The following is a 41,295-nucleotide window of genomic DNA, read 5'->3' as shown; positions in this document are numbered from 1 at the left end:
CAACGGTGGTAAACTGCACCTGGGGAACCTCCTTTCTTGGTTGGTTCCCCTCTTTTTATCCCAGCTTAGAGTCTCACATGTGTTTGTCCAGGTTCAGGGGCAGGGGCGCAAGATGGCGGTGCAAATGGGCATGGACACCCCTTACCTAGCCCTAGCAGGGCCTCACCTTACCCCCAAAGGCTACCGCTCAATCCCGCAAGAGCCAGCGTACATCTTTGACCACCCGCTCTGTCTCGGCCACCTTGCCGTTGCCGTAGATCAGGCGCAGCCGGCCCTGGGGGTCGAGGGCAAAGACGGTGGCGGTGTGATCCACGTTGTACTCAGTAGGCGACTTGATGGCCGATTTTTGGTAGAAAACCCCGTACTTTTTGGCCACCTCGGCAATCTGTTCTGGGGTACCGGTCAGGCCCAGAAAGGTGGGGCTAAAAAAGGTGACGTACTTTTGCAGCATCTCGGGGGTATCCCGCTCGGGGTCCACCGTGATAAGCAAAACCTGCACCCGGGATTGCTCGCTTGGGCTAAGGGCTTTGTAGACCTTACTGAGTTCGAGCAACGTGGTAGGGCAGACGTCGGGACAGCTGACGAAGCCAAAAAAGATCAGCACCACCTTGCCTTGAAAGTCGGAGAGGCGCTTGCTCGAGCCATCGTGGGCGGTTAGGGTGAACTGGTTGGCCTCGAGGGGGCGAGCCTTCAAAAGGCGCGTTCCATAAGGCTGGTAGGTATCCCGCATCAGGGAAAAGGCAGCTAGGGCCAGCAGAAAGGGCAGGCCAACCAGAAGGACTATCCACAAAACTCGACGGGGCATGGGCAACACCTCTGACCAGAGTAGGACAAAGTCCCATGGGCAGATGTCCCCTCTGGCCATTACACATTACCGCACCAGCTTTCCGGCATGATATGGGGGATATGAACGAGCATCAACCCGCCTTTGCCCACCCCCAAGCCCGCTGGGCTGCTGCTTTGCTCATCCTGCCCTTCTTCCTGCAGATGCTGGGGTTTGGCCAGAGCATCCTAGGGGGAGGGCTGTGCGGCGAGCTTTTCGGCAATGAGACCCCCTTAGGCCTGCAAGGAGCAGGATTTTGGTACGCCCTGGTGTTCATGATGCTCCTGGGGTTCCAGCTCATGTACGGCGGCTTCCTCTTGCTGGCCCGTCTGATTGAAATGCCCGCCAACATGGAGGGCCCCACCTACCGCGGCGGGGTCTGGCTGGTAGGGATTTTGCTCATGCTGTTTTTACTAACCCGCACCACCGGTCTGCCCTACCCCAGCCCACAGGGCCTAGCCCTAGGTGAGCCTGTCCCCGCCGATCCTCTGAGCCTGATCCTGGTGGGCTCTTCTCTGGCCGGAGGGCTCTTGCTGTGGGGCTTGCTGAAAAACCTGCCCAATGGCCCGCACAAAACCCGCTAGGCTATAAGACATGGAACGATTGCTCGAGGTCATGCGCCGCCTGCGCGGCCCTGGGGGTTGCCCCTGGGACAAAGCCCAGACCCACCAGAGCCTCAGGCCCTACCTGCTCGAGGAGGCCGCCGAGGCGGTGGACGCCATAAGCCGAGGCCAGCCAAAGGAGATGGCCGAGGAGCTGGGGGATGTACTGTTGCAGGTGGCTTTCCACGCGGTCATTGCTGAAGAAGCGGGCACCTTCAGTTACGCCGAAATCGAGCAGCACATCGTAGAAAAGCTCATTCGGCGTCACCCCCACGTCTTTGGCGACGTTCAGGCCGACACCCCTGAGGCGGTAGCGGCCAATTGGAGGGCCATCAAGGCTGCCGAAGGCAAGGCCGAGCGTTCCCCCTGCGACGAGGTGCCCCGCAGCCTGGGAGCCCTGGCCCGGGCCAGCGAGCTGCAGAAGAAGCTGAGCACCCCCCCCACGAGCGAGGCCGAGGTTATGGAGGCCCTGCAGCAAGGCGATCTAGGCGAAGCCTTATGGCGGCTAGTGGCTTTATGCCGCCGAGAGAAGGTAAGCCCGGAGGTTTTGCTGCGCGAGCGGTGCGAGCAAGAATGCCTTTAGTAGGAGGTTTGGTGAGACGGGAGATTTTGCAAGCGGCTGTAGCCCGGCCCCCCAAAGAACTTCCCTTGCCCCGGGGCTTCACCGACGCGGCGGTGCTGCTGCCGGTTTGGGAAGGCAAACTCCTATTCACCGTACGCAGTGCCAGCCTGCCCCACCACGCGGCCCAGATCAGCTTTCCAGGCGGGCGCTTCGACAACGGCGAAAGCGCCGAGGAAGCCGCCTTGCGCGAAGCCTGGGAGGAAGTGGGCCTACCTCCCCATCAGGTAGAAGTCCTGGGCCCTCTCGACCCCACCCTCTCCCCTTTTGGCTTTCGGGTATTTCCCTTGCTGGGGCAGATTCTAGGTGAACCTCATCTGACCCCCAACCCCCTCGAGGTCGGGGAGTTGTTGTGGGTGCCCATTGAGGAGTTGCTCAGCGCCCCAGCCTACGCCGAGGAACGCATCCCACCTCCAGGCAACCTTTTTCCTCCCGGTTTAGCGGGAGAGTTTTCCACGCTAGAGGGCCAGCTACGGCGCAAAGTCTGGCACTACCCCTGGCGCAGCTACGATATCTGGGGCGTGACCGGCAACATCCTGCACGACTTCCTCGAACGTATCCGCGCAGTATGGCGCTGATGGAGCAGCCAGGCTAATCCGCAGCCACCACCCCTGAGGAAAACAGGGGCTTGGCTTTCTTGGACAGTTGATGGTAGAGCTGCAAAAACTGCTCCTTGGCTCGAGCGCCCAAAAAGCCCGGCGGGGTGAGTTCGGGGGGCAGGCCGGGGTCGAGAAAGAGGTTTTTGCGGGCCTGGTGGATCATGTGGGTCAGGCGCACAAAGGCCTCCTCGGCGTTTTGCGGCTGGCCCTGCTTCTGGGCCAAAAACGCGCGGTAGCGGGCCTGGGCTGCCTCCAGGTTGAAGGCTTTTTCGATGAGCTTCAGGGCTGGGGTGTTGGAAAAGCGCTCGGCCTGAAAAAGCTCCACGTAGTTTTGCAGACCGTAAAAGCCCACCAGGTCGCGGGCGGCCTCGAGGGAGGCATTAGGACTGACCCAGACCCCCGGCGCCGGCGTGCCGAAACCCAGCAAAATTAGCTCGTTGCGGAAGCGGTCGCGCACGGTGCGCTTGGTCTCGGGAACGGCATAGATCAGGATACGCCACCGCCCGTCCCAGGGGGCTCCATAGCCATACAGGCGCTCCCGCACCCGCTCGACCTGCCAGGCCACCCGGGGAGAAAGCCGGTAGAAGGCTTTGCGCCCCTCTTTTTCGGGGATAATCCAGCCCCGCTTGACGCTGCGCGAGACCGCCGCCCGCACCGCCGGTTCGCTGAAGCCCAATAGCTCCATCCAGCGGATCAGGTCGCCCACCCAGGCCCGGTTCTCCGGGTAGAGGTACTCCATGTAGAGGGTAAACAGGTAGGAGCGGGCCCGCATCGGCCTCTAGTATAGTACGTTTTTTGCCCATCCAAACCGAAAAGCGTCTGACCCGGGTTCAGCCGGTGGCGGGGGCCACCCGGAACCAGTGCCCCCCACGGTAACGTAGCCAGAACAGGGCCACCCTCGAGACCTCCTCACCCAGTAGGCGCCCCAGAAACACGCCCCAAAGCCCCATCTCTAACGGAAAAGCCAGCCACCAGGCCAAAGGCAGCCCCACCACAAACACCGTTACAAAGTCGGATACAAGCAGGAAGCGGGTATCGCCCCCACTGGCCAGGATGCCGAAGAAGATGAAGTTGGAGACCTTGATCGGCTGGAATAGGGCGTTGAGCAGTACCGCCCAGAAGGCCCACTCTTGCACCTGGGGGGTGGTGTTGGGGTAGAGCAGGGGTAGCGCAAAGGCGAACAGGGCCATACCCAGCCCGAACAGCCCTGCCGAGAGCAGGCCCATGCGCCAGATCAGCCGCGAAACCCCCCAGACCCCCGGGGCATCGGCCCGCCCGATGGCCTGGGCCACCAGCACCGTGGCGGCGTAGTGCAGCCCCGCCGAGGCGGTGATGAAGACCATCTCGAGGTTGCTCACAATCTGGAAGACGGCCAGCTCCTGGGTACCCAGACGCTCGAACAGCAGGGCGAACAAAAACACCCCCCCGCTGAAGACAATCTCGGTGATGAAGAGGGGAAAAACCAGCGGCACCGCTTGGGCCAGCAGGCTGCGGGCCTGGGCCAGTGTGGGCCAGGCCCAGCGAAGCCCCCAGCGGCTAGCAAAGAGCAGCCCCAAGAGCAGCAAGGCCCGTAACCCCTGGGCCAGCAGGGCGGCCCAGGCCGCCCCTGCCGCACCCATCCCCAGGGGGAACACCAACAGCCACGACAGCACTGGTATCAGGGCCACACTGGGGATGGTGACCAGCATAGGCACTCGAGCCCGACCCATGCTGCGGAAAGCCGCGCTGGCCACCACGCTGAGGGTAATCAGGGGCAAGGACAGCGCCACCAGGGAAAGGTAGGGGCCGCCGATGGCGGAAATCTCAGGCTTGGCGCGCAACAGCTCTAAAAACGCCGAGGCCCCCAGGGCCAGCGGCAGGGCCAAGGCCAGCGACAACCCTAGGGAAAAGACCACAAAAAAGCTCACGATACGGGCAATGGCGGCTCCATCCCCCCGTCCGCGGGCCCGGCTGGCCAGGATGGCACACCCGGCCCCCAGGGTGTTCAGGCACAGAACCCCTATAAACAGGGTATTGTTGGCCAGCCCCACTGCCGCAATGGTGGCCGTTCCCAAAGCCCCCACAATAATCTGGTTGACCAGCCCCAAAGCCAGCTGCACGGTGGACTCGAGGCTCACGGGCAAGGCGATTTTGAATATCTCACGCCTATCGGCAGGCACAAAGGCCAGCATACTATGCAAGCGGGTATTCCCCTCCATAGAATCAGGGGCATCTATGACCCTGGACTGGAATACCGAGCAGCTCATCGAGCAAGACATTGCCCACCACCTGCACCCTGTAACCAACCTGCACCGCCACCGGCAGGCCGGCCCGCTGGTGCTGGTCGAGGGCAAAGGTTCTAAAGTGCGCGACAGCGAAGGCCGCTGGTACATCGATGGCTTTGCCGGGCTGTGGAACGTGAACGTGGGCCACGGGCGCACCGAGCTAGCCGAGGTGGCCCGCGAGCAGATGGCCCGCCTGGCCTTCCAGCCCACCTTCTTCGGGCTGGCCACCCCTCCGGCCATCGAGCTGGCCGCCAAGATGCACCAGCTACTACCGCACCACTCCCACTTCCAGTTCACCTCGGGCGGGGCCGAGTCCAACGAGACCGCCATCAAGATTGCCCGCTACTACTGGGCTTTGTCGGGCCAGCCGGAAAAAACTAAGATCATCTCCCGCCGTATGGCTTACCACGGCATCGCTATGGGGGCCCTGGCCGCTACCGGCGTCCCGGCCTACCACGCCGATTTTGGCCCCCTGCCGCCGGGGTTTTTGTACCTGAGCGCCCCCCATGCCTACCGCAACAACCCCGGGCTTTCGGAGCCTGAGTTTGTGGCCATGCTGGCCAGGGAGCTCGAGGAGCTGATTGCCCGGGAAGGGGCCGAGACCATCGCAGCCTTTATTGGCGAGCCGGTGCAGGGTGCCGGTGGGGTGGTGCCGCCCCCCGAGGGCTACTGGCAGGCCATCGGGCCCATCCTGAAGAAGCACAACATTTTGCTAATTGCCGACGAGGTGATCACGGGCTTTGGCCGCACTGGCCAAATGTTCGCCCAGGAGACCTACGGCTTCCAGGCCGACATCACCACCTTCGCCAAGGGCATCACCTCGGGCTACGTGCCGCTCGGCGGGGTGGGCGTCAGCCGGCCTATCTACGAGGCCATCGCCGCCCCCGACCGGATGTTCATGCACGGCTTTACCTACTCAGGGCATCCGGTGGCCTGTGCGGTGGCCCTGGCCAACATCGAGATCATCGAGCGCGAGCAACTCTGGCTCAATGCCGCCGAACGGGGTGCCCAGCTTTTGCGCGGGCTGGGCCAGCTCGAGGCCCACCCCCACGTGGGCAACGTGCGGGGCAAGGGTCTGATGGCCCTGGTAGAGGTGGTGGAGGACAAGGCCAGCAAGAAAACCTTCGAGCCCCACTGGGCGATCGGCCAACGCCTGATGGAGACGAGCCGGCGTAAGGGGGTTATTGTGCGCTGCAACGACACCGGCTTTGCCCTGGCCCCTCCTCTGGTCATCACCGAGGCGGAGGTAGACGAGCTGGTGAACGCCCTAGGCGAAACCCTACAGGAAGTGCTGGGTTAGGGACACTGGGGCAAAGCCCACACCCCTAGCCGCTCGAGCAGCGCGCCTACCAGGTACAAAGAACCTGTGACCAGAACGGGCTGACCATCGCGCTGGGCCAGATGGGCAGCATCCGCCAGGGCCTCGAGGGGGTCGGCGAAGTAAGGTGCTGGGTAGACCTGCTGCAAAGCCTCAGCCGAAAGAGCCCCTGTGGCCGCCTGGGTGTAGCGCAGGCTACGGGCCTTGGGCCTAAGGGTGTGCAGCATGGCGGGGTAGTCTTTGCGGGGAAAAGCCCCGAAAACCAGGTGAAACGCCGGAAACTCCTCGGCTAAAGCCCGAACCGCCGGGGGGTTGTGGGCGCCATCCAGCACCACCTGTACCCCCCGGTACAGCAGGGGGTGCATCCGCCCGGGGTGCACGGCTGTAGATAAACCCGCGGCCACCGCCGCCTCGCTATAGCCCAGCAGGCGCAAGGCCGCCGCGGCCAGCCGGGCGTTTTGCCGCTGAAACCGGCCCAACAAAGAAGGCTCGGTTGGCAGGGCGAACAAAGGGCCACCCTCGGCCAGGACATAAAGGGGGGCTTTGCGCTCTAGAGCAATCTGGCGGATGATCTCTAGCCCCACCCCCTCGGCTCCCGTAACCACCGGCACACCAGACCGGATGGCCCCGGCTTTGTCCCGCGCTACCCCCTCGAGCGAACCGCCCAGGGTCTCCAGATGGTCCTCCCCTATATTGGTGAGAATCGTCACCTGCACATCGGGCAGAACCTGGGTGGCGTCCAAGGCCCCGCCCACCCCGGCCTCTACTACAGCCAGGGCCACCCTCTGCGCCGCAAAATGCTGGAAAGCCAGGGCGGTGGTCAGGTCGAAGAAGGCCACCGGCTCGCGGAAGGACTGCCGTCGGGCCCACTCCACAAAACGCACCACCTCAGCCTGGGGAATAAAGCCCAGATGCGTGCGGATGCGTTCAGCAAAATCCACCAGGTGGGGGCTGGTGGTGGCCCCGTAGCGCTGCGGGACAGCCCGCAAAGCCGCCTCCAGATAGGCCACTACGCTGCCTTTGCCGTTGGTGCCGATAACGTGTATTGCGGGAAAAGCCCTCTCCGGATGGCCCAGGTAGCCCAACACCTCCTGCACCCGCGAAAGCCCCCGTGGGGCTCCGGCGCGGCTTTGGGCGTACAACCAGGCCACGGCTTCTGGATAGGTCATACCGGTCTCACCCACCCCAAGGCCCTTTGCCCTGTACTCCCTAGCCAAACGGCACAAAGCCCCATGCCCCCAGTCTAACCGTACCGGCATAATGAAACCATGGCACTTTTACAAGCCCGCCTGGAGCTCGAGCTTGACCAAGCCTTACTACAGGCCTGGTCGCAGCAACAGCTCGCCCAGGTCAGCCTACCCCTTCAGCTTTTACGCTTTCCTTTGGGCCGCTTAGAGCAAGGCCAGGTGCGGGGTTTTACCCTGGAAGCCAACCGCTTGTGGCTGGAGCTACGTTTTGCCAGTGGCCCCTGCCTGCAGCTAGCCCTCCAGGCCCTGGGCTTTTTGCCAGAAAAACAGGCCCTGCACCTGCGGGTAGAACAGCTCCTTTTCACTGGCTTTCGCGGCGCTCCGGTGCTCAACCTGCTTCCTGGCAAGGTGCTTGCCGCTTTAGTAGCCCAGGCCAACCGGCGCCTTCCCGGCTTGCTGGAGCTGGGCAGAAACCTGGAACTCTGGCTTTACCTAAACCCTCTGCTGCAAAAGCTTCCCCTCTCCCCAGCCCTACAGGCTCTGGGACTGGTGGATAGGCCACGAACCCAGGTAGAACGCCTCGAGCTACAGGAAAAGCGGCTTTGGCTAACCCTGTACACCCGGGTCTAGAACACCCTGCGCCGCAGGTTGGCCACCAGCAGGCTCGAGGCCAACACTAACCCCGCCGCCAGGCCAAACAGGCCGCTCACCTCGGTTTGTTGGGGCCTCCAGCCTATCACCCGCCCCAGGTTGCGGTAGGCCTGCCGCAGGGCCTCAGCCGATTCGGCGGCGTAGTACTGGCCCCCAGTGGACTCGGCAATGGCCCGCAGGGTTTCCTCGTCAAACTGCATCCAGTAGCCCCAGCCCCCAAACGCGTCGGCCTGGCTCGAGCCATCCCGCCGCCCCAGCCCAATGGTATGCACCACCACCCCCATGTCCCGGGCGAAGGGGGTCACGTCGAGAGGGTCTATGCCGGTATTGCTCCGGCCATCTGAAAGCAACACCACCGTGGAAGGCCCCAAAGGCTTGTTGTTCTGGTCTACCGGTATGGCCTTAAGGCTTTCCAGCAGGCCATCGCCGATGGCAGTGCGGCGGGCCATCTGCAAAAGCCCAATCTGCTCGATCACGCGCCCGTGGTCAGTGGTAGGCTCCACCTCTAAGACGGCATAACCAGCAAAGCTCACCAGCCCCACCTTGATGCTATCGGGCAGAGCCCGCACAAAGTTCTGGGCCTCCCGCTGGGCCGCCTCGAGGCGGCTGGGCTGGATGTCCTGGGCCCGCATGGACAGGCTGACATCGATGGTCACAATCACCACGGCCTGGGCATCCGGGACAGGAATGGTGGCCTGGGGGCGGGCCAGGGCCAGCAGGGCCAAGGCTAGGGCCAGGCCATACAGCCCTGCGCTCAGGTGGCGCCTCCAAGGTGATTCGGCCAAAGCGGTCAGGGCAGAAAGATGGGGGTAAAGCACGTGGGCGCTACCCCTACCTTGCTGCACCCTGCGCCAATAAAACCAACCCAAAAGCGGGAGCAACAAAAGCAGTGCCAACCCGAACGGAAACTGAAACCCCATACCCTTCCCCTGGCCTGGCGATATAACCTGAGTTTGCCCGCAACCTGCACCGGCAAAGGTAGGCTGCTTTACGGTTGTTCTTCAAAAAATCTACACAAACGACCTAGTCCACAGACTCGAGCGCCAGGCCTTCAGGGGACGGGGCTTCCCAGCAGGTAGGCAACTACGTCCTGGGCGCTATAGTTCAGGCCATAACGGGCCACAAAAGCCCCTATTCGCTCCAGGTCGTCGCCGCTGGTGACCAGAGGCCGCTCGAGGTCGCCATTTTTCTGCACCTGACCTAGCCCCACTGCGGCCATTAGGGCATTGCACAAGCACTTGCGCCCCTGGGTTTGGGCAAGCTGGCCCCCCTTGGCCAGGTACTGCTCCACCGGCTCGGCAGCGCAGCGAAAGCCAACTTTACCCTCTGCTGTCTGGTAGGCCTCCCGCAGATAGCCCAGGTCACAGACCCGAACCCGCTTCTGGTATAGCGCCTCTTCCCACAGGGTGCCGGTTATTTCGGCTACCTTGAAGGGAAAACCGGTCGGCGAGGCTTTGGGGTCGGTAAACACCCTCCCCTCTCCTTTTGCAGCCTGCTCGAGCACCCTCTGTTTGAGAGTAGCCTCAAAGCCTGATTCCCGGCTGTAGGCAAAAAGCGTACCCACCTGGATGCCTGCCGCCCCCTGGGCCAAAGCCCCCTGCAAGGCTTCCGGGGAGCCGGTGCCCCCGGCCAACCAGAAGGGCAGCCCCAGGGCCTTGATTTGCTCCAGATCCACCCGGTCACGCTCGCCATAAAGCGGCTGGCCCCGCGGGTCGAAAACCGGGGCCCCGCGGGGGGGCGCGTTGTGCCCCCCCGCGGTGGGGCCTTCAATCACAAAGCCCTGGACACTGCCCGCCCCCTTACGCCCCAACAGGGTAGCCAACGAGTGGGAGGCGATGATGGGCAAAAAGTGGGGCCGCTTAAGCGTGGGAACCTCCTCGGCAATCTCCTGGGGGTTGAAAACCACCCGGGCCGGTTCGACAGGGGTCCATCCGCTGACCTCCAGCTTGAGCGAGGCCGCCTCCCCCGCCGCCAGGCGGTCGAGGGCCTCGGGAATTTCCCGGGGAATGCCCGCCCCCATCAGCACGTAATCCACCCCGGCCAACATGGCCCCATACAGGGTGCCTAAGGTGGGCAGTTGCAGCTTGGTCAGCAGGTTAATGCCCACCAGCCCAGCGTGCCCCTGTTTGGCCAAAAATACCTCGGCGTAGCTGCCCAGCACGTGCAGAATCTGCGAGGCTGTCCCTGGTATGCCCACCGGCATAGGGATCCGTCGGTAAGGCCGACCCTTCCGCCCCTCAGGCTGAAAGTACCGGGCTAGCACCGGCTCCACCCAGCGCTGAAAGGGAAAGGTAGCCAAGGCCTGGCGTACCCATCCCCCGGGGTCACCGTCCTGCAGGCGCCGCACCATCACAGTGTCGATAGCGGTTCCAGAGACCACCCCCAGTTGCCCTAGCCTCGAGACAGTCCGGGCCAGTTGCCAGCTGGAGACCGCCACCCCCATCCCCCCCTGGATGACGCGCGGTAGGGCCAGACTTGTAACAGCTTGCATCTATAAACCTCCTACACCGCCAAGCTATGCCGAGCGATGGGCTATTGTACGGGAGAAAAAGGTGAGAACTCGAGGCTTGGTGCCACCTCTACTCGGTCTAAGCAAAACCCGGGCGTAGTAGATTGAAGCCGTGAAGACCCTCTCGGCCCTGGAAACCTTGCACCAGCAGATAATTTCCTGTCGCCAGTGCCCCCGGCTGGTAGCCTGGCGCGAGCGGGTTGGGCAGGAAAAACGCGCGGCCTACCGCCATTGGATCTACTGGGCTAGGCCAGTGCCTGGTTTCGGCGACCCCCAGGCCCGGATTCTGCTCTTCGGCCTGGCCCCCGGCGCCCACGGTTCCAACCGCACCGGACGGCCTTTTACCGGCGATGCCTCGGGCGAGTTTCTGTATGCTGCGCTTTACCGGGCTGGTTTGTCCAATCAGCCTAAGGCCACCCACCAGGGGGATGGGCTAGCGCTGCAAGGTGTCTATATCACTGCCGCGGTGCGCTGTGCCCCCCCAGCCAACAAACCCGCCCCTGAGGAAATAAAGCGGTGTGCCGAGTGGACCCGCCTCGAGCTGGCCCTTCTGTCCCAGGTGCGGGTTTACCTGGCCTTAGGACAAATAGCCCACCAGGCCCTGTTGGATTATCTGGGCTTACGCCGCTCGGCCTTCCCCTTTGCCCACGGCAGCGAGTACCCCTTGGGCCAGCAGGTTTTGCTAAGCTCGTACCACGTTAGTCGGCAGAACACCCAAACCGGCAAACTGACCACGGCTATGTTTGACGCTATCCTAAAGCGGGCCAAGGCTCTAGCTGGCCTTTAGTTTTCCCTTGGCTTGCTGTATAGGAAGTCGTAGAGGAAGGCAGCCAGCCCTGCCCCCACCAGCGGCCCAACCCAGTAGACCCAGTGGGCTGCCCACTCCCCGCCCATCAGGGCCGGCCCCAGGACTCGAGCCGGGTTCATCGCCGCACCCGAGACCGCCCCTCCGGCCAGTATGCCCATGGTCACCGCCAGGCCTATTGCCAGCCCCGCATAGCTAAAGCGGTTGTAGACCGCCGAACCGAAAATCACCGAGACCAGAAAAAAGGTGAGGAAAACCTCCATCATGAGGGCCTGGATAGGGCTGTGATTGGGCCCCAGCGCCGGGGTTCCCTCCGCCACCGCGCTGCCCCCGTACAAAGCCCCGATGAAAAAGGCCGCCACCAACCCGCCCAAAAACTGGGCCAGCCAGTAGCCCGCTGCACCGGCCAGGGTCATGCGCCCGGTGATGAGCAGACCGAAGGTGACCGCCGGGTTGAAGTGCGCCCCGGAGATCGCCCCCAAAGCCACCACCGAAAGCCCGATGGCCAGGCCATGGGCCAGGGCCACCGCCATCAAATCGGCCCCCTGAGTAGCGGCTGTAGCGCCAATACCCACGAAGCACAAGGCAAACACCCCCAGAAACTCCGCCACGAGCGCACGCACATTCATATTTGCCTCCCGCCCATACCTTATACCATCCCACCGCGTGTTCCTCAGGGTGGTTGTATTGAGGCTGCCTCCCTGGCCCTAACCTCCCTTCAAGGCCTGCTTGAAAAGCTGGGGAGCGAACTCGGTCACCGCCCGAATAAAGCCGGTGGCCCCCCGGGCCCTTCCGGGGGTGATGTAGACGGGCAGCCCCAGGTTCTCGGCCTCGAGGCGCACGGGTTCGGAAAGATCGTGGCCCACGTAGCTGCTAATAATCAGCAAGCCGTGGGCCCGGGCCAACCGGTTCTGGATGCGCCGGATAACCTCCCGCCCAGCAGTGTGGCTATCGGAATCGAACCAGTCCACGTTCAGGCCCTGGGCCTCCAGCAAGGGCACCATGCGGCTGCGAAGCTGGGTATGCCCCCCCACCACCACCAGATACTCCCCGTGGAAGCGCGGTAACCCCTCGCGCAACAGGCCCTCGGGGGTGACCCCAGCCAGGGAATCGGGGGCTCCATCGAGCTGGGCCAAGGCCTGGGAGGTGGCCTTGAGTTCCTCCAGGTAAAGCAGCACCTCAGGGTCGGTAGGGTTCAAGAAGAGCAGGTTACGCAGAATCTCGCGGGAGAGCTCCAGGTCCTTTTCCCAGTAATAAGCCGTTTCCAGGGCCTTGCGCCAGGTCTGGGCGGCTTTCTGGTAGGCCCCGGTGCGCTCGTAGTGTTCGGCCAGGTCGTAGAGCACCTCCAAAGCCTCGGGGTTGCGGGCCAACTCCGCCAGCAATAACCCCTCGGCCCCCAAGGCCTGCCCGGCATTGTATAGCGCAGCCAAGTAGCGGCCCCGCACGCTCTCGGCCTCACTGCTTTGGGAGAAGTTGCGAGAGAGGCGGTAGGCCAGCTCGAGGTGCTCCAAAGGCGGCTCGAGGGTGCGCTCCAGCCACTGGGCCAGCAGGCGGAAAGCCTCCCAGGGACCCTCGAGCTGCTCGACCAGACGCACCACCGGCTCAATGGCCTCGAAGTGCTCCAGCCCGGCATCGCGTACCCGGCCCAAAAACTCCCGGGCCATGGCCCCCTCACCCGCCTCGAGGGCCTCCTGGGCCAAGCGGTAAAGCTCTGGGATGGAATAGGCCCGATGGGCATGGGCCCGCTTGTGGTCGCCCAACACCTCGGACATGGGATAACCCAAGGCCCGTTTGGATAGGGCCAGCAGATGGTAGGCCGTACCGGCAGGCTCAGCCACCAACCCCCGCACGGCCCGCTCGAGGTAGCGCACGGCCTCGGCATGCCGTCCCTCGCGGTGGCGCAGCATGCCCAAGGCCAGCAAAGCCGTGGCATCCTCGGCCCGGGCCACCGCGTCGGTCAGGTAGGGCTCCACCTCCTTCAAGTCGGCCAACGGCACCCCCTCCAAAGCCTCTGGCCCCCGCACCTTAAGGCCCACCAGGGCCAGGCCCAGCGCCCCGTGCGACTCCCCCGCCACGTAAAGCCGCTGGGCGTAGCGGGCTGCCCGGCCCCACAGCCCTTGCTGCAAGGTAGCCTGTAGGCCCATGCGCAGCAGGTTGTGGTTCAAAAGCTCAGGGGCCAGATCCTCGATAAACTCCACCCGTCGGCTGACCTCGCTCCAATCCCCCTCACGGCACAGGCGGCGGATACGCTCCTCGGTGCGCTCGAGGGCCATCTTCAAGTACACCTCGGCTTCGGGCAGACCACACTCGTAGAGCTGGCGCAAGGCCTCGGTCAGCCGGTTCTGCCTTAGGTAAAGCCGGCCCAAAGCCAGCTTAAAGCGGCCCCCACGGCTGGCTAGGGCCTCCAAGCGGGGAAGGGCCCGGGGGTCTTCCAGCTCGGCCCAGCACAACACCCGCAATGCCTCGGCCTCCGGGGTGCCGGCCAGGGCTAGGGCCCGTTCAGCCTCTTCGTAGCGGGAAAGCGCCCAGAGGGCCCGGCCCCGTAAGAAACCCAGCTCACCGGGGGTACCTTCGGGAATACGCTGGAGAATCTCGGCGTAATTCTGCGCCTCCCACCACCCCCAGGCCTCCTCCAGGCTGGGCAGGGGCGCCGGGGCCGGGGGAGGGGGCGGAGGGGGTGGTTCGGCCACCTCTACCTCGAGCGCCACCTCCGCCAGTACCTCCGGCATCCGCCCATAAACCAGGCTGTACTCCCCCTCGCCCCGCAGTTCCACGTCCTCAAACCCCAGCCGACGCAACACCTGGGCCGCAGCCTGGGTATTCTTACCCAAAAAGGGGCCGTGCCCGTAGAGCAAAAGCCCCCCCGGGCGCAGCACTCCCTCCAGCCCCCGCAGCCGCTGAGCCAACTGGAACTGCCGGTCAAAAGCCTCGGCCTCTAGGTTGCTGGGGAGGTCGCCCAGGTACCCCTCGGGCAAACAAGAAAGCAGCAAAACCACATCCATGGGGGGAAGCCCCTGGGGCAGGGCCTGGCCAAACCACCCCAGGTGCCATTGCACCCCAGCGGTGCGGGCCTGTCCCAGACTCAAGGCCTCCTCCACCCCTTCCAAAGCGTGCCATTCCAACTCAGGCCGGGCCTGCTGCAACAGGGCCACCAACCCCCCGGTAAAAGCACCCACCTCCAGTACCCGGCCCTCCGGCGGCAGCAAGGGAGGCACCTCCCGCAGGTAAAACTCGATAAAGGGCAGGTGCATGGCGTAGACCAAAGCCTCCAGGCGCTCCCGCGGATGGCCCAGCAAAGCCTGGTAGAAACTTCGCACCGCCTCTAGGTCGCCCCCCGAAGCCCCCAGGTAGGCCCGCCAGGCATTCACAATGGGCCGCCGCCTCGAGGGGCTGCCGATGCGTTTGGCCAGTTCACTTTCAAAACGGGCTGGGGAAAGGGGAGCCTGTAGGTTGAACAGGGAACGAAAATAACTTCGGGCACGGGAGTCCATAAGCCTTCCTCACAGCGCGGTCTTAAGGGGCTATTGTATGGAATCCCCCGTACCCATCATGAGAGTTTTGCACCCGCGAACACAAAGCGTACCTTCTGCCCTGGCCGAAGCTGGGCCAGGCGGGGTAGGTCGGCCGGGTGTACGATGGCTGGCTTGGCATATCCGCCCATGCGGCCCCGGTCATGGAGCAGCACGATAGGCTGGCCCTGGGGGGTAATCTGTACGGCGCCCAGCGGGGTGGCCTCGCTAATGACCTCACCTCCCGGCACCTGGGGGCCAGCCAGCTGAAGCCCCATGCGGTCGCCCGACTGCAGGGTGAAAGGCCCGGCACACAAAGCCCGCTGAGCTTCCCGGCTGGCCTGCGGCCCTGGCAGCAGCCGAACGGTCTCCCCGCCTTCCACCCGCAACGAAGGCTGGCCCAAGGCAAAGCCCGGCCGCACTGCACGGGGCTGGGCTACGCCCAAGACATCCCCCGCCCGCAGGGGGCGGCCTATCCGGCCCCGAAGATCGGTGCTGGCGCTCCCCCAAAAGCGCCCCACCTCCAGCCCCCCCGCCACCGCCAGATAGCCCCGCACACCTACCCCGGTGGGGCGGAAAGCCAGCACATCTCCCCGGCAGAGGGCAAAGCTCTGCCCAGCAGCCAGAGGTTCACCGTTCAACAAAGGCTCCAGACCGTAACCAGCAAAGGCCGCCACCCCTGGGGCCAGCACCTCTAGCTGTGGGCCCTCCAGGGTGAGCTCGAGCAACGGCGCTTCCGGCGGGTTGCCCACTAGAGCGTTGGCCCGCTGGGCCGAGCGGGCGTCCAACGCCCCTCCTGCAGCCAGGCCCAGCCGCCCCCCTAACCGGCGCCCCTGATCCACCACCAGGCTTAGCAGCCCCGGGGCCTCCACCCGGAACAGGGGGTGGCGCGGCTTTTCGGGCAGAAGCTCGAGGCTCTCCGGCAAGGGTGGGGTGGGGCCTTCGGCCGCCACAAAGCGCACCCGGTCACCCGCCTCGAGCAAAAACGGTTCTGGGCGACGGGGGTTGTACACCTGCACCAACGCCGTGCCCAAAAGGTGCCAGCCCCCCGGCGAGGGTAGGGGGTAGATGCCGGTCTGATGGCCCGCAATGGCCACCTGGTGGGCCGACACCTGGGGCCGGGGAAAGGCCCGCCGGGGCAAGCGCAGGGGAGGCTCGAGGGGCCCCATGAAGGGGAAGCCTGGGGTAAACCCGGTGGCAAAAACCCGGTAGGTTGGCTTCTGGTGTAGCTGCACGACCTCCGCTGGGGTAAGGCCCGTGGCCTGGGCCACCCAGGCTAGGTCTTCCCCGTCGTAGCGCACCGGCACCTCGACCAACCGGCCCTGGTCTGCGCTGGGTAGTTCCTGCAAAAAAGGGGCCAACCAGCGCTCCACGCGGGCCTGGGAGACCCGCCGGGCGTCGAACTCCACGTAGAGGTTCACGTACCCCGGTACCAGGTCGGTCACCCCTGGTAAGGGTTGCTCTAGAAGACGGCGGGTTAGGGCCAGCAGGCGGGCATTGGCCGCAGGGTCCAGGGTTTCGGCAAAAGGTAGGTAGAAGCCCAGCCGCATGTTTAGGTCAAGGTTTCGTTAGGCTCCTTAGAAAGGGCGGATGGAAACCCCCTCGGCCTCGAGGGCTGCCCGTACCGCCTGGGCGATGGCCACGGCCTGAGGGTTGTCGCCGTGAATGCACAGGGTCTGGGCCCTGACCGGCACCATGCCCCCATCCACTGCGGCCACCTGGCCCTCCCGCACCATCTGCACCGCCCGCCGGGCAGCCTCGGTGGGGTCGTGAATCCAGGCCCCCGGGGTGCCCCGGGGAGCCAGCCGCCCATCCCGGGTGTACCCCCGCTCGGGGAAGGCCTCGAGCACCACCGGCAAACCTAGGGCTCGAGCCTCCTGCTCTAGCGGGGTACCTAGCAACACCACCAGCGGTAGCTGGGGGTCGTAGTCCCGCACGGCCTGGGCGATGGCGCGGGCCGTAGCCGCATCGCGGGTAGCCCGGTTGTAAAGGGCCCCATGGGGCTTAACGTGGTGCAGCGGCAGACCCGCCACCCGTAGAAAAGCGGCCAGGGCCCCCACCTGATAGAGCACATCGGCATATACCTCTTCCGCCGTCGCCGCCAGCTCCCGCCGACCAAAACCCACCCGGTCGGGAAAGCCGGGATGGGCCCCCACGGCGATCCCCGCCTGTTGGGCTAACCTCAGGGTACGCTGAATGGTGAGGGGATCGCCCGCATGAAAACCGCAGGCCACATTAACCGAGCTGATAAGGGGGAATAACGCTTCGTCTTGCCCCAGCTTCCAAGGGCCAAACGACTCACCGGCATCGGCGTTGATGTCGATTTGCATATGCAGGTCTCCTCTTAGCCGCGGGTCATGGTGCGCGGCAACCAGGTTACAATCTCAGGAAAAAGGGTAATCAGCACCGCCGCCAGTAGCAACATAAACAGGAAAGGCAGGGCCGCGCGGGCAATGGTGAAGATGTCCCGACCCGAAAGCCCCTGCAACACGAACAGGTTGAAGCCCACCGGTGGGGTAATCTGGGCCAGTTCCACTGCAATCACCAGAAAGATACCAAACCACAAAAGGTCGATACCCACCGCTTTGGCCAGAGGTAGGATGACCGAGGTGGTCAGCACGATGATGGAGATGCCATCGAGGAAGGCCCCCAAAAGCAGAAACAAGAACATCAACACGGCCAGGAGGGCGTACTTGGAAAGGCCCAAGGAGCCCACCCAGGCCGCCAAGGCCGCCGGAATCCCGGTAAAGCCCATGGCGATAGAGAGCACCGCGGCTCCGGCCAGGATGAAGCCGATCATGCTGCTGGTGCGCACCGCGCTCACCAGGCTTTCCTGCAGCCCCTGCCAGCTCAGGCTGCGGGTGGCCATAGCGATGAGCAAAGCCCCCAGCACCCCCAGGCTGGCTGCCTCGGTGGGGGTGGCCAGCCCAGCGTAGATGGAGCCGATGACGGCCACCATCAAAAGCAGCACCGGCATGATTTTGAAAAGACCCCGCAGCCGCTGGCCCAGAGGCAGGGGGGGGTCGGCTGGGGGCATCTGTCGGGCATACAGCAGGCTAGAAAGCATCACCCAACCCATGAACAAGAGCATCACCAAAAGCCCCGGGAGTAGCCCGGCAATAAACAGCCGGGCTACCGAGACCTCGGCCGCCACCCCGTAGACGATCATCATCACCGAGGGAGGGATCAGAAGCCCCAGGGTGCCCGAGCCGGCCAGCGAGCCCAGCACCATCCGCTCAGGGTAGCCTCGTTTCAGAAGCTCGGGTAGGGCAATCTTGCCTACGGTGGCCGTGGTGGCCGCCGAGGAACCGATCACCGCGGCAAAAAGGCCTGAAGCCAGCACGTTGATGTGCAACAAGCGGCCCGGAATGCGGCGCAGCCAGGGGGCCAGCCCTTCGAAAAGATCGGCAGCCAATCGGGTTCGGTAGAGGATCTCCCCCATCCAGATAAACATGGGCAAGGCCGCCAGGGACCAGCTCGAAACCGAGGTCCACAGGCTGCTGGCTACACTGGTGCCCGGCGGCGTCTGGGTGAAGAATTGCAGCCCAGCCCAGCCCACGCCCAGCAGGGCCAAGGCAATCCAGACCCCCCCACCCAAGAGCAGCAGCAATAGCAGGGCTAGGAAAAGGGCTACCTGGGTCAGCTCCACAGCCTACTCCCCCCGATCCTGGACCAGATAAGGCGGTAGATCCCCTCGGAGCAAGGCCACCAGGGCATCGGCCAGGGCGATGGTGAAAATGGCCAGACCCAGGGCCACCAGGCTTTGCGGAAGCCACAAGGGCATGGGCAAGAGCCCAGGGGCCAGGTCGCCGTAGCGGTAGGATTCCAGCACCAGCCGCACCAGGTGAAAGGTGGCATAGCCAGAAGCCAGGAGCGACAGACCCACCACCCCCAGCTCGAGGCCCCACCGCGCCCGGCCTCCCAGCCGACCCAGAAGCACCCCCACACGGATGTGCCCTCCAGCCCGGAGGGTTGGGGCCAGGGCCAGGAAGGTGGCCCCGGCCATAGCAAAACCGGCCAGCTCATTGGCCGAAGGCACGGCAAAGCCGAGCTGCCGCCCTACGATCTGGGCTAGGATAACGACGAAGATGAAGACCACCAACAGCCCGGCCAGCCCACCGGCCAGGCGGTAAAGCCCATCCAACAGCCGCCGCATGGCCCCCTAGCGGCCCAGGTAGGCCCGGTAAATGTTGACCCCCACCGCTCCAGCCCGACGGAGCCACTCCTCGGTCATGGTCTGGCCCACCTTTTTGAGGTCGGCGGTGAGCTGGGGGCTGGGCTGGAGTACCCGCATACCCCGCTGGGCCAGGATAGCGGTCTTGCTGGCGGCCTCCTGCTGGCTGGCCCGCCAGCCGCGCTCCTCAGCCCGGCGGGCTGCGGCCAGCACCGCTTCCCGGTCGGCAGGGCTCAGGCTATCCAGGGCCCGGCGGCTTACAAAGACCATGTTTTTGGGAATCCAAGCCCTGAGGTCGTAGAAGTAGCGGGTAAAGTCCCAAGCCTGGCTATCCACCCCGGTAGAGGGAGAGGTAATCATAGCTGCCACGATGCCGGTAGCGAAGGCCTGGGGAATATCCGCGGCCTCTACCTGGGTAGGCACCATTCCCGTAAGCTCGGCGATGCGGGCGGTGGCACGGTTATAGGCCCGGAAGCGCACCCCCCGCAGGTCGGCCACGCTGTTGACCGGCTGGCGGGTGTACAGCCCCTGGCCAGGCCAGGGCACCGAGAACAACAGGGTCATGCCCCGCCGGGAAAGCCAGTTCTCAATCTCCCCGCGCGAGACCTGGTACAGCCGCAGAGCCTCCTCGTAGCTGCTGACCAGGAAGGGAATGGTGTCCAGGTCGAAGACGGGGTTCTCGTTGGAAAGGAGCGAGATGAGGACCTCCCCCATCTGAATCTGGCCACTGCGCACCCCCGGCAGAATCTGGGGATGGGGCAGCAACGAACCCCCGCTATTGACCCGGATGCTCAAGCGGCCCTGGGTAGCGGCTTCTACGTCGCGGGCGAACTCCCGGATGTTGATGGTGTGGAAGTTGCCGTCGGGGTATGGGGTGGCCATGGTCCAGACCTGGTTTTGGGCCAGGCCCAGACCGGCTAAAGCTAGAATCGCAAGGGTGCCGAGTGTCTTCTTGTGCATATCCTCCTCCTTTTAGCTATAAACCCCCTGGATGAACTCCAGGAAGCGGCGCGGTTGGGTAGCCCAGGGGCCGATATAGCCCAGCCGGCGGGAAATCTCCTGGGCGGTCTGGTCGAGCTGGTAGAGGAAGTCCTCGAGCCTCCCCCCTTCGCGGTAGGGGGCCTCGGCCCCAGCCAGGCTCAACGCGGCCACCACACCCCCCTGGGCCTCCCGTACCGGGGCGGCCAGCTCGGCAGAGTGGGGCTCGAGCTCGCCAAAGCTAGCGGCAAAACCGGTTCGCTGGGTCTGAACCAGCAGCTTTTGCAAATGGGCCCGCAGCGTTGGGGTGGCCGGGGTGTAGGCCCTGCGCCCGCCAGAGAGCACGGCTTCTTGCACCTCCTTAGGGGCAAAGGCCAGCAAAAGCCGGGTGGAGGCCCCAGCATACAGGGGGGCCCGCCGCCCTGGGGCGATGTAGAGCCGTACCCTCGAGCGGGCCTCCAGCACCTCGAGGTAAACCCCCTCCAGCCCGTCGCGTACCACCCACTGCACCGACTGGCCGGTAGCATCGCGCAGGGCCTGCATTAGGGGCAAAGCGGTCTGCCGGGCGGGGTAGACCGCCTTCACCAAGGCCCCCAGGTACAAAAGCCGCGTGCCCAGGCGGTAGCGCTCATTTTCCCGCACCAAGAGGCCGTGGTTTTCCAAAGCCCGCAGGCTGCGCAAGCAGGTAGCCTTGGACCACCCGCTGGCCCGGGCCAGCTCGGAGAGGCCCCAGTAGGGCCGTTCCTCGCTGAAGAAGCGCAGGAGGTACAGCGGGCGCTCGAGGGTGGGGATAGCTTCACTTGGTTTCATTGAACGAACCACCTGTTTACTCAATGAACCCAAGTGCTAAGGTAAAGGCCCGGCTCCTAGCTGTCAAGCCGGAACCCCGCCTACCAGCCCAGCACCAAGGCAAAGATCAACGGGGCCACAATCGAGGCGTCGGACTCAATCATGAACTTGGGCGTATCCACCGCCAGTTTGCCCCAGGTGATCTTCTCGCCCGGTACGGCGCCGGAGTACGAGCCATAGCTGGTGGTGGAGTCGGAAATCTGGCAGAAGTAGGCCCAGACCGGCACATCGGGGCGCTGCATATCCTGGTGCAGCATGGGAACCACACAGATGGGGAAATCACCTGCAATACCCCCACCAATCTGGAAAAAGCCCACCGGGTGTTGCGCGCTGGTCTTCAAGTACCACTCGGCCAGCATCATCATGTACTCGATGCCGGTACGCACGGTGTGCACGTTTTTGATGCGCCCGTTTAGGCAGTGGCCAGCATACATGTTGCCGGTGGTGGAGTCCTCCCAGCCCGGCACCACAATGGGCAGGTTCTTCTCGGCAGCGGCCACCACCCAGCTATCCTTGGGGTCAATCTGGTAGTATGGCTTTAGCCTCCCCGAACGGATGATGCGGTAGAGAAACTCGTGGGGAAAGTATCGCTCACCCCCCGCATCGGCAGCCTCCCACTCCTCCAAAAGGGCGGCCTCGAGGCGGCGCATGGCCTCCATCTCGGGAATGCAGGTGTCAGTGACCCGGTTCAGGTGCCGCTCCAGCAGGCGCTGCTCGTCCTGGGCAGAAAGCTCGCGCCAGTTAGGCACGCGCTCATAGTGGTGGTGGGCCACCAGGTTGAAGAGGTCTTCTTCCAGGTTGGCCCCGGTACAGCTGATGGCATGTACTTTGCCCTGCCGGATCATCTCGGCCAGGGAAAGGCCCAGCTCGGCAGTGCTCATGGCCCCAGCCAGCGTAACCATCATCACCCCCCCTTGCTCGAGGTGGGCGCGGTAGGCTTCAGCAGCCTCGACCAGGGTGGCGGCATTGAAGTGGCGGAAATGGTGTTTCAAAAATTGGGAAATTTCTCCCCGAGACATGCGGTGCTCCTTTCCCGCGGGGTGGGCCAACAGGCTCCCCTCTTCGGACGCCATCGCCGAACGCCAATTGGGCGCAAGCCCCCTCGGGCCTGCCGTCTGCAAGTCTACCCAAGTTGGGTGAGATTACAAAAGCGCTCCCTTTGCACGGAGGGCTCTTTGGCGTAAGGTGGAACCGTGAAAGATATCCAATCCCGCCGCGAGATCGCCCAGGTAGTGGACAGCTTCTACGCCAAGGCCATGGAAGACGAGCAGATCGGCTACCTTTTTCAGGGGGTAGACCTGATGAACCACCTGCCGGTGATCTACGACTTCTGGGAAAACATCCTCTTCCGCACCGGTGCCTACAAGGGCGGCATGATGTACAAGCACCTGCGGCTCCACGCCCAGAAACCCCTCAAGCTCGAGCACTTCCAGCGCTGGCTCGAGCTCTTCACCCAGACCATCGACGCCCACTACGCTGGCCCCAACGCCCAGGCCATGAAGCAGTTTGCCTACACCATAGCAAACACCATCTACAACCGGGTTTCCCAGCACAACCCCCTCCCCCTGGCCGTGCGGGATGGCTAGCGAAACCAGCGCATCAGCAGATTCAAAAAGAGGCTCAGCCCCACACTGAGAAGCAGCATAGAGGCCAGGGGAAAATAGAAACGAAAACCCTCGCGTTCAATGCGGATATCCCCTGGCAAACGGCCAAACCAGCTCAAAAGCCCAGGGGCGTACAGCCACACCAGGCCCAGCGCCACCAATACCAAGCCCACAGCCAGCAACCAGCGCCCCGCTTCCATACTTCAATGGTAGCCCAACTCGCGCAGGGCCTCGGGGTCCTTACGCCAGTTGGGATAGACCTTGACCTGTAAATCCAGGTAGACCTTGTAGGCTAAGAAGACCTCGAGCTGCTTGCGGGCCGCCGCCCCAATCTCCCTGAGTTTGCGCCCTCCCGCCCCTATCAGGATGGGCTTATGGCTCTCCCGCTCGACATAGATGTTCACCCGGATATAAAACACCCCGTTTTCCCGCCGGACAAAGGTTTCTGTTTTGGTGGCAATCGAGTAGGGAATCTCTTCCTTGAGGCGTTTCATAGCCTCTTCGCGCACGATCTCGGCAGCCCACTCCTCCGCACTCTGGTCGCCTTTGGCGTAGTCGGCAGGGTAAAAGAAGGGGCCTTCGGGCAGCAAGGCCAGCACCTCATCGCGCAGGGCCTTGGCATCCCGCTCGTCCTGAGCGGAGATCATGCGGGTTTCCAAGCCCGGCAACAGTTCGGCGTAGGCCCGCATGGCCGACTCGGGATACCGGGCCACATCGGCTTTATTGCCCACCAAAAGAATCGGCACCCGTCCCTTCAAAGGGCGCAGCGCCCGCGCGACCCGTTCATCCTCGTGGGTAGGGGGGTGGCGCAGATCCACCAACCACAGCACCACGTTCACCTCGGCCAGGGCTTCGGTAATCTGGCGGATCATGTACTCGCTTAAAGCATCGGCAGCCTCATGCCAGCCTGGGGTATCCCAAAAGACAATCTGGCGGTTGCCCTCGGTATAGACCCCCCGCACCCGCTTGCGGGTGGTCTGCGGCTTGGGGCTGATGGGGGCAATCTTGACCCCCAGCATGGAATTAACCAGGGTAGACTTACCTACGTTGGGCTTCCCTACCACCGCTACAAAACCGGAATAACTCGCTCCTTCACTCACCGCTCTAGTATAGAGCGAAGGATGGCCCCCACTCCCATCCGCTATGCTGGTTCGCGCTATGCCCGACCCTCTGGCCCTTGCACTCACCCCTCATATTGGCCCCAAGCGCTTACTGCAAGCCCTTTCCACCGACTTGAGCCTAAAGGCCGTGACCGAATGCCTCGGCCCCGAAATAGCCAGTGCCTATGGAAAAACCCTTGCCAGCGGCCTAGCCGAAAAGGAGCGTGAACAGGCAGCCCGGCTGGGCCTTCGCCTGATTGGGCTGTGGGAAGATAGCTATCCTGAGGCATTACGCCATCTGGAAAGCCCCCCACCGGTGCTATACCTAAAGGGTGAACTCCCCCCTTCTCCCCGAACCATCGCCATTGTAGGCACCCGCAAGGCCAGCCCCTGGGCTACCGCCTGGACACAAAAAGTAGCCCATGAGCTGGCCGAGGCTGGTATAGGCATCATCTCGGGGTTAGCCCTGGGCATTGATGCCGCCGCGCATAAAGGGGCTTTGGCTGGTAGCGGCTACACCCTGGGGGTGTTGGGCAGCAGCCTAGATCGCTTCTACCCACCACAAAACCGCACCCTGGCTGAACAGATGCATCTGCTTTCGGAATTTCCCTTAGGAACCCCGCCCCAGCCCGGCCATTTTCCCCGGCGCAACCGCATCGTGGCCGCTTTGGCCCAGGCGGTGCTGGTGGTGGAGGCCGGCGAAAAGAGCGGCAGCCTGATTACCGCCAGGTTTGCTGCGGAGCTGGGCCGCGATGTGCTGGCGGTGCCGGGCCGACCCAGTGATCCTCAATCGGTGGGATGCAACCAGCTGATACGAGACGGGGCCGGACTGGTGATGAACGCCGAGGATGTGCTAGGTGCCTTAGGGGTTCTGGCCCGCACAAAACAAAGCATGCCCCTCGAGGGCCTCGAGGCCCAGGTCTACCGGGCTCTGCTCGAGCTTTCCGAGGCCCTGCCCGACGACCTGGCCCAGGCCACCGGCCTTTCTGCCAGCGAGGTGCTCTCCACCCTTACCCTGCTGGAGATCAAGGGCTTAGTGCAGGAAATGGCCGGGCGTTATAGCCCGGTATAGACGAGGCTCTACGGGAACGGCCTAACCGAAGACCAGACCAGCCCCTGAGCCCCTACCGAGCCGAGCAGTTCGTACCACCCCGGCTTGAGCCCTGCCGGGACTGGAAAGCTGGTGGGCAGGGCACGGAACTTGCTGCCATCAAAATAGGCCACCACCCGCACCTGGGCCTGCTCGCTGGCGGTTCGCAGCGCCAGGAAGGGGTCAGCGCGGTTGGTGGAGAGCCAGGCACTCACATGGGGGTACTGGCTAGCCCCCACCAGGCTGCCAGGCCCCTGATAGAAGGCCCAGGGCACGGGGCTATGCAGCTTGACCTCGGTAGCCACAAACACTTCGCCTTCCCAGGCACCGGTGGCCTCGAGCCACATACCCGGAATGGCCAGGCTCAGCCAGGGGGAGTTGCTCTGAATGCGCACAGCACCAGAGATAACCTGCCCTCCGGCGTTTACCGTTACCTGCCCCATGTAGCTTTGGACCGGGCGGGCGCTTGTGCTGGCGTTGGAATTCTGGCTGTTTCCGCTACTGCCTCCTCCAGGGTGGGGATTACCCCCACTGCTGCTGTTTCCCCCACTACTGCCACCGCTGTTCCCTCCACTATTTCCCTTGCCCCCGCTGTTACCACTATTGCCGCCGCTATTTCCCCCACTATTGCTGTTGCCGCTGTTACCCCGCTGCGCGATGACCTGCCCATCGGGCACCAGGCTGGGCTGCCCGTCCACCTGTACCCTATGGGCAAAGGCGGAAGGCAGCAACAGAATCAGCGCCATCCACAGCCAAAGGGCCTTACGAAGGCTAAACACGCTTCACCTCGAGCCGGGGCAGGCTCAGGGTGGCCTCGAGGCCCCCCTCAGCCCGGTTACGAAACTCCAGGCTACCCCCCAGCAAAGCGGCGATATGCCGAACCAAGGCCAAGCCCAACCCCATCCCCTCGAGCCGGGGGTGGGCCCGCAGGAATGGCTCGCCTAAGCGGGATAGCATCTCCTCTGGCACCCCCGGACCGCGGTCTAGAACGCGAATGTGAACCATAGTCCCCTGCGCTACCTCTACCCGTACCGAACCCTGGCTAAACTTGAGGGCGTTGCTCACCAGGTTGCCTAGGGCCTGCTGGAGAAGTTCCTCGTAGCCTAGCACCTGAGCCCGCAGCTCCCCTTCCAGGATAAGGCGTGCTCGTTCCTCAGGTGGGCAATTCTGCACCACCCAGCCCAGCACTTTGCCCACCTCCACTGGCTGAGGCTCTTTTTGTGGGCTGCGGGTCAGGGCCAACAACCCTGCCAGCAAACGTTCCAACCGCTCCAGGCTGCCCTTGATGGCCGGTAGCGACTCCTCCAAGGACAACAGCCCTTGCTCCAGAGCTTCCACCTGGGCCCGCAGTGTGGCCAAAGGGGTGCGTAGCTCGTGCGAGGTATAGCGGGAAAAATTGCGCTCCCGCTCGAGGTAACCCTCCACCGCCCGGGCCATGCGGTTGAAACTATTAGCCAAGTCGGCAAGCTCGTCCCGGCCTGGGGGTACCGGAACCGGCTTGGGAAAGCGCTGCTGGGCAATGGCATGGGCTGCATCGGTCAGATAACGCAGAGGCCACATCAGGTAGCCATGCAGCAGGTAGACCACCAGCAAAACCAGCAGCAGGGAAACAGGCAGGGCCAGCAGCTCGGTTCGCCAAAAGGCCTGCAATGCTTCGCGCTGGGTACGGGTCTCGAGGGCCCCCTGTAGCACAAAACCCTCGGCCAAGGCCCGCTCGCTCTTGAGCCAGCCCACTGCCTCAGTGGGAAAGCGGCCTCCAATCTCTAAAAACACCTGCTCCCCCCGGATGACCCGGAAGCGGCTGCTGCCCAGCTCGGCCAGCCGGGGCAACCGGTCGGGATTCAGCCCAACCTGCCCCGAGGAGATCAGCAAAGCCTGGGCTACCGCATAGGTAAGGGACTCGAGGTTCCGCCGAGCCTCCCGGTTCAAGGTATCGCGGAACTGGACAAACCCCAGCCCGCCTACCAGCAAGGCCGTTAGCAAAACCACCGCCAGCAGGCTAAGCAACAAACGGCCACGAAACCCACCTGACCATACCCCGCCTCTAACCGGGCCGGCTAACCGGGTTTTACCTGGCAGCACGCCCATCCCGCTAGACCCCCAAGGCATATCCCCCGGGCAGAGTGGTAATCACATCCTCCCCTAATTTCTCCCGCAGGCGATGCACATAGACCCGCAAAATGCGATGGCCCGATTCGGCGTCGGGAAATATTTTCTCCAACAGTTCATCAACGCCGAAAACTCGCTCGGGATATAGAGCCAGGCGTTCCAGCAGGGCAAACTCTTTATCGGAAAGCGAGACCAATCGTCGGTTCCAGTAAACCTTGCGGCTGTCGAACTCTATACGCAAGGGGCCACGCTCAAAAACGCTCTGCCGGGTGGTTCCCCCCCGGCGTAGCAAAGCCCGCACCCGGGCTAAGAACTCCTCGAGGGAGAACGGCTTCACCAGGTAGTCGTCGCCCCCTAAATCCAGCCCATACACCCGGTCTTCCACTACATCGCGGGCTGTAAGGAACAAAATAGCCCCGGTAAAGCCCCCCAAGCGGAGCTGCCGGGCCAGCCGGAAGCCCGCATCCTCCCCCTCCGGTAACATCACATCCAGGGCAATCAGGTCTGGCTCGCACTCGTCCACCTGGGCCCGGGCCTGGGGGGTGTTGTCGGCCCATACCACCTCGTAGCGCTCCCGGCGCAATAAGGCCACCAGCGGCCCCGCCAGGCCTGGCTCATCCTCCACCAACAAGATGCGCATCTTCCCCCTAGCCTAGCCCCGTGGGATAAACAGGATATTAACGCAGGGCCTGGCCTACTCCGGCTCGAGGCCCAAGGGGCCCTTCCTGCTGCACCACCTGTTCCTGCTCGCCCAGGCCCTCCACCCCCAAGCGCACCCGCTGGCCAGGCCGCAGGTAGACTGGCTCGGGCTTCTGGCCCAGCCCTACCCCAGCGGGAGTACCGGTGCTGATCAGGTCGCCGGGCTGTAGGCTCATGAACTGGCTGACATAGCTGACCAGCTCGGCCACCCCAAAGATCATGGCCCCAGTGTGCCCATCTTGGTAGCGGTGCCCATCCACCTCGAGCCACAGGCGCAGGTTCTGTGGGTCGGGTACCTCGTCAGCGGTCACCAGATAAGGCCCGATGGGGCCAAAGGTATCGCAGCTTTTACCCTTGTCCCACTGCCCCCCGCGCTCGAGCTGGTATTCCCGCTCGGAGACGTCGTTGACCACGCAGTAGCCAGCCACGTAGGCCAGGGCCTCAGCCTGGGGGATGTACTTACCAGGCTGGCCTATCACCACCCCTAGCTCCACCTCCCAGTCGGTCTTGCGCGAACCACGGGGCAGCACGATGGGGTCGTAGGGCCCGGAAATAGCGCTGGTAGCCTTGAGAAACACCACCGGCTCACGGGGAATGGCCGCCCCGGTCTCCTGGGCGTGGTCGCGGTAGTTAAGCCCAATACAGATAAACTTGCCCACCCCAGCCACACAAGGGCCTATCCGGGGGCGGCCCCGCACCAAGGGCAAGGTCTCGGGGTCTAGGCGGCGCAGCTTGGGCAGTTGCTTGGCCAGCACCGCTCCGTTGATATCGGGCACCAGGCCACTCAGATCGCGAATCCGGCCCTGGGCGTCGAGGAGCCCAGGTTTTTCCTTTCCTCTGAGTCCATAACGCAAAAGCTTCATCGGGCCTCCCGCACCCACGATACTTCTGGGCGGGGCTGGGCGACCAGGGCCAGGGCCTCTTGCAGCACCTCCAGCCCAGCCCCCCGTCGGCCCGCCCGCTCAGAAAGCAGTCGACGCCAGGCCCGTCCCCCTGGCTGGCCCTTGAACAGGTTGAGCATATGCCGGGCCACGGCCCAAAGTGGTGTGCCCCGCTCCATCTGAATTTGGGTATAGGCCAGCATGGCCTGGGCCACCTCGAGGCGGTTGGGCTGGTGCGCTAGGCCGAAAAACAACCGGTCGGCCTGCTCGAGTACGAACGGGTCTTCGTAAACAGCCCGCCCCAGCATCACCCCATCCACCCGCTTTAGGTGGGCCTGGGCCTCGACCAGGCTACGCACTCCTCCGTTGAGCACAATGGTCAGCTGAGGAAAGTCCTGCTTGAGGCGGTAGACCCAGTCGTAGCGCAGCGGGGGGACAGTGCGGTTTTGGGCCGGCGAAAGACCCTTCAGGTAGGCTTTTCGGGCATGAATGATGAAGACTCCGATTCCCACCCCGGCCAGCTTCTCGATAAAGCGAGCCACATAACCGTAGTCTTCAACCTCGTCCACGCCCAGGCGGTGCTTCGCCGTAACGGGAATCCGCACGGCCTGCCGCATCGCGGCCATACATTCGGCTACCCGGACTGGCTCGAGCATCAAGCAGGCCCCAAACCCACCCCCCTGTACCCGGGGAGAAGGGCAGCCTAGGTTCAGGTTAATCTCATCGTAGCCCCAGGCCTCCCCGATGCGCGCTGCCTCTGCCAGCTTCTTTGGCTCTGAGCCGGCGATCTGCAGGGCCAGGGGGTGCTCCTCGGGGTGGAAGTCTAGAAGCCGGGGCCGATCCCCCAGCAGGATGGACTGATCGACCACCATCTCGGTATAAAGCCGGGTACCTCGGGTAATCTGGCGCAGCAGGTAGCGGAAATGCCGGTCAGTCCAGTCCAGCATGGGGGCCACGCTGAGCCGGTATGGGCTGGAAGGTGTCATGGTGGTTTTGGGCTAGACCCGGCTGGCCAGAACCTCTTCCGGCGATAGGCGCTTGGGCTGGCGGAACTCGATATCCTCCCACTCGCCTTCTTCAATAACCTCGAGGCCCGGGTTGCCCTGGCGGAAGTAGGCCACAACCTCTTGCACCAGGTCGTCGGGGGTGGAAGCCGCCGAGGTAATCCCCACCGCCTGCACCCCCTCGAGCCAGACCGGTTGAATATCCTCTACGGTGTTGATGCGCTCGGCCCGCCCCACCAGGCTTTGGGCCAACTCCAAGAGGCGCATCCCGTTAGAAGAAGTGGGGCTGGTCAGCACTAGGAAGAGGTCGACCTGAGGGGCTATCCGCTTAACCGCATCCTGCCGGTTCTTGGTGGCATAGCAAAGGTCGTGCCGACTGGGCACCACCAGCTTGGGGAAGCGTTTTTTGAGAATCTCGATGGTAGCTAGGGTATCGTCTACCGAGAGGGTGGTCTGGGTCAGCACCACCACCTTTTCCGGATCGGGCACCTCGACGGTATGGGGGTCGGCCAAGCGGGGATCGCGCCCCACGTGGGTGTGCACCGCTACCAGAATGGTGCGCTCCGGAGCCTCGCCGCGGGTACCCTTGATCTCCTGGTGCTCGGCAGAATCGCCGATGAGCAAAATCCAGTACCCCTCCTTGGCGTAACGCTTGGCCTCGCTATGCACCTTGGTCACCAAAGGGCAGGTGGCATCAATCTGGTATAGGCCCCGCTGGGCTGCCTCACGGCGCAGCCAGGGAGGGATTCCGTGAGCGGAAAAGACCACGGTCTGGCCTAACCTCCGGCCTTTCTGGCGGAGCTGGTCTACCTCGGCTAAGTCCTCGACGAAGTGAACCCCGTACTGCTCCTGCAAACGCTGGGTAACCACCTCGTTGTGCACAATGGCGTGGTAGACCACCAGCTCGCCCTCCTGGCGGAGTTCCTGGGCCGCTTTTTCTACCGCCTCAATGGCCATAACCACTCCAGCGCAAAACCCTCGAGGCTTGGCTAGATACACTCGCTCGACCATATCGAGTGCTTACCATAGCACAGCGTTGGCCTCGGCTCTGTAAGTTGCCGCCCCTCTCCCCACCCAAGCGAGGGCCTAAGTATCCTTTTGATATGCAGCAGGAGCTACGAGAACTTAGCCTGCGCTATGGCCAACCCCTCGAGGTCTGCTATACCCTGGACGCCAATACTTACCTGGCCACCCGCGGCCACCAAGTAAGCGAGGTCTGTCTGGTACTCCAGCGGCCCGGGGGCCGCTTTCTAACCCTAACCAAAGCCTTCTACCCCCCGGGCGTCTACCGGCTGCCCACCGGCCGTATCGAGTGGGCCGAGTCCATCACCGATGCCCTACATCGAGAAATGGAGGAGGGAATCGGCCTGGAAGCAACCATCCTGCGCTATTTGGCCCATCTCACCTACCAGCACAACGAGGGTCGCCTCTTTCACAGCCACGTCTTCCTGCTGGCTGCCGAAGATACCCCCAGGCTGAAGGCACCACTCGAGCCAATCTATAGTTTCCGCGAGGTAAGCGCCCAAGAACTTTTAGCCATCGCTCAGCGATTGGAGCAGCTACCGGAAGCCTTCTCCCAGGAACTCAGCGCCACCTGGGCCGACTGGGGCCGCTTCCGTGCCATCGTCCACCGGGTAGCGGCCCAAGCCCTCAGCAGCCCTCAAACCCCGTAGAGCGCCCCGAACTTGCGGTTTAGGTACTCGACCAAGTAGCGCGGGTTGAGGTCTTCCCCGGTCACCTCTTTGAGCAGATCGCGCGGCCAGTAGCGGCTGCCCTGGCGGTGAATTTTCTGGCGGGTCCACTCTAGCAACGGGGCGAACTCGCCCTGTGCAAACTGGGCCTCGAGGTCCCCTAGCTCCTTCTGGGCCTGGGCGAAGAACTGTGCGGCGTAAAGGTTGCCCAGGGTATAGGTGGGGAAGTAGCCGATCAGCCCCGCCGACCAGTGCACATCCTGCAGCACCCCGTCTTGCATCTCGGGAGCCCGCACCCCTAGGTAGGCCTGGTATTTGGCGTCCCAGGCCTCGGGCAAATCGTCAATGGACAGTTCGCCCTGCAGCAGGGCCCGCTCGAGTTCAAAGCGAATTAAGACGTGCAGGTTGTAGGTTACCTCGTCGGCCTCCACCCGGATTAGGCTGGGCTTAACTTCGTTGATGGCAAAGTAAAACTCCTCCAGCCGCACATCACGCAAGGCCTCAAAGTAGTGCTGGGCCCGGGGCCAGAAATAGCGCCAGAAACCCAGACTGCGCCCCACCAGGTTCTCCCAGGTGCGGCTTTGCGACTCGTGGATGCCCAGGGAAATCTCGCTGCCCATAGGGGTACCGAAGTGTTCCTCGGGCAGGCCCTGGCCGTAAAGACCGTGCCCCATCTCGTGCACGGTGCTGAAAAAGCCTGCACTGAAGAAATCCTCCTGGTAGCGGGTGGTCAGGCGCACGTCCCCCGGCCCTATTCCTTCCATAAAGGGGTGGGCCACCACATCCAGCCGGCCCCCCTCGAGGTCAAAACCCAGCCGGCCGATCACCTCACGGCCAAAAGCCTCCTGAGCGGCTAGGGGAAAGTGCCGCTGCAAAATCCCCGAAGAAGGACGCCGAGCACTGCCCCGAATACGCTCCAGCAAATCCACGGTGGCCTGGCGCAAGGGCTGAAAAACCTCCTCCACCTGCTGGGCCGTCGCCCCTGGCTCATACTGGTCGAGCAAGGCATCGTAGCGTTCTTCCTGGTAGCCTAGGGCATCGGCCACCTCAGCGGTCAGGGTGAAAATTTGCTGCAGAATTGGCTTGAAGGCCTGCCAGTCGTTTTTGGGGCGGGCCTCCTCCCAGATGGCCTGCCCTTGGCTGGTGGCCTGGGCCAGCTCTACCGCCAGCCGCTCGGGAATCTTGCACTGAAGGTCGTAGGCCCGTCGCCACTCCCGCACATTAACCGCCTCCACCGAGTGTGGCTCCGGCCCGTCCTGGGCCTCTTCCACTATGGAAAGCATCTCCCCTACCCGGGGGTGGGTGGTACGCTGGTGCAGCAGCCGGGCTAAGGCCGCCTGCATCCGGGCCCGATGGGCATAGCCCTTTTTGGGAATGTAGGTGGCCTGATCCCAGCCCGCCAGCTTGGCGAAGGAAACCAGATAGGCCGTCTCCTGGCTGTAGTTTTTTAACCACTCGTAGGCTTCGCGTGCGGTCATACCCGCCCATCATAGGGCCAAAGGGCACAGCAAAGGTGCCAGACCTCACCAGGAGAGCTGCCCCCCTAGCCCTTCACCGCCCCCGCGGTCAGCCCGGCCACAATGCGCTGCTGGAAAATGAGCACCAGCACCACCAGCGGCACCGTCACCACTACCGAGGCTGCCATAATCGAGCCCCAGGGGATCTCGAAAGGTGTGGCCCCGCCAAACGAAGCGATGGCTACCGGAACGGTGCGCACGTTGTTCCCGATAGTGAAGGTCAGGGCAAAGAGATATTCGTTCCAGGCTGCAATGAAGGCCAGCAAGCCGGTAGTGACCAAACCGGGGCCGGTCAGGGGCAGCATTACCTGAACCAGGGTCTGCATGGGCGAAGCCCCGTCCACATAGGCGGCTTCCTCCAGCTCCCGAGGCAGTCCACGGAAGTAGCCTGTCAGCACCCAGACCGTGAAGGGCAGGGTAAAGAGCAGGTAGGAAAGAATCAGCCCGGCGTGGGTATTGAAAAGACCCGTCTCGCGCAGCAAGACAAACATCCCCGAGAGCACCGAAACCTGGGGAAACATGGTCATGGCCAGCACGATGTACAGAACTGCGTTCTTGGGTGGAAAGCGCAGACGGCCCAGCGCGTAAGCCGCCAGCACCCCCAGCACCAGGCAGATCAGCGTGGCGCCACCGGCCACCAGAAGGGAGTTGATCAGGTTCCGCCCAAACTCAGCCCCGCTGAAAACATTCTGGTAGTGGGTCAGGGTGAAAGGGGTGGGCAGGAAGCTGGGATTCGAGCTAAACAGCGCATCGCTGGTTTTGAAGCTGCTGATGAGCGCCCAGTAGAAGGGAAACACGCTATATATAACAATAAAAACCACCAGTATATAGAAAAGCACCCGACCGGCGTAGTAACCCAGCCCTTTAGTCCTCACCGCGCACCCCCCGTCCTGCTACGCGCATGTACAGGAACACAAAGATGAAGATTATAACCAGAATGGCCACCGATATGGCCGAGCCATACCCCAGGTCTTGAAAATCGATGAGGGTCTGACGGTTGTAAATGGCCAGGCTTCGGGTGGCGGTATTGACCCCTACCATCACAAAAATCACATCGAAGACCCGCAGCGCATCCAGGGTGCGGAAGATCAGGGCCACCACCAGAGCCGGGGTCAACAAGGGCAAGGTGAGGGTCCAGAACTGCTGCCACTTGCTGGCTCCATCGATATCGGCGGCCTCATAGATATCGGAAGGGATTAGCTGCAAACCAGCCAGCAACAGAAGGGCCATGAAAGGTGTGGTCTTCCAAACATCCACTGCCACGATAGACCACAGGATGGTGTTGGGGTTGGCCAAGAAGGCGATTTTGTTGGCTATCAGGCCGGTGTTGACCAGGATGACGTTGATCACACCATAGATATCGTTGAGCATCCATTGCCACATCTTGGCCGAGACCACCGTGGGAATGGCCCAGGGAATCAGGATGGCCGCCCGCACAATCCCCCGGCCCTTGAAATTGGAATGAATAACCAAGGCAATGGCCAAACCCAAAACGGTCTCGAGGAAGACCGAAACCACTGTAAAGCGCAAAGTATTCCAGAGTGCTCCCCTAAAGTCGGGGTCTTGCAACAGGAAAATGTAGTTCTTCAGGCCCACAAACTCGGTGGGCTCCACAAAAGAGATGTCCGCCCGATGAAACGAGTAGTAGAACACCTGGGCCAACGGGTAGCCTGCCACAAACGCCACCACCAACAGCGTCGGCAAGACCAGCAGCCAAGCCAAGCGGGTTTGTCGTACTGTGAGCATCTATCACCTCCACCCAGCCGACCCTATAAAGCGTTTGGCGATTTTTTTCAATACACCGATACTACATGCCTTCCGGCCACTTGCGCTATAGTTGCCGCACCTTAGTCATCTCTGGTGTTAACGAATGGGGCCGGATACCCGACCCCATTCGTTGGAAGCTGGGACGACCTAACGCAGAATGCGCCGCAGGGCCGCTTCGATGTCCCGAACCGCTTGTGCAGCCGGCTTACGGCCAGTAATGGCTTCATGTACGCCGGTCCAGAAGGCCTCGGAAACCTGGTTATAACGCGCACCGGCCACACCCGAAGGGCGCCCCACCGCATTTTGGAAGACCGGCAGCAGGTCGCGGAACCAGGGGTTCTTGGCCAGCACCTGCGGGTCGTTGTAAAGGGCCGGACGGGTGGGCAGGCGCGAGAGGTTGACGGCGTTGTCTTTCTGAACCTCCACGCTGGTCAGGTACTTGACCAAATCCGCAGCTACCCGCTGGTTGCGCGAATAGGTCGAAACCATGAGCTGCCAGCCCCCCAGGGTGGCCGCGTTGCGGCCCCCAGTACCTGCGCCGCGCGGCAACACGGTTACGCCGATCTTACCCCGCACCGCGCTGCCCTCGCTCTGCCCCAAGCTATAGGCATAGGGCCAGTTGCGCATGAAGGCAGCATTGCCCGACTGGAAGGCGTTACGGGCCTCTTCCTCAGCGTAGCTAGTCACACCCGGAGGGGAGATTTTACCCACCCATCCCCGCACCATGTTGAGCGCAGCGATAGCTTGGGGGTTGTTGATGGTAATGCGACCATCGGGCTCGATGATACGCCCCCCGCCCATGGAGAAAATCCACTCCAGGGCATCGCAAGTCAGGCCCTCGTAGGCCTTGCCCTGCCAGACAAACCCCCAGAAGTCGCGGTTGCCCGCCTGGCGCTCGCCTGCTTGGATTCTCTCCGCCATCTGCTCGAGCTCGGTCCAGGTCGCTGGTGGCTTGGAGTAGCCGTACTTTTGCAGTAGGTCGGTGCGGTAGTACAAAAGACCGGCATCGGTAAAGAAGGGAATCGAGGTCAGCTTGCCCCGGATGGTGTTGTTCTCAACGATCCGCGGGAAGAACTGGGCCAACTCTGCCTCGCTGAAGAACTGCTTGAGGTCGGCAGCATGGGGCGCCACAATGCCCGGCCAGATCACATCGATCATGTAGACGTCCACATCGGCACTGCGGGCCGCCCAGTACTGCTGGTAGAGGGCCAAACGGTCGTTGGTGTCTGCAGGTGAGTCGATGTACTCGATACGGTTGCCGGTTTTTTGTGCCCATTCCTCGGCCTTGGCCTTCATCCAACGGCCGCCCTCGCCCACCGCGGTAGAATCGCCCGCGACACGTATGGTCACTCCTTGGGCCAAGGCCAACCCGCCCCAAACAAGGGCCAGGGCCAATACACTTGCCAGCCACTTCTTCATGTTTCCTCCTGTTTCCATGGAAGTGCTTCCATAAACCATCTAGCCCAAAGGCATTGTAGTCCATTGGCTTTGGAAGAACTTCCCAGGCGAAGTCTATCCTAGACCCCTTGAACTGTCAACCACGAAGGAGGGCTCAAACTTTCTCGTCTCGGCAAGAATAATCCCCGCCCAAGAGACTGGGCGGGGGGTTATACCTTTGGAGGATGTTTACAATTTTTTGAGGGACTGCACCAACTGGCCCAGTACGCTCTGGGCATCCCCATAGAGCATGCGGGTATTATCGGCGTAAAACAGCTCGTTTTCCACCCCAGCGAAGCCCTTACCCTGACCCCGCTTGATTACGATGGCGTTCTTGGCCTTATCCACGTCCAGAATGGGCATCCCGTACAGGGGGGAACCCTTGCGGTGGGCTGCCGGGTTGACCACGTCGTTGGCGCCAATAACCACGGCTACATCGGCCTGGGGGAACTCGGGGTTGATGTCCTCGAGGTCGAAGAGTTTATCGTAGGCCACCCCAGCTTCGGCCAGCAGTACGTTCATGTGGCCGGGCATGCGGCCTGCTACCGGGTGGATGGCAAACTTGACCTCGACCCCTTTAGACTCGAGCAAATCGGCCAGCTCGCGCAGCTTGTGCTGGGCCTGGGCTACCGCCATGCCGTAGCCCGGTACAAAGATGACCTTGGAGGCATAGGCCAGCATCACCGCAGCGTCCTCGAGGTCGATCGGCTTAAGGCTGCCCTTGACCTCGCCCGCCTCCTGCTCCACGCCGAAGCCCCCTACCAGCACACTCCACAGGCTGCGGTTCATCGCCTTGGCCATCAGTAAGGTCAGCAGGGTGCCCGCCGCCCCCACCACCGTACCGGCCACAATCAAGGCCGCATTCCCGATGGCAAACCCCTCAAAGCCCACCGCCAAGCCGGTAAAGGCGTTGTACAAAGAGATGACCACCGGCATATCGCCCCCGCCGATGGGCAGGGTCATCAGTACCCCAAAGGCCAAGGCCAGCAGGAAGAAGAGGAAGATAAGCCCCCCCGAGTGGCTCGGCAGCAAGGCCAGGCCCAAAAGCAAAGCCCCCACCAAGACCACCAGGTTGACGAGCCGCTGGCTGGGAAACTGAATGGGGCGGCTGGACATTAGACCCTGTAGCTTGGCAAAAGCGATTAGGCTTCCGCTGAACGAGACCGAGCCAATCAAAGCCCCCAATACCGCCAGGGTCTTGAGGCCGGTGCCCTCGAACTCCCCCCGCAAAAGCTCCACTGCGGCGATAGCCCCCGCGGCGCCTCCGCCCATGCCGTTGTAGATGGCCACCATCTGGGGCATGTCGGTCATCTGCACCCGCTTGGCCGCAATCCAGGCCACCACCGTGCCAATCGCGATAGCCAGGATCATCAGACCAAAGTTTTTCATCCCTGGCGTAAGAAAGGTTACCAAGGTTGCGGCCACCATAGCCGCCCCAGCCCAGACCACCCCGCTGCGGGCGGTGGCCGGGGAAGACATCCGCTTGAGCCCCAGAATGAAGAGCAAGGCGGTCAGGAAGTAGACCAACTCAACGAAGTTTTCCACCGGCCTACTGACCCCCTTTCGGCTTACGTTCAAACATTTCCAGCATCCGCTCGGTCACCGCGTACCCCCCCGCGGCATTGGCGGCTCCTAGAATCACCCCAAAAAAGCCAATGGCCTGCTCGAGGGGGGTCTCGGCATGGCCTAGCACCACCATAGCCCCCACCACCACAATGCCGTGGATAAAGTTCGACCCCGACATCAGGGGGGTGTGCAGGATAACCGGTACCCGGCTAATCACCTCGTAGCCGGTAAAAGCCGCCAACAAAAAGATATACAGCGCAGCCCAGGTTGTATCCATGTTTATCCTCCCAGCAAAGCCTTGGTCGGCGCATGGGTGACCTCACCCTGGTGGGTGAGCAAGGTTCCGGCCAAAATCTCGTCGCTCCAGTCGGGCGCGAGCTGACCGTCTTGGTAAAGCAGCTTGGAAAGGTTATAGAGGTTCTTGGCGTACATCTCGCTGGCGTGCACCGAAAGGGCACTGGGCAGGTTCAACGGCCCCACGATGCGCACCCCACCTACCTCGAGGGTCTCGCCGGGCCGGGTCAGCTCACAGTTGCCCCCAGATTCAGCCGCCAGGTCGACCACCACCGACCCCGGGGCCATCCGCTCCACCATGGCCTGGGTAATCAGGATGGGGGCCTTGCGCCCGGGAATCTGGGCCGTGGTGATGACGGCATCCATCTGGCCCACCTCCTTGGCCAGGGCCTCTTGCTGCAGGCGTTTTTCCTCCTCGGTCAGCTCGCGGGCATACCCCCCCTCACCCTCGGCGCTGATGGGCAGCTCGATGACCTTAGCCCCCAGGGAAAGGGCCTGCTCGGCAGCAGCCTTGCGCACATCGTAGGCCCAGACGTTGGCCCCCAGCCGGCGAGCGGTCGCGATGGCCTGCAGACCCGCCACCCCTACCCCCATCACCAGCACCTTGGCTGGGCGGATGGTACCGGCAGCGGTAGTGAGCATAGGAAAGAAACGGCTGCTCTCGCGGGCAGCGATGAGGGCAGCCACATAGCCAGCCACCGTGGCCTGGGAGGAGAGCACGTCCATGCTCTGGGCCCGGGTGATGCGGGGCACCAGCTCCATGGCTAGGGCAGTGAGCTTTCCCGCAGCCATAGCCCGGACCCGCTCGAGGTTGCGGTGTGGGGCCATCAGACCCACTACGATGGTGCCGGGCTCGAGTTGGGCCAGTTCGGCTACCTCCAAGGGCTGCACGGTAAACACCACCTGGGCCCCCTTGAACAGTTGGTCCCGCGAGACCACCTCGGCCCCGGCCTCCCGGTAGGCCTGGTCGGAAAAATAGGCACCCGCACCTGCGCCGGCCTCGAGGCGAACCCCCCAGCCTTCTTTGCGCAGGCGGCCCACCACCTCGGGGGTCAGGGCAACCCGGCGCTCACCTGGCGCGGTCTCTTTGGGGACTGCTATCTGTACCATTCCACCTCCTCGTTTTGGTATACCACTCCGCAGGAAGTATACCAGCCCTTACCCAGGGCACAAATCCCCATCCTCAAAGCCTGCCATCAGGCCCGCTTATTCCCGGTACAATCTAGGCCATGCCTTCTGCCCACATACGCATCGCGCTGGTGCTCTTGGCCGGGGTTGTGGCCATCTCCTTCGGCTCCATCCTGGCCCGGCTGGCTGCTACCGCCGCCGGGGAGCAGGGGGTGGGTTTCAGCCTGGTGATCAGCGCTTTGCGGATGACCTTTGCCAGCCTGCTGCTGCTCCCCGCCTGGTGGGCCTATCCCCAGTTGCGCCTGCAACCCGGGGCCTGGGCCTACGCCGCTCTAGCCGGGCTTTTTCTAGCCCTGCACTTTGCCACCTGGATCACTTCCATCGGCCTGACCAGCATTGCGGCCAGCACCGTGTTGGTCACCTCTACCCCTATCTGGACTGCCCTACTGGCCTGGTGGTGGCTCAAGCAGACCCCCAGTCGGCTAACCCTCCTGGGCATCGGGGTAGCCCTGGGCGGTGCGGCGTTCATCGGCCTGGGGGGAGAGAACGGCCAGGCGGTCAATCCCACTTTGGGCAACTTCCTAGCCCTATGCGGGGCAGTGGCCGGGGCACTGTACTTCATGCTGGGGCGGGAAGCCCAGCGGCGGGGCTTCGCCATCGGGGTTTATGCCGCTGTGGCCTACAGCGTAGCCGCCCTGGCCCTGCTCCCCCTGCCCGGCTTGTTTGGGGGTAGTTACGGCGACCACCCCCCCCTGGCCTACCTCTGGATTGGCCTGATGGCCCTGTTGCCCCAGCTGGTCGGGCATACCAGCTTTAACTGGGCCATGCGGCAGATTCCCCCGGTGCTGGTCAGCCTGGTGATGCTATTGGAGCCCGTAGGTGCCAGCCTACTGGGTTATTTCCTCTTGGGAGAGGTACCCGCTCTGGCGGTATTCGTGGGGGGAGCCATCCTGCTGGTGGGGGTGGGCCTGGCAGTATGGGGCAGCCGCTAGGCACCTCACTCGCTTAGAGGCTGCTCCTTGCGCCTTGTGCCCTGCCGGTAGGCCTCGAGCAAAGCCCTAAGGGCCTTACCCCGGTGCGAATGGGCCGCTTTCTGTTCCAAGGTCATCTCGGCAAAGGTCTTGCCCACCTCGGGCAGATAAAACAAGGGGTCGTAGCCGAAGCCCCACTCCCCTCGGGGGGCCTCGAGGATCTCCCCCTCGGTCTCGCCCCGGTAAAGCTCCAGGTAACCATCGGGGTAGGCCATCGCCAACACCGCTACGAATTTGGCCTTGCGCTGCTCCGGCGGAATGCCTTTCAGGCGCTCGAGCAGATACACATTCCGCTCGGTATCGGTCGTCTTATTGCCATAGCGGGCCGAGTACACCCCAGGCTCACCCCCTAAGGCCGCTACCTCGAGGCCCGAGTCGTCGGCCAGGGTAGGCAGGCCACTTTGCCTAGCGGCGTAGGCCGCCTTCAAAATAGCGTTATCTTCGAATGTAGCCCCCTCCTCGGGCGGCAGCTTGAAGGGGTAATCCAACAGGGAAAACAGCGTCCACCCCAGCGGGGCCAGCCCTTCTTTAATCTCGCGATACTTACCGGGGTTCGAGGTAGCAACCAGCACGCGCATCTATCCCATCTTAATCCCAAAAAGGAACCCCGGTTGGGCTATATGGGCAGGGCCTCCCAAGCGCCGGATATTCGTTAGGCCTTCGGCCTAAGCTGGGCGTGCACCCGCCGCACCAACTCAGGAATCTGGGCTAGACCCAGCTCCAGCATAGCCTGGTAAGTGGCCCGGGGGACTGGGCGCCCCTCCCCAGCCCCGTGCAGCTCAATGATCTCGCCGCTTTGGGTAGCCACCACGGTTAGGTCGGCCCAGGCCTTTTCATCCTCGAGCTGGGTCAGGTCCAGCAACAAGGTATCCCCCCCCATCCAGCCCACGCTCACCGCGGCAAACTCGGTCAGGGGCCATTCGTCAATTTTGCCCTGGCGAACCAGCCGATCCATGGCCTGGTGCAGCGCCGCATACCCCCCTAGTAGCGAGGCCACGCGGGTTCCCCCATCGGCCTGGATCACATCAGCATCGATCACCACGGTCTTGCCCGGCAACAAGCTCAGGTCCAAAGCCGCCCGGAAGGCCCGGCCCAAAAAGCGCTGTATCTCAGCGGTGCGCCCCGAGATTTTCTGGCGTTCGCGCTCCTTGCGCACCTGGGTTGAGCGGGGCAGCAAGTTGTATTCGGCCATCAGCCAGCCTTCCCGGCCCGAGACATGCCGGGGCACCCCATCGGTGAGGGAGACGTTCACCAGCACCCGGGTATTCCCCAGCTCGACCAGGGCCGAGCCTTCGGCATAGTGCACATAGCCCGTTCGAATCAGAAGAGGTCGGAGTTCGTGGGGCTGCCGCCCATCCTTGCGCTTCATCGTCGAGACTCTACCACAACCCCACCACACCGGCGGCCAGGAGTGAACCTGGACAAACACATGTGAGACTCTAAGCTGGGATAAAAAGAGGGGAACCAACCAAGAAAGGAGGTTCCCCAGG

42 protein-coding genes are annotated in these 41,295 nt (G+C 63.1%); 10 read left to right on the top strand and 32 right to left on the bottom strand.

The features are described from left to right. Window positions 1–187: 187 nt before the first annotated feature. Window positions 188–805, bottom strand: coding sequence for an SCO family protein (locus G552_RS0105635; RefSeq protein ID WP_027882154.1), 618 nt, complete (start codon window positions 803–805; stop codon window positions 188–190). A gap of 101 nt (window positions 806–906) precedes the next feature. Between G552_RS0105635 and G552_RS0105630 the strand changes: the two genes are divergently transcribed. The 3 genes from G552_RS0105630 to G552_RS0105620 are packed head-to-tail and all read left to right on the top strand — an operon-like array spanning window position 907 to window position 2,622. Then, window positions 907–1,407, top strand: a complete 501-nt coding sequence (locus tag G552_RS0105630) for a hypothetical protein (RefSeq protein WP_027882153.1) — start codon at window positions 907–909, stop codon at window positions 1,405–1,407. A 10-nt stretch (window positions 1,408–1,417) separates the two neighbouring features. Continuing rightward, on the top strand, window positions 1,418–2,008 hold the full coding sequence (locus tag G552_RS0105625; RefSeq protein WP_027882152.1) for a MazG family protein: 591 nt from the start codon (window positions 1,418–1,420) through the stop codon (window positions 2,006–2,008). An 11-nt stretch (window positions 2,009–2,019) separates the two neighbouring features. After that, a complete protein-coding gene (locus tag G552_RS0105620) occupies window positions 2,020–2,622 on the top strand; it encodes an NUDIX hydrolase (RefSeq protein ID WP_084640380.1) in 603 nt (200 codons plus the stop codon). A gap of 13 nt (window positions 2,623–2,635) precedes the next feature. On the opposite strand, the gene G552_RS0105615 is transcribed toward G552_RS0105620, so the two are convergent. Further along, window positions 2,636–3,415 carry a PaaX family transcriptional regulator gene (locus tag G552_RS0105615; protein ID WP_027882150.1) on the bottom strand — a complete coding sequence of 260 codons (780 nt, stop codon included), beginning with the start codon at window positions 3,413–3,415 and terminating at the stop codon, window positions 2,636–2,638. 58 nt (window positions 3,416–3,473) lie between these two features. Beyond that, window positions 3,474–4,802: an MATE family efflux transporter gene (locus G552_RS0105610; protein ID WP_245575127.1), complete on the bottom strand. Its 1,329-nt coding sequence runs from the start codon at window positions 4,800–4,802 to the stop codon at window positions 3,474–3,476. 55 nt (window positions 4,803–4,857) lie between these two features. Here G552_RS0105610 and G552_RS0105605 point away from each other — a divergent pair, with 55 nt between their 5' ends. Further along, the gene (locus G552_RS0105605; RefSeq protein WP_027882148.1) at window positions 4,858–6,207 is read left to right on the top strand and encodes an aminotransferase family protein; all 1,350 of its coding nucleotides are present in this window, start codon (window positions 4,858–4,860) and stop codon (window positions 6,205–6,207) included. On the opposite strand, the gene G552_RS0105600 is transcribed toward G552_RS0105605, so the two are convergent. Then, window positions 6,204–7,394, bottom strand: a complete 1,191-nt coding sequence (locus tag G552_RS0105600; RefSeq protein ID WP_027882147.1) for a bifunctional folylpolyglutamate synthase/dihydrofolate synthase — start codon at window positions 7,392–7,394, stop codon at window positions 6,204–6,206. The genes G552_RS0105605 and G552_RS0105600 overlap by 4 nt on opposite strands. 99 nt (window positions 7,395–7,493) lie before the next feature. On the opposite strand from G552_RS0105600, the gene G552_RS0105595 reads away from it, so the two are divergent. Continuing rightward, window positions 7,494–8,042, top strand: coding sequence for a hypothetical protein (locus G552_RS0105595; RefSeq protein ID WP_027882146.1), 549 nt, complete (start codon window positions 7,494–7,496; stop codon window positions 8,040–8,042). On the opposite strand, the gene G552_RS0105590 is transcribed toward G552_RS0105595, so the two are convergent. Together G552_RS0105590 and G552_RS0105585 are read right to left on the bottom strand one after the other, a co-directional pair. After that, window positions 8,039–8,908 (bottom strand): VWA domain-containing protein, encoded by an 870-nt coding sequence (locus tag G552_RS0105590; protein WP_245575126.1) that lies wholly within the window; start codon window positions 8,906–8,908, stop codon window positions 8,039–8,041. The two genes, G552_RS0105595 and G552_RS0105590, sit on opposite strands and share 4 nt — an antisense overlap. 206 nt (window positions 8,909–9,114) lie before the next feature. After that, window positions 9,115–10,554 carry a nitronate monooxygenase gene (locus G552_RS0105585; RefSeq protein ID WP_027882144.1) on the bottom strand — a complete coding sequence of 480 codons (1,440 nt, stop codon included), beginning with the start codon at window positions 10,552–10,554 and terminating at the stop codon, window positions 9,115–9,117. 130 nt (window positions 10,555–10,684) lie between these two features. On the opposite strand from G552_RS0105585, the gene G552_RS0105580 reads away from it, so the two are divergent. Then, on the top strand, window positions 10,685–11,359 hold the full coding sequence (locus tag G552_RS0105580; RefSeq protein WP_036270320.1) for a uracil-DNA glycosylase: 675 nt from the start codon (window positions 10,685–10,687) through the stop codon (window positions 11,357–11,359). Here G552_RS0105580 and G552_RS0105575 read toward each other — a convergent pair. The 9 genes from G552_RS0105575 to G552_RS0105535 all read right to left on the bottom strand — a co-directional run bounded on the left by G552_RS0105575 (window position 11,356) and on the right by G552_RS0105535 (window position 21,879). Then, a complete protein-coding gene (locus tag G552_RS0105575; RefSeq protein ID WP_027882142.1) occupies window positions 11,356–12,006 on the bottom strand; it encodes an MIP/aquaporin family protein in 651 nt (216 codons plus the stop codon). The two genes, G552_RS0105580 and G552_RS0105575, sit on opposite strands and share 4 nt — an antisense overlap. 78 nt (window positions 12,007–12,084) lie before the next feature. Next, complete coding sequence (locus G552_RS0105570) at window positions 12,085–14,868, bottom strand: hypothetical protein (protein ID WP_027882141.1); 2,784 nt, start codon at window positions 14,866–14,868, stop codon at window positions 12,085–12,087. A gap of 56 nt (window positions 14,869–14,924) precedes the next feature. Next, window positions 14,925–16,436 (bottom strand): 5-oxoprolinase subunit PxpB, encoded by a 1,512-nt coding sequence (gene pxpB / locus G552_RS0105565; RefSeq protein ID WP_027882140.1) that lies wholly within the window; start codon window positions 16,434–16,436, stop codon window positions 14,925–14,927. Window positions 16,437–16,463: 27 nt separating this feature from the next. Then, complete coding sequence (locus tag G552_RS0105560; RefSeq protein WP_027882139.1) at window positions 16,464–17,216, bottom strand: LamB/YcsF family protein; 753 nt, start codon at window positions 17,214–17,216, stop codon at window positions 16,464–16,466. A 14-nt stretch (window positions 17,217–17,230) separates the two neighbouring features. Continuing rightward, entirely contained in the window at window positions 17,231–18,535 is a 1,305-nt protein-coding gene (locus G552_RS0105555) for a TRAP transporter large permease (protein WP_027882138.1), read from the bottom strand. 3 nt (window positions 18,536–18,538) lie between these two features. Continuing rightward, window positions 18,539–19,042, bottom strand: coding sequence for a TRAP transporter small permease (locus G552_RS0105550; protein ID WP_027882137.1), 504 nt, complete (start codon window positions 19,040–19,042; stop codon window positions 18,539–18,541). A gap of 6 nt (window positions 19,043–19,048) precedes the next feature. Next, entirely contained in the window at window positions 19,049–20,020 is a 972-nt protein-coding gene (locus G552_RS0105545) for a TRAP transporter substrate-binding protein (protein WP_027882136.1), read from the bottom strand. Window positions 20,021–20,032: 12 nt separating this feature from the next. Then, complete coding sequence (locus G552_RS14810) at window positions 20,033–20,848, bottom strand: IclR family transcriptional regulator (RefSeq protein WP_051195691.1); 816 nt, start codon at window positions 20,846–20,848, stop codon at window positions 20,033–20,035. A gap of 80 nt (window positions 20,849–20,928) precedes the next feature. Then, window positions 20,929–21,879: a deoxyhypusine synthase family protein gene (locus G552_RS0105535; RefSeq protein WP_245575125.1), complete on the bottom strand. Its 951-nt coding sequence runs from the start codon at window positions 21,877–21,879 to the stop codon at window positions 20,929–20,931. Window positions 21,880–22,080: 201 nt separating this feature from the next. On the opposite strand from G552_RS0105535, the gene G552_RS0105530 reads away from it, so the two are divergent. Then, window positions 22,081–22,473 carry a group III truncated hemoglobin gene (locus G552_RS0105530; RefSeq protein ID WP_027882134.1) on the top strand — a complete coding sequence of 131 codons (393 nt, stop codon included), beginning with the start codon at window positions 22,081–22,083 and terminating at the stop codon, window positions 22,471–22,473. On the opposite strand, the gene G552_RS0105525 is transcribed toward G552_RS0105530, so the two are convergent. Further along, window positions 22,470–22,691, bottom strand: a complete 222-nt coding sequence (locus tag G552_RS0105525; protein WP_027882133.1) for a DUF2905 domain-containing protein — start codon at window positions 22,689–22,691, stop codon at window positions 22,470–22,472. The two genes, G552_RS0105530 and G552_RS0105525, sit on opposite strands and share 4 nt — an antisense overlap. Window positions 22,692–22,694: 3 nt before the next feature. Continuing rightward, entirely contained in the window at window positions 22,695–23,591 is an 897-nt protein-coding gene (era, locus tag G552_RS0105520; RefSeq protein WP_027882132.1) for a GTPase Era, read from the bottom strand. 58 nt (window positions 23,592–23,649) lie between these two features. Here era and dprA point away from each other — a divergent pair, with 58 nt between their 5' ends. Continuing rightward, window positions 23,650–24,663, top strand: coding sequence for a DNA-processing protein DprA (gene dprA / locus G552_RS0105515; protein ID WP_027882131.1), 1,014 nt, complete (start codon window positions 23,650–23,652; stop codon window positions 24,661–24,663). Window positions 24,664–24,671: 8 nt separating this feature from the next. On the opposite strand, the gene G552_RS0105510 is transcribed toward dprA, so the two are convergent. The 6 genes from G552_RS0105510 to ispH form a co-directional block, all read right to left on the bottom strand. Next, window positions 24,672–25,460, bottom strand: a complete 789-nt coding sequence (locus G552_RS0105510) for a hypothetical protein (protein ID WP_027882130.1) — start codon at window positions 25,458–25,460, stop codon at window positions 24,672–24,674. Then, window positions 25,453–26,691 (bottom strand): HAMP domain-containing sensor histidine kinase, encoded by a 1,239-nt coding sequence (locus G552_RS0105505; RefSeq protein ID WP_245575124.1) that lies wholly within the window; start codon window positions 26,689–26,691, stop codon window positions 25,453–25,455. The genes G552_RS0105510 and G552_RS0105505 overlap by 8 nt, the downstream gene beginning before the upstream one ends. An 82-nt stretch (window positions 26,692–26,773) precedes the next feature. Continuing rightward, entirely contained in the window at window positions 26,774–27,430 is a 657-nt protein-coding gene (locus tag G552_RS0105500) for a response regulator transcription factor (RefSeq protein WP_027882128.1), read from the bottom strand. Window positions 27,431–27,467: 37 nt separating this feature from the next. Then, the gene (locus G552_RS14805; protein WP_051195690.1) at window positions 27,468–28,352 is read right to left on the bottom strand and encodes a fumarylacetoacetate hydrolase family protein; all 885 of its coding nucleotides are present in this window, start codon (window positions 28,350–28,352) and stop codon (window positions 27,468–27,470) included. Continuing rightward, window positions 28,349–29,356 (bottom strand): tRNA dihydrouridine(20/20a) synthase DusA, encoded by a 1,008-nt coding sequence (gene dusA, locus G552_RS0105490; RefSeq protein ID WP_027882127.1) that lies wholly within the window; start codon window positions 29,354–29,356, stop codon window positions 28,349–28,351. The genes G552_RS14805 and dusA overlap by 4 nt, the downstream gene beginning before the upstream one ends. Window positions 29,357–29,368: 12 nt before the next feature. Then, entirely contained in the window at window positions 29,369–30,385 is a 1,017-nt protein-coding gene (gene ispH, locus G552_RS0105485; RefSeq protein WP_027882126.1) for a 4-hydroxy-3-methylbut-2-enyl diphosphate reductase, read from the bottom strand. A 92-nt stretch (window positions 30,386–30,477) separates the two neighbouring features. Between ispH and G552_RS0105480 the strand changes: the two genes are divergently transcribed. Next, on the top strand, window positions 30,478–31,047 hold the full coding sequence (locus tag G552_RS0105480) for an NUDIX hydrolase (RefSeq protein ID WP_027882125.1): 570 nt from the start codon (window positions 30,478–30,480) through the stop codon (window positions 31,045–31,047). Here the strand turns inward: G552_RS0105480 and G552_RS0105475 are convergent. The 7 genes from G552_RS0105475 to G552_RS0105445 form a co-directional block, all read right to left on the bottom strand. Then, window positions 31,035–32,543, bottom strand: coding sequence for a carboxypeptidase M32 (locus tag G552_RS0105475; protein WP_027882124.1), 1,509 nt, complete (start codon window positions 32,541–32,543; stop codon window positions 31,035–31,037). The genes G552_RS0105480 and G552_RS0105475 overlap by 13 nt on opposite strands. A 65-nt stretch (window positions 32,544–32,608) precedes the next feature. Then, window positions 32,609–33,457 (bottom strand): carbohydrate ABC transporter permease, encoded by an 849-nt coding sequence (locus tag G552_RS0105470; protein ID WP_027882123.1) that lies wholly within the window; start codon window positions 33,455–33,457, stop codon window positions 32,609–32,611. Then, on the bottom strand, window positions 33,447–34,328 hold the full coding sequence (locus G552_RS0105465) for a carbohydrate ABC transporter permease (RefSeq protein ID WP_027882122.1): 882 nt from the start codon (window positions 34,326–34,328) through the stop codon (window positions 33,447–33,449). The genes G552_RS0105470 and G552_RS0105465 overlap by 11 nt, the downstream gene beginning before the upstream one ends. 168 nt (window positions 34,329–34,496) lie before the next feature. Then, entirely contained in the window at window positions 34,497–35,768 is a 1,272-nt protein-coding gene (locus G552_RS0105460; protein ID WP_156890677.1) for an ABC transporter substrate-binding protein, read from the bottom strand. A gap of 207 nt (window positions 35,769–35,975) precedes the next feature. Continuing rightward, window positions 35,976–37,331, bottom strand: a complete 1,356-nt coding sequence (locus tag G552_RS0105455; RefSeq protein ID WP_027882120.1) for an NAD(P)(+) transhydrogenase (Re/Si-specific) subunit beta — start codon at window positions 37,329–37,331, stop codon at window positions 35,976–35,978. A gap of 4 nt (window positions 37,332–37,335) precedes the next feature. Further along, window positions 37,336–37,629 carry an NAD(P) transhydrogenase subunit alpha part 2 gene (locus tag G552_RS0105450; RefSeq protein WP_027882119.1) on the bottom strand — a complete coding sequence of 98 codons (294 nt, stop codon included), beginning with the start codon at window positions 37,627–37,629 and terminating at the stop codon, window positions 37,336–37,338. 2 nt (window positions 37,630–37,631) lie between these two features. Then, window positions 37,632–38,756: a Re/Si-specific NAD(P)(+) transhydrogenase subunit alpha gene (locus G552_RS0105445; RefSeq protein WP_027882118.1), complete on the bottom strand. Its 1,125-nt coding sequence runs from the start codon at window positions 38,754–38,756 to the stop codon at window positions 37,632–37,634. 119 nt (window positions 38,757–38,875) lie between these two features. On the opposite strand from G552_RS0105445, the gene G552_RS0105440 reads away from it, so the two are divergent. Continuing rightward, entirely contained in the window at window positions 38,876–39,766 is an 891-nt protein-coding gene (locus tag G552_RS0105440) for a DMT family transporter (protein WP_027882117.1), read from the top strand. A 5-nt stretch (window positions 39,767–39,771) separates the two neighbouring features. On the opposite strand, the gene rdgB is transcribed toward G552_RS0105440, so the two are convergent. Both rdgB and rph read right to left on the bottom strand, forming a co-directional pair. Continuing rightward, a complete protein-coding gene (gene rdgB / locus G552_RS0105435; protein ID WP_027882116.1) occupies window positions 39,772–40,383 on the bottom strand; it encodes an RdgB/HAM1 family non-canonical purine NTP pyrophosphatase in 612 nt (203 codons plus the stop codon). Window positions 40,384–40,457: 74 nt separating this feature from the next. Continuing rightward, window positions 40,458–41,174, bottom strand: coding sequence for a ribonuclease PH (gene rph / locus G552_RS0105430; protein ID WP_027882115.1), 717 nt, complete (start codon window positions 41,172–41,174; stop codon window positions 40,458–40,460). Between the last annotated feature and the right edge of the window lie 121 nt (window positions 41,175–41,295).

The organism is Meiothermus rufus DSM 22234 (assembly GCF_000423425.1).
GTDB lineage: Bacteria > Deinococcota > Deinococci > Deinococcales > Thermaceae > Meiothermus > Meiothermus rufus.
The sequence above is the reverse complement of the archived record's forward strand: the minus strand, read 5'-3'. Positions and strand labels throughout refer to the sequence as shown.

Coding starts and splice junctions, on each gene's coding strand:
- G552_RS0105635 (WP_027882154.1), bottom strand. CDS start 805: ATGCCCCGTCGAGTTTTGTGGATAGTCCTTCTGGTTGGCCTGCCCTTT.
- G552_RS0105630 (WP_027882153.1), top strand. CDS start 907: ATGAACGAGCATCAACCCGCCTTTGCCCACCCCCAAGCCCGCTGGGCT.
- G552_RS0105625 (WP_027882152.1), top strand. CDS start 1,418: ATGGAACGATTGCTCGAGGTCATGCGCCGCCTGCGCGGCCCTGGGGGT.
- G552_RS0105615 (WP_027882150.1), bottom strand. CDS start 3,415: ATGCGGGCCCGCTCCTACCTGTTTACCCTCTACATGGAGTACCTCTAC.
- G552_RS0105605 (WP_027882148.1), top strand. CDS start 4,858: ATGACCCTGGACTGGAATACCGAGCAGCTCATCGAGCAAGACATTGCC.
- G552_RS0105600 (WP_027882147.1), bottom strand. CDS start 7,394: ATGACCTATCCAGAAGCCGTGGCCTGGTTGTACGCCCAAAGCCGCGCC.
- G552_RS0105595 (WP_027882146.1), top strand. CDS start 7,494: ATGGCACTTTTACAAGCCCGCCTGGAGCTCGAGCTTGACCAAGCCTTA.
- G552_RS0105585 (WP_027882144.1), bottom strand. CDS start 10,554: ATGCAAGCTGTTACAAGTCTGGCCCTACCGCGCGTCATCCAGGGGGGG.
- G552_RS0105575 (WP_027882142.1), bottom strand. CDS start 12,006: ATGAATGTGCGTGCGCTCGTGGCGGAGTTTCTGGGGGTGTTTGCCTTG.
- G552_RS0105570 (WP_027882141.1), bottom strand. CDS start 14,868: ATGGACTCCCGTGCCCGAAGTTATTTTCGTTCCCTGTTCAACCTACAG.
- pxpB (WP_027882140.1), bottom strand. CDS start 16,436: ATGCGGCTGGGCTTCTACCTACCTTTTGCCGAAACCCTGGACCCTGCG.
- G552_RS0105560 (WP_027882139.1), bottom strand. CDS start 17,216: ATGCAAATCGACATCAACGCCGATGCCGGTGAGTCGTTTGGCCCTTGG.
- G552_RS0105550 (WP_027882137.1), bottom strand. CDS start 19,042: ATGCGGCGGCTGTTGGATGGGCTTTACCGCCTGGCCGGTGGGCTGGCC.
- G552_RS0105545 (WP_027882136.1), bottom strand. CDS start 20,020: ATGCACAAGAAGACACTCGGCACCCTTGCGATTCTAGCTTTAGCCGGT.
- G552_RS14810 (WP_051195691.1), bottom strand. CDS start 20,848: ATGAAACCAAGTGAAGCTATCCCCACCCTCGAGCGCCCGCTGTACCTC.
- G552_RS0105525 (WP_027882133.1), bottom strand. CDS start 22,691: ATGGAAGCGGGGCGCTGGTTGCTGGCTGTGGGCTTGGTATTGGTGGCG.
- dprA (WP_027882131.1), top strand. CDS start 23,650: ATGCCCGACCCTCTGGCCCTTGCACTCACCCCTCATATTGGCCCCAAG.
- G552_RS0105500 (WP_027882128.1), bottom strand. CDS start 27,430: ATGCGCATCTTGTTGGTGGAGGATGAGCCAGGCCTGGCGGGGCCGCTG.
- G552_RS14805 (WP_051195690.1), bottom strand. CDS start 28,352: ATGAAGCTTTTGCGTTATGGACTCAGAGGAAAGGAAAAACCTGGGCTC.
- dusA (WP_027882127.1), bottom strand. CDS start 29,356: ATGACACCTTCCAGCCCATACCGGCTCAGCGTGGCCCCCATGCTGGAC.
- ispH (WP_027882126.1), bottom strand. CDS start 30,385: ATGGTCGAGCGAGTGTATCTAGCCAAGCCTCGAGGGTTTTGCGCTGGA.
- G552_RS0105480 (WP_027882125.1), top strand. CDS start 30,478: ATGCAGCAGGAGCTACGAGAACTTAGCCTGCGCTATGGCCAACCCCTC.
- G552_RS0105475 (WP_027882124.1), bottom strand. CDS start 32,543: ATGACCGCACGCGAAGCCTACGAGTGGTTAAAAAACTACAGCCAGGAG.
- G552_RS0105465 (WP_027882122.1), bottom strand. CDS start 34,328: ATGCTCACAGTACGACAAACCCGCTTGGCTTGGCTGCTGGTCTTGCCG.
- G552_RS0105460 (WP_156890677.1), bottom strand. CDS start 35,768: ATGAAGAAGTGGCTGGCAAGTGTATTGGCCCTGGCCCTTGTTTGGGGC.
- G552_RS0105450 (WP_027882119.1), bottom strand. CDS start 37,629: ATGGATACAACCTGGGCTGCGCTGTATATCTTTTTGTTGGCGGCTTTT.
- G552_RS0105445 (WP_027882118.1), bottom strand. CDS start 38,756: ATGGTACAGATAGCAGTCCCCAAAGAGACCGCGCCAGGTGAGCGCCGG.
- G552_RS0105440 (WP_027882117.1), top strand. CDS start 38,876: ATGCCTTCTGCCCACATACGCATCGCGCTGGTGCTCTTGGCCGGGGTT.
- rdgB (WP_027882116.1), bottom strand. CDS start 40,383: ATGCGCGTGCTGGTTGCTACCTCGAACCCCGGTAAGTATCGCGAGATT.
- rph (WP_027882115.1), bottom strand. CDS start 41,174: ATGAAGCGCAAGGATGGGCGGCAGCCCCACGAACTCCGACCTCTTCTG.